Below are 57,671 nucleotides of genomic sequence, written 5' to 3' on the forward strand. Positions count from 1 at the left end.
ACGCCGGCGGACCCGGCGCGGGCCGCCGCGTTTCGGCGGCAGCGCAACCCTGTGCGCGCAAACGACCTATCCTAAGAGAGCCGTCGGCGTTTTTGCACACGGCCCAACCGTTCCACCGAAGGAGGTGCGTCATGTCCATGTCAGCCACTCTCCAGCAATGCCTGAGCGCCAAGGGCGCCCGTTACGACGTCGTGCACCATCCCTACAGCCATTCCAGCGCGGAGACGGCCGTGGCCGCCCATGTGCCGGGCGAACGGCTCGCCAAGACAGTGCTGCTCGAGGACGAGCATGGCTACGTTGCGGCCGTGCTGCCGTCCACCCATGCGGTCAGGCTCGCCGAGCTCTGGGCTCAAACCGGGCGTCATCTGACGCTTGCCAAGGAAGCCGACATCCGCGAACTCTTCAAGGACTGCGACGTCGGCGCATTGCCCCCCGTGTGCACGGCCTACGGGATGCAGACGTGGCTCGACGAAAGCCTCGCCAGGCAGCCCGACGTCTACTTCGAGGCGGGCGATCACGAGGCGCTCGTTCATATGGACACCGAGCAGTTCCTCGCGCTGATGGATCAGGCCGAGCGCGCCCGCTTCGCGCGCCGGATGCAGAGCCTTGCCGTCTAGGGCCGGTGCCGCGTCGCGGGGGATGCGAAGCGCTTCGACGCAAGTGCGGTTGCGGCACCGCAATATGCCCCTCCCCGGCGAGCGCGGCACAGGCCGGCTGCTCTCCCCCTATTTTTGAAAACCTTTACGCCGCACCGCGATCGGGCATAGAGTCGTGGCGCTAGACCGTCATCCACCCTGCAGCCCCCTTCAGGAGTGCGTCCATATGGTCCTTCGGTTGCTCGCCGCTCTGCCGTTCGTCGGAATCCTGCTCGGCGTTCCCTTCGTCAACCGCGTCGAGCCGCTCGTGCTCGGCATGCCCCTCGTACTGGCCTGGATCGTTGCCTGGGTCGTCCTCACGGCGATCATCATGGCCATCGTCTACGCCCTCGATCCCACCAATCGCGGCACGCAGGATCGCGCCGAGGAGGTCCGCCCATGAGCAGCGCGCTCATCGTCATCGCGGTGTTTACACTGCTGGCACTCGCGCTCGGCGTGCGCGCGCGCAGCGGGCACGACATGAATCTCGAGCAATGGTCCGTCGGCGGACGCAGCTTCGGCACCGCGTTCGTGTTCCTGCTCATGGCCGGCGAAATCTATACGACATTCACGTTCCTTGGCGGCAGCGGCTTCGCCTACGGCAAGGGCGCGGCCGTCTACTACATCCTGCCTTACGCAACGCTCGCCTACATCCTCTCGTATTGGCTGCTGCCGCCGATCTGGCGCTATGCCAAGACACATCGCCTCGTCTCGCAGCCGCACTTTCTCGCGAGCAAGTACGCAAGCCCGGGGCTCGGCGTGCTCGTGGCCATCGTCGATGTCGTCGCGCTCATTCCCTATCTCGTGCTGCAGTTCAAGGGGCTCGGCATCATCGTCGCGACCGCTTCTTACGGCGCCATCTCGTCCACCACCGCCATCTGGATCGGTGCCATCGTCGTGACGGCCTACGTCACCGTCTCGGGCGTGCGCGGCTCGGCCTGGAACTCGGTCATGAAGGACCTGATGATCCTCGGCGTCGTCGTCTTTCTCGGCATCTATCTGCCGATCCACTTTTACGGCGGGCTCGGCGCGATGTTCACGGCCATCGACGAGGCGAAGCCCGGCTTTCTCACGTTCCCCGCAAAAGGCTCGAGCGTCACCTGGTTCCAATCGACGGTGCTGCTGACGGCCCTCGGCTTTTTCATGTGGCCGCACACGTTCGGCTCGGTGTTTACCGCGCGCGACGAGCGCATATTCAGGCGCAACGCAGCCGTGCTGCCCATCTATCAGTTGATCCTGCTCTTCGTCTTCTTCGTCGGCTTTGCCGCCACGCTGAAGGTGCCAGGGCTCAAAGGCAGCGACATCGATCTCTCGCTCTTCCGGCTCTCGCTGCAGGCCTTCGATCCGTGGTTCGTCGGCGTGATCGGCGCGGCGGGCGTGCTGACCGCGCTCGTGCCGGGTTCGATGATCCTCAACGCCGCCGCCACGCTGATCGCCAACGACATCTATCGCGGCGCGCTCGCGCGGCAGGCGCCGGAGGCCCGCGTCACCGGGCTCGCGCGCGTGCTCGTGCCCGTCATCGCGCTCGTGGCCGTGGGCTTCACGCTGCACGGCGGCGAGACGATCGTCGCGCTGCTGCTCATGGGCTACAGCTTCGTCACGCAGCTCTTTCCCGCTGTGGTGGCAAGCCTCGCGGCGCGCCGCTGGGTCACGAAGCAAGGTGCCTTTTGCGGCATCGTCGCAGGCGTGGGCGTGGTTGCCGTCACCACGCTCACGCACGCCACCATCGGCCAGTGGTTTCCGTTCCTTCCCGATCACCTGAAGGATCTGAACATCGGCCTCGTCGCGCTGTCGCTCAACATCGTCGTGTTGGTCGTCGTCAGCGCCCTCACCCAACCCGGTACGCAGGGCCAGTCTCAAACCCAGTCGTTGTGAGGTCCCGCGCGCACAGCGGTTTCGATCGGGCCACCGCACGCCGCCAGAGCCGGTAAGCTTCCGGCTTTGGCGGCCGCACGAGCCGCGGGGGAACGCGCATGGGCAGGCCGTCGAACGAAGGGCGATCGGGGCAGCAAGGCCGAGCCAGCGCGAGCGCAGGCTCGCGCAGCCGGTGCGGCGCCGCGCGCATCCGCGCCACGGTCTTCGCTCGACTATGCGTGCGCATCTTCGCACTGGCCTTCGTTGGGACGCTCGCCGTGTCGCCGGCCGTGCCGCCATGCTTCGCCGCGCCACTTCCCGGCCACGCCTCGTCAGGCCAGCCAGGCTCGTCGGCCGAGCCAGCCGCGTCGGCCATGCCCGCTTCGCCCGAGCAATGCCGCGCCGGGACCCTCGTCACTCTCGTCGCCCACCTCGACGACGATCTGCTTTTCGTCAATCCGGGCATCAGCGAGCGGTTGCGGGACGGCTGGTGCATCGTCACCGTGCATCTGATCGGCGGCGCCGACAGTTCGCGCTTCGACTACGTGCTCGCGCGCGAGCGCGCAATCCGCCAGGCCTACGCGCGCATGGCCGGAGTGCCCAATGCGTGGCACGAGTCGACTGCCGTCGTCGCCGGCAGACCCGTGCATCGCATGGTGCTCGCCGCGGCGCCGCGCGTGACGCTCTACGAGCTGCGGCTGCCGGGCGGCGAAGTCCGCGGTGGGCGCGTGCCGCTCGGTCTCGTCTGGGACGAAGGCGCCACCATCTCGACCTACCCGATGGCAGGCGACGGCAGCGGCGCGACGCGCTACGACCGGGCGGCGCTGAAGGCGACCGTCGGCGCCCTGCTCGCTCCCGCCACGCTCATCTATACGCTGAACCCCGACACCGTTGCCTTTCTCGAGCACCCCGACCACATCTATGCCGCACGCGTCGCACGAGAAGCGGCGAGCGCGGCGGGCCTCGACAAGCGGGTCCGCTATCACCTCACGTATGTGACGGCCGGCATGCCCGCGAACGTGTCGCCCGCAGCCACGCAGGCCAAGCGCGATCAGGCTGCCAGCTACTTCGCGTTCGACGGTGGCGACATCGGGCAGATCTTCGGCGAATACGAATGGAACGGCGATTGGGTCGCTCGCCGCTATGCGTTCGATGCGCCGGGCGCGGAGCATCGTGGCGGCAACGGCCCCGGCACCGCGCTCGTGAACGCGCGCACGAGCCGCTGCCTCACGGCGGCGGCCGCGCCCGGCACCGCCGGCATCGGGCTCGCGCCCTGCGACGGCGGCCCGGCGCAGCGCTGGCGCTGGGCATCGCTGCCCGGCTATCCCGGCAACCCGCACGGCGCGGCGCTCGTGAACGCCGCGACGGCGCAGTGCGTTGCCGAACGCGCGGGGCGTCTCGTCGAGGCGCGCTGCGACGACGGCGATCTCGCGCAGCGCTTCACGCCCTGGGACTTCGGGATCGTGCGCACACCGCGCGGGCACTGCCTGGGCGAACGCCAAGGCGCCATCGCGCTCAGCGCCTGCGGGCCGCTCACGACGGCTTATCGCTGGACGTCGTCGGCGCTGGCCCCGTGGACGGACCCGCGCACCGCAGGCGCGCTCTACGGCGACGTGACCGGCGATGGCCGCACGAGCGCCGTCTACGTCATGCGCCGAGGCGACGGGCCCGGCTTCGACGTCTGGGTCGCAAGGCTCGCTGCCGGCACGCGTGCGTCGCGCTGGTATGCGAACGCCGTACCGTTCGAACCGGACGCGTCATTTCCGAGTTGCCGCCACGATACGCTTTGCTTCGACGCCACGCGCTTCGTGCTCGGCGATTTCGAGGGCAACGGGCGTGCCGACCTGATGGCGATCGCGCCGACGGACGACGGCGGCACGGCGTTCTGGCTGTTCGCGAACACGGGCGGCGCATTCGCGGCTCCCCGCCTGTGGCAGCGAAGCGCGCGCGCGGCGTCGACGGCGCGCACGCAACAGTACGTGGCCGCCGATTTCGATGGCGACGGGCGCACCGATCTGATGGCGGCCGAACGAACTGACGGCGGCGCGGCCTTCGACCTGTGGGTACTCACGAGCCGCGGCACGGCGGGCAACGCGCCGGCGCGTTGGCGCGCGAACGTCGCACTCGCGCCGGACACACAGTTTCTGGCGGCGCACGTCGATTCGTCGCCGCGAGCGGGACTGGTCGCCGCCGAGCGTACCGGCTCCGCGCTCTGGCTTTCGCGCCTCGCCAGCACAGGGCGTGCGTTCGATCCATCGTTGCGCGCGGCGCGACTCGACGCATTGCGGGCCGGTTTCACGCGGCTCGCGTCCGGCCGGCTCGGCAACACCGGCGCGGCCAGCCCGAGGGGGACGGCCGGCATGACCAGGACGGATGGCCTCGTCGCGCTGAGCCTGCGCGAACCGGACCCGGCGAATCCGGCGCTGATCGATGTCTGGACGATCGCGGTCGGCCCGGCCTTCGGCGCGCCCGTGCATGCAGGAACGATCGCAGACGTGGCCTGGGCCGACGCATTGCCCGCACTCGTCGACGATGCGTCCCAGACGGTGCTCGCGCTGTTCGAACGCGCCGACGCACCGCTCGACGAATACCACTTCACGGGCGGCGCTCCGATCCTGGCCGGCTGCCCGCTGCGCGCCGGTGGGCGGACGCTCGGCGCGTGCGTGCGCTGGGGCGTTCTGCCGGGCCGTTACAGCGAGGCACTGCGGCTCGACAGACTGCACTGACGCAGCCCGCCGGTGCGATGCGCGGCCGGCGCGCGTCAGGCATGACGGCGTTCGGGCTCAGCCCATCACCTGCCGTGCAATATCCAGATAGCGCTCCGCCGTATCTTCGAGCGTCAGGCCATCGAGCGAGCGCTGCGCACGCGGCTCGTTCAGTGCGGCCACGAGCGCTCCGCCGTAGCGCGCCGGATCGGCGGCCGTGTCGACGAGCCGCACGCCGGGCCAGCCTCGGGCAAAGCCAAACGCAGTAATCGCGTTCGCGACGATCGGGATACCCGAGGCCAGCGCTTCGAGAAAGCCGATGCTGTGCGCCTCGAAGCGAGACGGCATCGCAAACGCGCGCGAATTCGCGAGAATCTCGGCAACGCCGGCCTGCGGGCCCGTCATGTCGACGCGGGAGCCGAGTCCGAGCGCGCGGACGAGCGCGAGGACCTCGGCGTAATAGGCGCGATTCTCGATCACGCCGCAAAGCAGCAGCCGCGCCTCGGGCTCGGCGCTGACGACGTGCCGAAACGCGCGCACGGTGTCGAGCTGGCCTTTTTCCGGAATATAGCGGCCGATCTGTACGATGCGCTTCGCTTCGCCCGGGCCGCTGCGCGCCCGGGCGAGCGCATCGCCGCGCCGGAGATCGGCGAGCGCGCGCGCGCCGAAGCGCCTCGCATCGACACCGTTCGGCACGACGATCAGCGACGGATGCAGTCCGATGGCGCGCCGGTACTCGTCGACATTTTTCTGCGACACGCCGATGACGGCTTTCGCGCGCAGCGACAGGATCCGCTCGGCGCGTTGGAGCACGTTGTTCTCGAAGTCGTTGACGCCCGAATGCATGACCCAGACGATCGGCACGCGCAACGGCAAGGCCCGGACATAGAGCGCGGGAATTGTCGCGTGCGCGAAGATGACGTCGGGCTTGAAGCGCCGAATAGCCCGGTAGAGAAAGAGCAACCGGCCCAACTTGTCGTAGCGGCGCGGCGGAAAGACGCAGCACACGCGATGCGCCGCAAGCTCGCCGGCCGCCGGCGCGAAATCGCCGTGCGGCGGCAGCAGCGACGCGATGCAGACAGTGTGCCCGCTGTCCTGGTGGTCGATGGCGATGCCTTTGACGAGCATTTCCGCGCCCGAAAGTCTTGGCGCGAGGATCAGCTGAAAAATACGCATGGTCTTGTTCTCAGGCTCCGGACGTCTGGACTCTCGGGTAGCCGCGTGGCCCGCTCGGCGGCGGGTTGCGAGCCAAAGCGCCCGCGCACCAAAATACCGCCGGCCGTCACACCTGCGCCCGCCAAGTTCCAGCCGCCATCCGCCGCGCTCGCCCGGTTCGCGCCAGCATCGGGCCGACACAAACGAGCATTCGACCGCAGGTTTTGCGACAATGACCGCTTTCGGACGCCATCCATGCGCCATACGCACGGCCGGCGTCGTCGATTCCACTCACTCGTCGAGGCGCGACGGCGCCCGAGCAATCGGACAATGGCCCTGCCACACATCGATCTCCTGTACACCGCCTCCGGCCTGGCCGTCGGCTTTCTCGTCGGCCTGACGGGCGTCGGCGGCGGCTCGCTGATGACGCCGCTGCTCGTGTTGCTGTTCGGCGTGCATCCGGCAACGGCCGTTGGCACGGACCTGCTCTATGCCGCGGCCACCAAGGCGACGGGCACGCTCGTGCATGGTCTGAAGGGCTCCGTCGACTGGCGCGTGACGGGCCGGCTGGCGGCGGGCAGCGTGCCGGCCGCCACGCTCACGCTCTGGCTGCTGCACCGTTACGGCCTGCAATCGCCGGCGGCCACCCACGTATTGCAGCGTATCCTCGGCGCGGCCTTGCTGATCACCTCGCTCGCACTCATCTTCCGCCCGCAACTCGCCATGCTCGCATCGCGCGCGCCGCGCGACGATTCCACGGCAACCACGGCAAGAACGGTGCCTTTGACCGTGCTCACGGGCGCCGTGCTCGGCGTGCTCGTTTCGCTGACGTCGGTCGGCGCGGGCGCCATCGGCGTGACGGTCCTGCTGTTGCTCTACCCCACGCTGCCGACGGCGCGGATCGTCGGCTCCGACGTGGCGCACGCGGTACCGCTCACGCTCGTCGCCGGCATGGGGCATTGGCTGCTGGGCTCGGTCGACGGCGCCATGCTGCTCTCGCTGCTCATCGGCTCGCTGCCCGGCATCGCTTTCGGCAGTCATCTTTCCTCGCGCGCGCCCGAGGCGCTGCTGCGCAACCTCCTCGCCGCCGTGCTGGTGTTCGTCGGCATACGCCTCGCAATCGGCTAAGCGCGCCGGGCTGCGCGCGAAAGCCGCCCGCGAACCGCGACATCGGGTCGCGGGCGTCCGCTCGGTCGCGCTTTGTGCAGTGCTTTATCGAATGATCTGCCGGGCTACGGCGAGATAGCGCTCGGCGGAGTCCTGAAGCGTGAGCCCCTTCAGTTCGCGCAGCACGCGCGCCTGGCCCAACGCCTTGACGAGTGCATCGGCATAAGCCGACGTATCGTCGGTATCGACGAGTTGCACGCCGGGGAAATCTCTTGCGAAGGAAAACGGCGCAATACGGCTCGCCACGACCGGGATGCCCGAGGCCAGCGCTTCGAGGAACGCGATGCTATGAGCCTCCGAGTGCGACGGCATCGCGAACACACTCGCTTGCGAGAGCATGCGCGACACGTCGCTGCGCGGACCTTCGATGACGACGCTGCCGCCGATCCCGAGCGCTTCGACGAGCGCGATCACAGCGGCGTGGTAAGCCGGGTCTTCGATCACGCCGCACAGCACGAGGCGCGCATGATCGACGCGACGCATCACTTGCGAAAACGCGCGCACTGTCTGCAACTGGTTCTTCACCGCCGTGTAACGCCCGATCTGCACGATCTCCTGCGCGCGCGGCAAGCCATCCGCACGGCTGGCGTGCGCATCGGCATCACCATCCGGGTGCCGGAAACGCGCCAGATCCACGCCGTTGGGAATCACGATCATGAGCGGATGCGGGCCCACGGTCGCCACGTAATCGTCGACGTTCGTGGACGACACGCCGATCACGGCGCGGGCACGTGCCGACAGAATGCGCTCGACGCGCCGGAAAAGCCGCCGCTGGAAGTCGTTCGTGGCCGAGTGCATGACGTAGACGATCGGCGCGGCAATGGGCAACGCGCGCGCATAGAACGCGGGGATCGTCGCATGCGCGAAGATGACGTCGGGGCGCGTGCCGCGCACGACCTGATAGAGGTGCCAGAGCTTGCCGGCCATGGTATGGCGCTTGCGCGGAAACCGGCACGGCACCTGGCTCGCGGCCAGCTCGCCGCGCAGATGCGCGAAATCGTCGTGCTGCGGCAACAGCGATGCCACGCACACGTCGTGGCCTTCGCCACGCTGATGAACGGCAAGCTCCTTGGCGAGCACCTCGGCACCCGACAGGCGCGGTGCGAGCACGAGATGAAGAATGCGCATCAGCGATCTCCCGCAGTCCTATAGAGCATCCAGGCGAGCGCCGTACCGAGGCCGGCCGTCATCGCCCAGGCAATGCCGGTCACGCCCCAGTAATGCATCGCGGGCGGCACCGCCGCCACAAGCACGATCACCTGCATGATCGACGCATGGGTGGTGGCGCGCGCATCGCCGAGCGCGCGCAGATACGCAACGAGCACGGCGATGATGGCGCCGAGCGCCATGTTGATGACGAAAATGCGAAACAGCGGCACGGCCGGCATCCATTGCGCGCCGAGCACAAGCGCAAAGAGGGGTGCCGCAAGCCAGCGCAGCAGCAGCACGATCAGCACGAGCCCCCCTGCCGCCACCGCCAGGTACCGCTTGAAGAGCCGGGCCGCCCGCGCGGCGTCGCTGCGGTAGTGCGCCGAGAAAGTGGGAAAGAGGTACTGCGACATGGCGATGGCCGCATCGGCCAACAGCATCTGCGCGAGCCGGGACGACATCTGATAGGCACCGAGCTGTGCCGGCCCGAGCATCTTGCCGACGACGATCTTGTCGAACTGGTTCAGCACGAGATTGACGACACTGCTTGCCCAGATCCACCGCGAGAACGCAACGTAATGGCCGATGCCGGACCACCGCGGCGCCAGCGGCGGACGTGGCCGCATCGTCAACCAGCTGAGCACGCTCTTGAGGCTCTCGCCGAGCGCCATGCCGATCAGCACCGCATAGGCGCCGGCGCCCGCGACCGCGAGCGCGATGCCGCTCGTGCAATCGACGAGCGATGCGGCGATCTCGATGGCGGCAACGTGCCGAAAGCGCCGCTCGCGCTGGACGACGAAGTAGGCCGGCGAGCAGAGGCCGCGAATGAGCGGCAGCGATGCGGCCAACTGCAAGAGCCAGAGCGAGTCGCGCAGATGAAACTGACTGCGCAGCAGCGGCGCGGCGGCGAGCAGCAGCAACGCGACGAAAAGCCCACGCGCGACGAGCGTCGTCCAGACAGCGCCGAGCTCGTTGCGGCTCGGCGTCTCGCGCCCCTGGATGACAGCCTGGGCGAGCCCGGTATCGGAGAGGGACTCGGCGATCGCGACCGCGAGCAGCGCGACGCTGACGCTACCGATCGCCGTCGGGCCGAGAATGCGGCCGATCGCGAGAAACTTGAGCGCAACGAGGCCGCGCACCGCCACCTGCTGCAGCAACACCCAGGTCGCGGCGCTCGCGCCGAAGCCCGCGCGCCACGAGCGCGCCGTCAGCCTGCCGGATTTCACGTCCCTGCCCCACGATGCGCTCACGTTCGCACGACCTGCATCACTGATGAAGATTGAGGAACAAAGTACCTTGTCGCCGGCGTCGGGACGCGCCATCTAGTAGGCGCGCGCCGCCATGCGCGCGGAGGTCCTGGCTTTTTCCGCCAGCGGCGCACGGAAAATTGGCGGCGCGTGTTCGACGGGAGGTGCTAGGGTCTCGTTGTTGACAGCCCGACCCTATCGTCGACGCCATCGGTACGCCCTGGCTGCGACCCCGACCGACCATGGCAAACGCAACGCTTTCTCCCGCGGCGGGGCACGGCGCCGCAACGATCGACGCGGCAGCCCGCGCGACACCGGCCGCAAGCGCCGCCGCCCAAACGGTTCTTCTCATCGAGCCGAATTTCAGCGGGCACCGATGGCGCTATGCCCAGTGGGCGGCCGAAGCCTTCGTCGAAGCCGGCCACGCATGCGTGCTCGTGACGGAATCGCGTAACGAAGACCATCGTCTTGCACGCAGGATCGCGGCCGCGGGCCGCAGCGACCTCGAGATCGCATTCGTCGATCCGCCCGCCCCGTCGGGCGGCGTGTTCGCGGCGCTCGACCGCATCCCGTATTGGCGCTACCACCGCTACTTCCGGCACGCCTATCGGCTCGTCACCGAATTCGCACCGGTGTCGCTCGTGGCCGTGCCGTACGTCGATTACTTTCTCTATGCTGTGCCATTCCTGGGCTCCCCCTTCGGCTCGACACCCTGGATCGGCGTCACGATGCGCTCGTCGTTCCACCACCGCAGCGTCGGCGTGAAGGCCCCCGACCGACGTATCGTCAACGCCGTCAAAGCCTGTCTTTTCCGGCAGGCGGTGCGCGCGCCAGGCGTACGGGCCTTGCTGTCGATCGATCCGACACTGCCCGAATGGAGCGCCCGGGCGCTCGGCGCGCGTGCAGCCAGCGTGCGCTATCTGGCCGACCCGTTTCCCGACGCGCGCGCCGACGATCCCGCGCGCGCGCGGGCCCGCCTCGGGCTGCCACCGGGGCGGTATCTGCTCGTCTACGGCGCCATCACCGACCGCAAGGGCATACGGGAACTCGTTGCCGCGCTCGAGTGCATGGACGAAGCCCCGACCCTCGTGGTCGCCGGGGAGCAGGACGCGCAGATACGAGAGTTTCTTGGCGTCCATGCCGGGCGGCTCACGCCCGCGCCCGTAGTCATGGATTCCTTCGTCACGAACGAAACAGAGCTCGATCTTTTCTCCGCCTGCGATGCGGTGTGGCTCGGCTACAAGGGGCACTACGGCATGAGCGGCGTGCTGGTGCAGGCGTACCGGTTCCGCAGGCCCGTCATCGCCACAGCCGAAGGGCTCATCGGCTGGTTTTGCCGGGACGGCTCGCTGGGCCCCGTTATCGACGATCTATCGCCCGAATCGATCGCGCGCGCCATCGATCGGGCCCTGTCATTGCCGTTGCCGGTGCCGGTGCCGCACGGCACCGCCGCGGGCGCATACGATGAGTCGACGCAACACGAGTGCCTGCTCGAACGCAATACACTCGAGCAATTCAAGCGCACGCTTCGGGAAGCCATGGGTACCGCGGAACCGCGGCAGCCCTCGATCGCATAGAAGACGAACTCGCCGCGCATGCCGGCATCGGGATGGTCTGCCCTGCCCCGATAGCGCTCAAAGCGGCTGGCCGCCGGCAACGGGCGGCACGTTGTCGGCCGCCGCGGCCGGCTCGGGCATGGGAACGACGGGCACGGGTGCGCTCGGCCCTGCCCCGGCCGCGCCGCGAGCGGGAAAGAGCGCATTGCGCAGGCGCAGGAACGGAAACTCGACGAGCCGCGTCGTGACGTATCCGGCCGATATCGCGATCGCCGTCTGGAACACGAGCGCGACAGCCCACACGACGAGCGCCGGTATGCCGAGCGCGCCGGCCTTCGCTATCAGGATGTCGGCGGGTGCGAACGCGAGCGAATGCCAAAGATAGATACCGTAGGAGTAGACGCCCACCCAGGCCACCGCTCGAAAGAGCCAGGTCTGCGCCGCCGTGCCCGCATGCTCGAGCATCAGCACGATGAGCGCGACATAGCCGATGGCCTGAATCGTATAGCCGATGCTTTCGTCGAGCGCGACATGGCTCGTCGCGAACGCCAGCCATGCGACGAGCAGTACGACCATCGCCATGAGCCATCCCTTGCGCTGCGCGAGCCGGCGATAAAGCGCCGGCTTCATCCAATAGACAGCCGCCAGCATGACACCGGCGAGCAGGCTGTCGATTCGATACTGCGTCTGAAAGAACGCCGCGTCGATATCCCCCTTCGCCACGACGACCGAGCGCGCGGCGAGCACGAGCAGGCACAGCATGCCGAGCAGCGCCAGGATCGCGTTCGCGCGCAGCCGCCAGCGCGCGAAAAGGAGCAGCAGCGCAGGCAGAACGAGATAAAAGTGCTCCTCGACCGCAAGACTCCATGTCTGCGAGATGGAGGTACCCAGATAGTTTTGCAGATGGGTGAGGTTCTGCAGCAAGAAGGTGCTGGTCGGGTGCCGGCCGGCAAAGAAATGAAAGACGATGAGCACGTAATACGCCGGCCAGATCTTGAAGATGCGCCGCACGATGAAACGGCCCGCGTCGATCGCACCGGTATCCGCGTATTGGCGTAACAGCAGCCCGCCGACGAGAAATCCGCTCAGCGTGAAGAAGAGGTTGACGCCTTCGCGCCCGAAGTGCGTGAAGGGATATTGAATGATCGGAACGAGCCTGAAGCCGGTATCGACGGTGTGAAAGTGATAGCCCATCACCGCGATGATGGCGATTCCGCGCAGGAAATCGAGCTCGATTGTCCGACCCCGCACGACGGATTGGGCTCCCGCGAACAGATTGCTCATCATCTCGCCTCTTCTTCCCGCGGGCTCGCGCCCAGGATGCCGGCCACCCGCGCCGTGGCAAGGTGGTGATCCGATGGTGCGATGGCGTACCGCGTCGCATCCGCCAATACTCAGGCGATCGGCGACAGGCGCCAGCCGGCGCGCGGGCATGTCGCGCCGGCAACAGCACACGCCCGACGAACGCTAGTGCCAAGCCGCCAGCGACCGGCTCGCCCGCCCGGCGCGGCGCTATAGTCGGCGGGAAACCTGATTCGAAGAGAGCATCGCCGCGGCAGCAACCGCCAAGCCGCGCGACGACGAGGGGGTAATCGTTCGATGGCAACCGTGTCGTATCAATCGACGCTGGCCGGTCCGCACGCGACGCGACGGAACCGGTATGCGAACTTGTGGATCTGGCTGTTCGTCTGTCCGCTCGCGATGGACTATAAGGCCGCGACCGACAACGCGAGCCATCTCGCCCAGGTGCTGCTGGCCGTACCGGCGCTCGGCGCGGGCGCCATGCTCGTGCTGATCGGCCCGCGCTTTGCCGAGCGCTCGCGCCTGCGCGCATTCGTATGGTTCGCGCTGGCGCTCGCGGTACCCGCGAGCCTTTTCACCCAGGCGCTGCAGGGCAACCCGTTCGGGCAGTATCTGCGGGTGCTGTTGCCCTTTGCGCTTTTTCAGATCGGCTTCATCGTGGCCTGCCGGCCGTGGCAGGAAGCACGCATCGAGCAGATCGAAAAGGCCATCTTCTGGGCCAACGCGATCAGCCTCGCGTTCACCTTCGTCTATGGCCTCGCCACGGGCGGTCCGCTCGAAGAAGTGCGCTACCGCATCGTCTCGGCCACGTTTCTCGGGCTGCAGGGCGTGCTGCTGCACGAGTTCGTGATAGCGAAGCGCTTCAACGTCCTGACGCTCTCGCTCTTTCTGGCGACGATCGTGGTGGAGTTGCTCAGCGTGACACGCAGCCTGCTCGTCGGCACCGCGTTGCTCTTCGCGCTCGCCATCTGGATGAGCGCGCCGTCGCTGCGCTACCTCGTGCGCGCGCTGATGCGCGCGGCCGTCGCGGTCTGCCTGCTGGGCGCGATGGCGTTCGGCGCGGCCTCGTTCATGCCGGGGGTGACCCAGCACTGGGCGCAGCGCCTTTTCTTCGCAGAGCAATCCACGGCGACCGGCAAGGATCCGACCACGATCACACGCCTCGCCGAGATGAAGGATCAATACGATCAGGTCACGTCGTCGCCGCTTGCGCTGCTCGTCGGCGAAGGCTACGGGCACGATTACCGCTATTCCCCGGCCTATCTGCCCGACTTGCGCGGGCAGATGAGCAAGAAAGATTTTTACGCGATGCACGACTGGTCCGCCGGCCACAACTTCTGGGTCTATCAGTTCTTCGCCGGCGGCCTGCTCTTCGGCATCGCCATGCCCGCCGCGATTCTCTATGCGCTTTATCGCTGCGCACTCACCTATCGCCGCTGGCGCGTGACGATGCCGCACGCGCCCTATCTTCCCGTTCTCGGACGCGCGATCCTGCTCACCGCCGCACTGCCCGCCACGTCGATCGGGGGCAATCCGCTCGGGCCGCGATTCTCGGGGCTCGTCTTCGGACTCTCGCTCGGCCTCATGGTCGCGATGCACATCCAATTGCGCCGGCTCGGTGCTCGCATGGCACCGCCGCCCCCGCGCAGCGAACCGTTCGGCCCGCGCACCGCGCCCGGTTTCCACCCCGTCGCCGCCGCCGGCAGCGACGGGCCGCGCCGCGAACCCACGCTGGCCGCGCCGCCGGCCCGGCTGTTGCCGGACGCCACGCGCGACGGAAGCATCGAACCCGACTGAACCCGACCGAAGCACAACGACGCTGCGCAGCACGCAGCGGCCGCTCGAGCACCATGAAAATTCTCCATCTCACCGCCACACTGGATCCCGCCGCGGGTGGCCCGGCCGAAGGCGTACGTCAAAGCGCGGCGGCACTCGCCGCCCAGGGGCATGAAGTCGAAGCGGCCACGCTCGACGCACCGGATGCGCCGTTTCTGGTCGGCACTGGCATGCCCGTGACGGCGCTGGGACCGTCGCGCGGCAGGTACGGCTATACGCCGCACGCAGTGCCATGGCTGCGCGCGAACGGGCCTGCGTTCGATGCCGTCATCGTCAACGGCCTTTGGCAATTTCATGGCTTCGCGGCAAGACAGGCGCTGCATGGTCTCGATGTTCCCTATTATGTCTTCCCGCACGGAATGCTCGACCCCTGGTTCAAGCGCACGTATCCGCTCAAGCACCTGAAAAAGTGGCTTTACTGGCCGTGGGCCGACTATCGGACGCTGCGCGACGCGCGTGCCGTGCTGTTCACGACCGAGGAGGAACGCCGGCTCGCGCGGCGCTCGTTCTCGCTTTATCGCGCGAACGAGCGCGTCGTCTCTTACGGCACGGCCGCACCGCCCGCCGATGGGGACCGCCTGCGCACGGCGTTCTTCGCGGCACACCCGGCGCTGGCCGGCAAACGCCTGCTGACCTTCCTCGGCAGAATCCATCCGAAAAAAGGCTGCGACCTGTTGATACACGCGTTCGCGCACGCATGCCGTGAGCGAGACGATGCGCATCTGCTCTTCGCCGGCCCGGGCAGCAACGCCATGCTCGGCGCGCTGCGCGATGCGGCAAACGAAGCCGGCATCGCGCGGCACATCACGTGGGCCGGCATGCTGAGCGGCGACGTCAAGTGGGGAGCTTTCCATGCAAGCGATGCGTTCGTGTTGCCCTCGCATCAGGAGAACTTCGGCATTGCCGTCGTCGAAGCGCTCGGCTGCGGCGTGCCCGTTCTGATCTCGGACAAGGTCAACATCTGGCGCGAAGTCGCCGCCGATGGCGCGGGATTCGTCGCGCCCGACACGCTGGAAGGCACGCAGTCGAATCTGCGGCGCTGGTTCGACGCACGCGATACCGAGCGCGCAGCCATGCGCGCGCGAGCGGTCGACTCGTTTCGCACCCGCTTTACGATGGAGGCCCATACGCGGCGCCTCGTCGAAGTCCTCGAGACCGAAGCACGTCGACTGCCCACGTTGCGCGTGCAACGAACCGGCGAGCCGGCGCGGCCACGCGTGCACGGGTAAGCAGGCTCGATCGTTCGTCGGCAAGCGGCCGTGAGCCGCCTCAAGGCTGCTGTCGTATAAGCGCTACGTTCTGCGAGACCTCCCCCCGGCGCCCGAAAGCGCACGCGTGGCCGACAGCACGCCTGGCGGGCGCGCGATCGGCCATGCGCCATCTCGAATCACTCCTTCGCCGCTCGCGAAAGCGTGGCCGCGGCAAAGGGCAGCGTATCGACGGCGGCCCCGGCACGCGCGTCGTTCGCCGCGCCGGCGGGCACGGTCTTGCCGAGCACGCGCGCAAGTCGCTCGGCGAGCCGCAGGGCCAGCGCCGTGATCGTAATGGTGGGGAAATTCGCACCGACGCTGGGAAATACCGAACTGCCGGCGATGTGCAGATTTTCGATGCCATGCACTTTGCAGTGGCGATCGACCACGCCTTCTTTCGGCGAATCGTGCATGCGCGTGGTGCCCATGTGATGCCATGTGCCCTCGAGCGTCGAGGGCCACGCCCGCCCCTCGAGCGGGGCATCGAGCGTCACGCGCGCAACGCCGCTTGCCGCCAGTTCCTGCGCCACCAACGAGAAGGTGCGATCGAATGTGCGCTTGACGAGCTCGTCGAGCCGCCACGCCACGCTCACGCGCGGCATACCCAACGCATCGCGCTGAGTGCAGAGCGTCACCCGGCTGTCGCGGTTCGGCACTGCCTCGACGATCGCCTGCAGCTTCACATCGGTGATGAGCGCGCGGGGCTGCAAAAGCCGCGTGAGGCCGAAGCCGATGGTATCGACCGGATGCGCGGCCATTGTCGCCAGATCGTCGCCCAGGCGCCAGCCCGGCTGGTCTTTTTTCAGCAATGCCTGCTTGCAACGGATCAGCGCCTCGGCCGCGGCGCTGCCTTCGCCGTAGAACATCGAAAAAAACCAGACACGTGCGTTCAGTAGCCGTTCGCGGGCAAGCACCTCGGGCGTCAGCGCGAACTGCGAGGAGATCATCGTGCCGTGCGCGGAAACAGCGGCGTTCTGATAGTGGAACTTGATGTCGTGAAGCTTGTTGCGCGCCCATGCGTCGGAAAAGCGCACGCTCGCCGACATGATGCGCGGATGATCCATGAAAAAGCGGCCGACGACATCGTGTCCGTTGCCGAGCCCCGCAGGCTGCGTGCGGTTCGAAGCCAGCAAAAGACGCGCGTTCTCGATGCCCCCCGCCGCGAGCACGTAGTGCCTGGCCCGCATGCGGATGCGCCGGCCCGACAGCGTGGCCACATCGACATGGCTCACGCGCGCGGCGTCGGGGTCGCTCGCGATGTCGACCACATTCGCATGGAGAAAGACGCGCACATTCGTCGAGCGTGCGAGATCCTTGCGATAGAGCTTGCCGAAACGCGCGGGAGGGCTGAATTGCGCGATGGTATCGCGCACGAGACCGGTCACGAGCGGTACGCGCCGCACGTCGGCACGGCCGATCGCCTGCTCCCAGAACGCGGGATCGAAATTGTTGGGGCCGAGCTTGAGCCACGCATGCGTGCGCGCATAGTAAGGCGCGAGCTCGTCGAGTCCGAACGGCCAGCCGCTGTGCGCAACCCAATCGCGCTTGTCGAAGTCCCATGGATCGAGCGGCCGGCACCAGCCGCCCCAGCAATTGCTGCTGCCGCCCAGATAGCGGCTGCGGCTGCCATCGGCGAACGTGTAGGGCAGTCCCACGTTTTCGCCCCGATACAGATCGCGCGTCTCGTCGTCAGCCTTGTAGCCGCCGCTTTCGAGCAGACAGGTGTCGATTCCCATCCGGCTCATCTCGAGCGCCAACGTGATCCCGGCAACCCCTGCGCCGACGATGCAAACCGTCGTATCGACCGTATGGCCTTCTTCGACGGTACGTGTATCGATGAACATCGTTTTCCCCTTTTCTTGTGATCTTCGAGCCGGCGATGGCAACCTGTCGGCCAACATGACGCCGCTTGCAGCCAACGCAACATGCCGTCGGGGCGATGCGGCTCTCGCCCGACGGTTCCACTTGTCAGGTCATCCGGTCGACGCATCGAACGCTCGGGCGGCCGGCGCCGTCATGGCGCAAAGCGCTTGCGCAGAAACCGGCACGGATTGCCGCCGTAGACGCCCTCGGGCGCGAGCGAACGGTGCACGACGGACAGCGGCGTCACGACGGCCGAACGGCCGATCGTCACGCCCATCTGCACGACGCATTTCGACGTGATCCAGACGCCGTCCTCGATGACGATCGGCGCGACGCGCAGATCCATCGTCGTGCTCATGTCGTGGGAGCCGGCGGTAAGAAATGTCCCTTGGGAAATGCAGACGTGCGAGCCGATGCGAATCGGCGCCTGGTTGTAGATCCAGACGTCGACACCGAACCAGCAGTGGTCGCCCACCTCCAGATTCCACGGCGCCTTGACGCGCAGCGGGTGCACGAAACGGCAGCCGATGCCGATCTTCGCGCCGAAGATGCGCAGCAGCGCGACGCGCAGCGCCGAACTGGGCACGAGTTTGTTGTTGACGATGCACGCCTCGAGCACGAACCACGTCGCCTCGGTCAGCAAGCTCGGCCGGCGAACGCAATTGCCCTTGCCGGCCCGCGACAGATCGATGACGCGTCCGCTCGGGGCCTCCACCTCGTGCGAGCGTCCGTCTGCGCCGAGCCGATCGCGCGCGTCGCGCCGATCGACGAGATCGTGCTCAATGGGATGGTCCATCGTCGCTTGCCCTCGATTCGCTTTATGTCTTCTCGTAAGCGATTATCGAGCGCGATCCGGAAGTGCGATGCCGGATGAGCGACGGATGGCGGCTCTCGGCCGGGTTTTGGCGTCTGGCGACGGCCTGCGGGCGCGACGATAAAGCCGTGTCCGACATACTCGACAGGAGGGACCCGTGCCACCGTCATGCTGCACTGAAGTGCGCTCAGCCGGCGCGCGCCCCGCGGGCCGGCGTTCGACTTGCGTCGCACGCGCGAGCGCCATAGCGGCCTGCGCCGCCTTCGCCACGCTCGCTGCGCTCGTTGCCGCTGCGCCCGTCGCGGCCCAAAAAGCGTCGACACCGGTACCGGCACCGGCTGCCGCGCAGGCCCCGGGTGGCGACGAAACATCTGCGGATGAAAGACTCGCGCGTACACCACCCGAGCAGGCCGCGGCGCCCGCGGCCGCGCCCGCCGCGAAAGCCGCCGATCGCCGTCTGCAAGGCGTCGCGGACGAACGGGCGTTGCTCGGCGCCCCTTCGCCCGGACGCGATCCTTATCGTGCGGCACTCGACGCACACGAAACGCAGCAGACCGATCTGATGAGAGCCGAGCGCATGCCGAACCGGGCGCTCGAAGGCAACGGCTACGATGCGCCGCCCGCCGCGGGGCGCAAACCGCGCGTGCGGATGCCGGCCGACGCAGGCAATGCGCCTGCCAACACGCCGCAAGACGCCGCCCAGGCGGTCTATCGCGAATCGTTCAAGGACCCGAGGGCCAATGCCGGGGGGCAGCAGGTGTACCGCATGCCCTGGTGAGGGCGGCTCAGCGCTGAACGACGCTCACCGCCACGTCGACACTGTGCTCGCCGCCGCCGAGGATGATGCCGCGCAACAGCGAAACGTCGGTGTAGTCGCGCCCGACGGCGAGCGTGACGTGATCGAGATCGGCAAGCACATCGTTGGTCGGATCGAGATCGATCCAGCCGAGCCCCGGGCAGAACACGGAGGCCCAGGCATGCGAGGCATCGGCGCCGATGAGCCGCGGCGCCCCCTTGGGCGGCTCGGTGCGCAAATAGCCGCTTACGTACCGCGCTGCGAGGCCGAGCGAGCGCAGGCAGCCGATCATCACCTGCGCGAAATCCTGGCAGACGCCATGCCGCGCCTCGAACGCACGCAGCGCCGGCGTATCGAACGCCGTCGCCTGCGGATCGTAGGCGAACTCCGCGTGGATGCGGTGCATCAGATCGATCGCGGCGGCGGCCAGCGGCGCGCCGGGCACGAAGCTCTCGAGCGCATAGGTGCGCAGCGCCGGGCCCAGTGCGACGTTCGGCGACGCGAAGACGAATTCGGTCTCCGGCAGGTACTGCCCACCCGCGCGATAGCCGAGCGCATGCGCGACCTCCTCCCACGCCGGCGTGGCGCCGGGATCGAACCCTTGCCAGCGCGGCGAGAGCACGACCGTGGTCTCGCTCGTGAGCGAGAGGCTTTCATGCGGCGTATCGAACGAGAAGTACAGCACCTCGTTGCCGAAAGCATCGATATGAGAAGTCTCGTACGCGGGCGCAGGCTCGATGCGCTCGCTGTGCGAGACGATCCGCTGCCATGCGTTTGCAAGCGGCCTGATGGTTGCGAGATGCTGCGCCGTTTCGACGGGCATCGAATAGCGATAGGTCGTCGCATGCGAGACCGAGAGCGTGATTTCGCGGCTCATGACGACACCCTCGAGGAAAGCCCGTTGTCCGCGTGAATGAAGTAGCGGGCGCTGACTTCGTTCGAGGCGGCCGCGACCTGTGCGGCGAGATCCTCGCATACGGCGAGCAGCGCCGGATAGCGGCCCGATGCGTCCGCTTCGCAAAGCTGTTCGAGCGCGGGCAGCGCCGCCAGCGGCTCGAGCAGTTCATGGAACGGCCGCCGGTTGGGGCCACCCGCTGCCGCGGCGATCTCGTCGAGCTTCTTCGAAAGCCGCTCGTAGACACCGTAGATGCCCCGCGGATTGGTCGGATCGACCACGACGAGATCGATCAGCGCCGGCACTTCCAGACGCCCCGGGTAGAGCGAGCGATACGTCAGCGTACTGTCGAAGAGTTGAAGCAGCAGATCGAAGCCCGCGGGTGTCGCGAGCATCCCGCCCTCGGCCACCACGTGCAAGAACGTGGTCATGGCGACCACGCGCTCGATATGGCGGCCGACGAAGAGCAGCCGCCAGGCCTCGTCGCGCACCATGCGATCGCCTTGCGCGCCGCTGATGGCCGAAAGCTGCATCGCCAATGCTTCGAGCGCATTCATCAATGCGAGCCGGTCATAGGACTCGCGCCGCTCGGCGCGCGCCTCGCCGGCCGCGGCCGGCGCGAGCGACAACGCCTGCAGCGCGTCGCGGAAATCGTTGCGCGCCGCGAGTATCGAGCGCCAGTGATCGTTCGAAAGCCTGGCCCGGATTTCACCGCAAGCGCGCGCCTGGCTTGCGATGACCTGCCCCACGCTGGCGGTGCCCGAATGCTCGTGCAGGCTCGCGACGAGCGTGTGTTCGAAGGCGTGGCGCGTGCTGCGCGCGGGCGTGTCGCCGCTCGGAATCAGCTCGAAGCGTGCGGCAAGCTCGGTGAGCGTCGGCAACATCTCGTCGGCATCGTGACCGTCGAGCGAACCGAGAATGAGCCGCGTGAGACGCACACTGTTTTCGGCACGCTCGCTGTAGCGGCCCGCCCAAAAGAGGTTTTCCGCGGCACGGCTCGACACGGTGCGATGACGCCGCGCGAGATCGCCGGGCTTCATCGGCGAAGGCAGCAGGGAGAAGGCCGAGCCCGGATGGCGCGAGAGCACCCAGGTATCGGCGCTACTTCCGCCCGATTGCATCGACACGCTCGCCTGCCGCTCGCCGGCGAAGCGCGTGAACGCGCCCGGCAGCACGTGCCAGTTGCCGTTGGTGCCCGCGATCGCATAGACACGCAGGGTGCACGGCCGCCGGTAGAGCGTGCCGTCCTCGTAGCGCGGCGCGCACGAATACGGCAGCGGCGAGCGGATCGTGAACGCGTCGGGCGCTGCCTCGATGCGCGCGCGCCAGTCGGCCAGCCTCTGGGGGCCTGCGGCGAAGCCGGGCGGCATGTCGGGCGGCGGCTGTGCCGGGCCGGCCCAGGTCGGCAGGAGCCATGCCGCCTCGAGCCGCGCGAGGGCGTCGTCGCGCACCGCCGCCTCGCCGCACCACCAGGTCGCCACGCTCGGCAGCGCCAGCGATTCGCCGAAGAGCGCCTCGGCGATGCCGGGCAGGAACCCGTGCAGCGCAGGCGACTCGACGAACCCGGCACCCGGCGCATTGGAGACGACCACGTTGCCGGCACGCATGACTTGCAACAGGCCCGGCACACCGATCGTCGAATCGGCGCGCAGCTCGACGGGATCGCAAAAGCTGTCGTCGAGCCGGCGCAGCACGCCGTGCACGCGTTCGAGCCCCGCCAGCGTCTTCAGATAAAGCTTGTCGGCGCGTACCGTGAGATCGGTGCCTTCCACGAGCGTGAGGCCCAGATAGCGCGCGAGAAAGGCGTGCTCGAAATAGGTCTCGCTGAAGGGCCCCGGGCTCAGCAGCGCGATATGGGGCGAATCCGCGCGCGCGCGCCGCTCGTCGTCGGTCATGGTCGTGCGCGCTGCCTGCGCGAGCGTGGCGATCAGTTGCGAATACGAGGGTGCCAGGCGCCTCACGCGCATCGAGCGGAACGGTTCGGCGAACAGGCTCGAGACGATGAGCCGGTTCTCGAGCGCGTAGCCGAGCCCGGACGGCGCCTGCGTGCGGTGCCCGGTCACGGTCCATTCGCCGCCGGGCGCGCGCGCGAGGTCGACCGCGACGATCTGCAGATAGCGTCCGCCGGGCGGCGTGTGGCCGCGCATGGAGCGCAGGTAGCCGGGATGCCCGAAGACGAGAGCGGGCGGCAACAGGCCGCGCCCGAGCAGCGTCTGCGGGCCATACACGTCGGCTACGAGCGCTTCGGCCAGCCGCGCGCGCTGGGCGACTCCGCGCTCGATCACCGCCCATTCGGCCTCGTCGACGATGAACGGCAGCGAATCGAGCGCCCAGGGCCGCGGCTCGCCGTTATCGGCGTAGACGTTGTAGGTGATGTCGTTGTCGCGGACCTGACGGGCGACGGATGCGGCGGCATGATCGAGATCGGTGCCGCCCTCGTCGCCGGCCAGCGCGAAAAAACGCCGCCACGGCTCGCGCAGGGCGCCCGAGGCATCACGCAGCTCGTCCCAATGGCCGGCGGGAGCCGGCGCCTCGCGCACATGCGCAAGCAGTTCCGGCACATCAGCCGCGGCACCGAACGGCAAAGTCGATTGAAAAGGCAAGTTGATCCGTGTTCAAGGTCGATCATCGGACCCGGCACGCCGCAAATCGAGCGTAAACGGCAGCTCGAGGCTGCGCACGCGCGTTCCCACGGCCGCCGGCCCGGGCGTATGGCCGATGGTGAAAAAGCGCGCACGCCGCCGGCTCTCGGCCTCGTAGGCGTTGACGGGAAACGTCTGATAATTGCGTCCGCCCGGATGGGCGACATGATACTGGCATCCGCCGATCGCCCGCTCGGCCCAGGTATCGACGATGTCGAACGTGAGCGGGGCATGCACGCCGATCGTCGGATGAAGCGATGCCGATTGCTGCCAGGCGCGAAAGCGCACGCCCGCGACGTACTCGCTCGCGCGCCCCGTCGATTGCAGCGGCAACGGCAGGCCATTGACCGTCACGACGTGACGGCTCTCGTTCATGCCGAGCACGCGCACCTCGATACGCTCGAGCGACGAATCGACGAAGCGAACCGTACCGCCGCCGGTGCCCTCCTCGCCCATGACGTGCCACGGCTCGAGTGCGTGACGCAGCGTGAGCGAGATGCCGCTCGTCTCGAGCTCGCCGACGAGCGGGAAGCGAAACTCGAAGTGCGGCGCAAACCATTCCCGCTCGAACGCGTAGCCTGCCGCGCGCATCTCGGCGAGCACGTCGTCGAAATCCATCTGCACGAACGTGCCGAGCATGAAGCGATCGTGCAGCTCGGTGCCCCAGCGCGTGAGCCGCGCCGTATAAGGCGTACGCCAGAAACGCGCGACGAGCGCGCGCAGCAGCAACTGCTGCACGAGGCTCATGCGCGCGTGCGGCGGCATCTCGAAGCCGCGCAGCTCGAGCAGGCCGAGCCGCCCGGTGGGCCCGTCGGGCGAATAGAGCTTGTCGATGCAGAACTCGGCGCGATGCGTGTTGCCGGTGACGTCGATGAGAATGTTGCGCAGCGTGCGATCGACGAGCCACGGTGGAATCGGCCGGCCGCCGTTCGCATCCGGTGCGAGGCGCGCGAGCTGGCGCTCGATCTCGGCCAGCGCGATTTCGAGTTCGTAGACCTGATCGTTGCGTGCCTCGTCCACGCGCGGCGCCTGGCTCGTCGGACCGATGAACAGGCCCGAGAACAAATACGAGAGCGACGGATGGTTGTGCCAGTAGGCGATGAGGCTCGCGAGCAGATCCGGACGGCGCAGGAACGGGCTGTCGGCCGGCGCGGCCGCGCCGAGCACCATGTGGTTGCCGCCGCCGGTACCCGTATGGCGCCCGTCGAGCATGAACTTCTCGGGGCCGAGATACGATTCGCGCGCGGCCTCGTAGAGGTATTCGGTCTGGTCGACGAGTTGCTCCCAGTTCGACGCGGGATGAATGTTGACCTCGATGACGCCCGGGTCCGGCGTCACCTGCAGCACCCGCAGCCGGGCATCGCGCGGCGGCGGGTAGCCTTCGAGCACGATCCTCGCGTCCAGTTCGGCGGCGGTGGCCTCGACGGCCGCCAGCAAGTCGAGGTAATCGTCGAGCGCCGCAAGCGGCGGCATGAACACGTAGAGCGCCTGGCTCGCCTCGCCGTCGTCGAGCGACGCGGCCTCGACCTTCGGGCCCGCGGCGCGCGCGATGTCGCGCGCCTCGACACACAAGGCGGTGCGCCGCAGCCACGGAGCGGACTCGCCGCGCGCCGGAATACGCGCGTCGGGGGTGCCACCCGCGGCACCGTCCGCGGCGGCACCCGCCGCGCGCGCCGTACCGGACGCCCCCCTCTCGCTGGCGTCGCCGCCTGTTCCCGGCGCATACTGCCAGCGCAGTCGAGCGGCGCTTGCGAGCGGCACGGGCGGCGCGAACGGATCGTGCTCGTGCAGCCAGGGGTAATCCGCGTCCGATACCCAGGGCAGCGAATCGAGCGGCAGCCGGTAGCCCATCGGCGAATCGCCGGGAATCAGATACATGCGCTCGTCGCGAAAGAACCAGGGCCCCGTGACCCAGCGAGGGCCGGCCAGCGGGCTCCCATCCGCCGCCGCGTCGCGCTCGCGCGCGAGCGGCAGCGCGTAGCCCGTCACGGTGGCGAGACCCGCGTCGAACACGCGCCGCAGCCGCACGCGCTCGAGTTCGTCGTCGAGCCGCGAATCGAACGGGTCGACATTCACGGGTAGCCGCCGCTCGCGCCAGAGGTAATACCAGACGTCCTCGTAGCCGGGCTGGATGTGCGCGGTATCGAGCCCGAGTTTGCCCGCAAGATGCTCGATGAAGCGTCCGGCGTCCTCGGCCGTGTAGCGCATCGGTTCGCGCTCGTCGGCGAAGCGCGACGGATCCTGCCAGCACGGCTCGCCGTCGGCGCGCCAATAAAGCGAGAGTGCCCAGCGCGGCAACTGCTCGCCCGGATACCACTTGCCCTGGCCAACGTGCAGGAAGCCGCCGTGGCCATAGCGTGCGCGCAGCTTGTCCATCAGCGAGACGGCGTAGCCGCGCTTGGTCGGGCCCAGCGCATCGGTGTTCCACTCCGGCGCGTCGCGATCGCGCACGCAAACGAACGTGGGCTCGCCGCCCATCGTGAGCCGCACGTCCATCGCCGCAAGATCGGCATCGACCTGGGCTCCCATGCGCGCCACGCCGGCCCACGCGCCCTCGCTGTACGGTTTGGTGACGCGCGGCGTTTCGTGCACGCGCGCGATCGACATCGAATGCGAGAACTCGACCTCGCACTCGTCGAGCGCGCCCGAGATCGGCGCGGCGCTGCCCGGCTGCGGTGTGCAGGCGACGGGAATGTGCCCCTCGCCCGCCAGGAGGCCCGAGGTCGGATCGAGCCCGATCCATCCCGCACCCGGCAGGTAGACCTCGCACCACGCATGCAGATCGGTGAAGTCGACCTCGGTGCCGCTCGGGCCGTCGACGGCTTTCTCGTCGGGGGTGAGCTGCAGCAGATAGCCCGACACGAAGCGCGCGGCAAACCCCAACTGCCTCAACGTCTCGACGAGCAGCCAGCCCGTGTCGCGGCACGAGCCCGAGGCGTTCGTCAATGTTTCCTCGGGCGTCTGCACGCCGGGCTCCATGCGAATCAGGTAGCGGATATCGCCCGCGAGCCGCTGATTGAGCGCGACGAGAAAATCGATCGTCGCGCGCGGCGTGCGGTCGATGCGCTCGACGAAGGCCGCGAACGCCGGTGTCGGCTCGGCCGTCCTGACGAGATAGGGCGCGAGTTCGCTCGCCAGCTCGGGCGCGTATTCGAACGGAAAGCGCTCGGCGTACGGCTCGAGGAAAAAGTCGAACGGGTTGTAGACCGACATCTCGGCGACGAGATCGACGGTCACGCGCAGTTCGCGCGTCGGTTCGGGGAACACGAGCCGCGCCTGGTAGTTCGCGAACGCATCCTGCTGCCAATTGACGAAATGGCGGGCGGGCTCGACACGCATCGAATAGGACACAATGGACGTGCGGCAGTGCGGCGCCGGGCGCAGGCGCACGATTTGCGGCCCGAGCGTCACGAGCCGGTCATAGCGATACTGCGTGACATGGTTTAACGCGACGCGAATCGACACGAAGGAACCCCGATGCGGTGAAGAGGAAAAATGGGCCGCGCAAGCGTCATGCCGCGTGCGCGGACTGCATCATCATGGGCGCGGGCTCCGGCGCGAGCGGCACGAGGAACTCGCGGCTGATGCAGCTGCCGAGATCGTTCACGCGCGCGAGAAAATCGGTGAGCCAGGCGTGCAGGCCCGCGCGCAGGATCTCCCCGATCGGCGACGCGCACACGTGCGCGTGCAGCCCCGCTGCCATCGCCTCGGCCTCTGTGGAACGCGGGTTGCGCACCCGCGCGAGGATCTGCCGTACCTCGTCGAGGCTCGCCGCGAGCGAGCGCGGCCAGTCGGCGAACGAGATCAGCAGGCTCGCGACGCGTTCGGGCGTGATGACGTCGCGATACACCTTGCGATAGACCTCGAAGCCGGACACCGAGCGCAACACCGCCGCCCAATGGTAGTAATCGAGCGATTGGGCAAGCGGCTGCGCGAGCGCGCCGCCGCGCTGCTCGAGCATCTCGTACTTGACGTCGAGAATACGGGCCGTGTTGTCGGCCCGCTCGAGAAAGATCCCGAGCCGCATGAAATAAAACGCTTCGTCCTTGACCATGGTGCCGAGCTGCACACCGCGCGACAGATGCGAGCGGAACTTGACCCATTCGAAGAACTCGCAGGGATCGCGCTCGAGCACGCCATCCGCGAGCATGCGCTGCGATTCGAGCCAGGTCGTATTGAGCGTTTCCCACAGCTCGGTCGTGATCGAGCCGCGCACGGCGCGCGCATTCTCGCGCGAGGCGCGCAGGCAGCTCACGATCGAAGAGAGGTTGTCGCGGTCGCTCGACATGAAGGCGATGACATCGCGGCTAGTCATGCTCGGATGCCCTGCCGCGTAGATGCCGGCCAGCTCGGAGATCGACAGCATGGCGCGCCAGCCGAGGGCGGCATAGTCGTCCGATTGCGGCAGCAGCGACATCTGATAGTTGGCATCGAGCATGCGGGCCGTGTTTTCGGCGCGCTCGGTGTAGCGGGCCATCCAGAAGAGATGGTCGGCGGTTCGGCTCAGCATGATGGCTCCCGAATGTCGTTGATGAAGCGGTTTGCCCCGCAGCCGCGGCTCGAAGGTCGGACACGCGATGGCGGCGCGCGGCGGCGCAGCGGGCGCGACGGCACGCAAAGCGGGCTGCCGCACTATTGTTCGAGGACCCAGGTGTCTTTTGTACCGCCTCCCTGCGACGAATTGACGACGAGCGAGCCTTCGCGCAGCGCAACGCGCGTAAGCCCGCCCGGAACCATGCGCACTTCGCTGCCGGACAGCACGAAGGGCCGCAGATCGATATGGCGGGGCGCGATGCCGGCCTCCACGTAGGTGGGGCAAGTCGAAAGCGCGAGCGTGGGCTGCGCGATGTACTTGTCGGGATTCGCGACGAGTGCGGCGCGAAACGCCTCGATCTCGGCCGCGCTCGAGGCTGGACCGACGAGCATGCCGTAGCCGCCCGCACCGTGCGTTTCCTTCACGACGAGTTCGGGCAGATGGTCGAGCACGTAGCGCAAGTCCTCGTGCCTGCGGCACATCCAGGTAGGCACGTTGTTGAGAATGGGCTCTTCGCCGAGATAAAAGCGCACCATGTCGGGCACGTACGGATAGATCGACTTGTCGTCGGCCACGCCTGTGCCGATCGCATTGGCGAGCGTCACGTTGCCGGCGCGATAGGCCGCAACGAGCCCGGCCGCGCCGAGCGTCGAATCCGGTCGGAACACTTCGGGGTCGAGAAAATCGTCGTCGACGCGGCGGTAAATGACATCCACGCGCTGCGGCCCCTGCGTCGTGCGCATGTAGACGAGCCCCTTCTCGACGAAGAGATCCTGCCCCTCGACAAGCTCGACGCCCATCTGCTGCGCGAGAAACGCATGCTCGAAATAGGCCGAGTTGTACATGCCCGGCGTGAGCACGACGATGGTCGGATCCTCGGTGCCCTGGGGCGCGGCCGCGCGCAGCGTGTCGAGCAGCAAATCGGGATAGTGGGCCACCGGCGCCACGCGGTTTCGCGCGAAGAGATCGGGAAAGAGCCGCATCATCATCTTGCGGTTCTCGAGCATGTAGGAGACGCCCGAGGGCACGCGCAGATTGTCCTCGAGCACGTAGAACTCGCCCTCGCCCGCTCGCACGATGTCGATGCCCGCGATGTGCGCGTAAATGTCCCGCGCGACGTCCACGCCTTTCATCTGCGGGCGGTACTGACCGTTCGCGAGGATCTGCTCGGCCGGAATGACGCCGGCGCGTACGATGGCCTGCTCGTGGTAGATGTCGTGGATGAACCGGTTGAGTGCGCCGACGCGCTGGCGCAGGCCACGCTCGAGCGCGGCCCATTCGTGCGCCGGGAAAATGCGCGGAATGACGTCGAACGGAATCGTGCGCTCGGTGCCGACACCCGTTTCGTCCTTGGCGCCGTAGACGGCGAACGTGATGCCCACGCGCCTGAAATTGAGGTCGGCTTCCGCCCGCTTGTTGCGGATCTGCTGCTCGCTTTGCGCCGACATCCAGGCAAAGAACTCGCGGTAATGCAGACGGGGATCGCCGCACGACTGAAACGCGGCCGGCGGGACACCCGCGGTGTCGAGGCCACTGCGTTCGAACATTTCGCTGAAGAAGGCTTGCTTCATGGCCCGTGTTCCGTTCGTTGTTCAGGGCCGCGTGCGCACACCGTGCGCGCACGCGGTCTGGCCTGGTCGCCGCCGTCTCCTGCCGGCGCCGCCGCTCGGACGAGCTTTCTTCTATCGGAGCGCACGCTACGCGGCTACGGCCGCTCCGACGCTCGGCCCGATCGACAACCGTGCGCCCGGTGTTCGTCGAACATCGGCGATATGACGGCAGCATGCACCTTCGGCACGCAACGCGCCACTGGCACGCGCAACCAGGCATTGGGGGTCCGCATCACGCAAAGAGCATGCCCATGATCGAAACGCCGGTCCCGCATGCAGATACGGCGATAACGCCGCTGCAGGGGCGAGACCGTGGGGCACCAGCGAGGCGCATTGCCGTGCGGACACGCACCAAATCGAGGCACACGGCGAGACGCGCGCGCTTCGGCCGGTCGCCCGCGCTCGATCAGGCTGCCGACGCCTTTTCCGATCGCCTCGATCGATCAGGGTAATCACCTAGCGTTTCGGACTTGTCCGGCCCTTGAGGCCATCGCCCAGACTGCTTCCGAACGCGATCGATACGAGAAACGGTTCCCCTTTGCGCTAGTGGAGCATCTCTATCCGGTTACGTTCACTTTCATTTTTATTACAAGCATACTGCGCCGGCCGCTTCGATTTAGTCGGCTATTTAATCTGAATTACCGTTAAGGAGATGAATATGATTAAGTCATTTATTCCCCCCACCACTGTAAAAGCTTACGGCGCCTTTCTTTCCGTAGTGCTTTCCAAGAAGTCGCGCCCCGGCGACGGCATCCACGGGCGCGGGGTCAAGGGCCTCTGACGCTTTGACCCGGTAGCGGCACGGGAGGGCGATATTCGCCCTTTTCGTATCGCCCTCTCGATCGCCTCTCACCGTGGAGATGAATTATGAATGGCGCATCTATCGAATACACCGAATATAGCGACGGCGCACTGTCGATCAATACGGAGGATTACTTCGTGCTCGACGAAGAGTTGATCGTATTCAGTCCGTCCAAGCAGGCCTACTTTGGCATCGGCGGCGCGGCACGCCTCGTCTTCGATGCAATGGCCGAGGCTCAAAGCCCGCTGACCGAGCGCGACATTCGTCTCAACCTCGGCGCGAGCCGCGCGCTGACCCCAACCGACATCGAACTGATCCGCGATGCCATCCGTGTGCTGCTCGAATTGGGAGTACTGCATGAGCACGCGCGATGAAGAGCGGCTGATCTTCCTGCTGCACGCACTCATTCGCACGCTGCTCGTCGAGCGTCCCGTCGACGAAGCGTATCTCGGCATCTGCAAGTCGGTATTGCCCGGGCTCGTGCTGGGCGAGTTCGGCGCGCCCCGCAGTCACCCCGCGGTGTGCGACAGGGCCAGCCTGCGCTATCTGACCGACATCTGCGACTACATCTACGCGCTCGACGACAAGGAATGGAGCTACGCGTCGTGCTACTCGGCCAGCATCGCCGTGCAACTCGTCGCGCTTGCGCGCGGCGTGCCAGCGCGTATCGCCATCGGCGTCAAGCGGCAGGATGCCAAGATGGTCGGCCACGCGTGGGTCGAGCTCGGCGATGCCCCGCAGGCTTCTGTCATCAATCCGGGCCGCGTATGCATCGACGATTTCAAAGTCGTCAAACGACTCGATGCTGAAACGGCTCTTCAATCGTGGATGAGGAAAACGTGCGATTCTGGACGCTGCTTGTGAACTACGAGGCGGCCGAAGCACAAGGCTACATCGACAAAGTCGTGTCGCTGCTGCGCGAGGTCGACGTGCGGCGCGTCCGCCGCAAGGATCTGGACTGGGCACGCCTGCTCGAAATCGATCTCGAGCTGGCACCCCGCCGCTGCCCTCCGGCCGCGCCCGAACCGCTGAGCGGCAACGCGGTCTACAGCGGATGGCTGCGGGACCCCTGCCTCGATCGCATCCACTCGGCGCTGCGCGACGATGCACTCGTCGTCGATCCGCTGGCCGCCGCCGCCGTGGGCGAATTCAGCTACGCCGCCATCGGCGCGCAAGGCGCCACGGCGGCGACGGACCACTATGCCACGCACCCTGTCTACTATCGGCAAGGCGAGCAGGGCCGCTGGATCGTCGCCAACGATCTGCGCCTTGTGCTGGCCGCCCCGGATATGGCCGTTGCGATCGACCGCCGCGCCTGCCGCGAGTTTCTCACACACACGGTGATGGTCAACGAAAACGAGCTCGGCAACGGCGCGACTTTCTTCTCCTCGGTACGCAAGCTCGAGCCCGGGGCGGCACTCGAAATCGCCCGGGACGGACGCTCGCATGAAATCGTCCGGCGCCCGCCCGGGGCCGCGCTGCCGCACGCCGTACGCGTGGCTTCCACGCGCCAGGATTACGTCGAGGCATTCAAGGAAGTCTTCGGACAATGCGTACGCGACCGCATGGCGGCGAGCCCGACCGGCCTCCTGCTGAGCGGCGGCATCGATTCGAGTGCGGTGCTTGGTGCCGCGCTATCGGCCGGCGCCAGTCCGCCGTTTTGCGTCAGCGTGGCATTCGACGATCCGCATCTCGTCATGAGCCAGGACGACAAACTTGTCACCTCGCTCTTCGAGGCATGCGACCTTCCGCACCGGATCGTCTACGCGGACGGCATTTTGCGCCTGCCGACGATCGACGACGCGAGCGCCTATGTCGATGGCCCCGATTCGGCGGCGAACCCGCTCGTCAAGGAAGCCTGTGCGGCCGCCCTTCGACAACGCGGCATCTCGCTCGTCATGACGGGCGAAGGCGGAGACGTCGTGCTCGGCGAAGCGATGCACGAGTTCATCGTCGACGGCATACGCGAAAGCGACGGCATGGCCGGCGTGCATCGCTATTTGTCCCGGCACCTAGGCCTGCGTCCCGGCTCGCGCGCGTATTGCCGCAAGCTGCTCGAGGCCGCCCTCCCGTACTTCGGCCATCGCGCGCTGCGCGCCGAGGCGCGCAGCGATGCGCGCGCGTCGCTGCCCGGCTATCTGATGCCCGCACTGCGTGAAGCCGAGTCTCAGTTCAGGTCCGAGCGCGGGCACGGGCGAACGGACCGGCCGCCGTCGTTCGCGCCCCGGCGCTTCCGCTATGTCGCCCACCGCTACATGCACGGGATGCTGTTCCCACGCGCATCGTATTTCGATACCCTTAACGTGCAGTGCCTGAACTCGCATCCGTTCCTCGATCCGCGCATGATGGCGTTTGCACTCAGTTGCCCGCCGCATATGCATCACGACTACTTCGAACTCGACCGCGCGAATCCTTATGCCAGCGCAAAGATGCTCGCCCGGCTTGCCTACCGGCACGAGCTGCCGCCCGCTGTCTGCGCGAAGACGCACAAGACGAGCTATGCCGGCATGGCGCGCCGCATGTTTCACAACAGCGGCCGTGCGCTTTACGCACTGGCCGCGCAGCCGATGCTGCTCGAGCAGTGGGGCCTCGTCGATCAGAAGACATTCCGCCGGCATCTGTGCGCCTACATCGCGGCCACTGAGGATCCGAACGCGAACCTCGGGATCAACTATCACTACATCCGCGGCGTCTGCGATCTCGAGGTGTGGCTGCGCAGGTTTTGCGGCACCCGCGCCGAGATCGATGCCCAACTCGCTTTTCGTCCGTTACGCGCTCTCGCCTGATCCAATGCCTGCCACCGTCTTTCTCGCTCGCCTCGGCGACGCGCTGCGCCTGCTGCGGCGCGCCTCCCCAAGCGCCTTCCATGGCGCCGTTGCCGCCAATCTATTGGGCGGCCTCGTGCCGGCCGCCCTCGTGTATGCGGGCGCCAGGCTCGTCGAGCAACTCGCGGCCGGCCGACCTCTCGCGGCCGTTGCCGCGCTGCTCGCCCTCTACGTGCTGCTCAACGGCTTTCAGGAATGCCTTACTTCGGTCACGGGCTTCGTGCTCGATACGCTGCGCGATCGCGTTCGCATGACCATGAAAGCCGACGTGAGCCGTGCGGTCGCCACGTTCCCCACGCTCGTCGTTCACGAAGACGCCGCGCTGCGCGAAACGGCCGTCCTGGCCGCGAAAGCCGGCGACGACCTCGGCGACCTGGTAGACCATCTGCATGCCGTGTTTCTCGGTGTCGTCACGATCGTGCCCGTCGTCGCGCTCACGGGCGCTATTGCCTGGTGGATGCCGGCCGTCATGCTCGCCGGCACCATACCCGCGATGATCCTGCGCGCGCGTGCCGAGCGAGCCAGTTGGGACGTTCAGGCACATCATGCTTCGACGTTCAACGCACTGCGCATTTTCGAGCGCGTGCTGATGCAACCCGAGTTCGCCAAGGATCTGCGCATCTATCGGATGCACGATCGCTTGCTCGAGCGATGGCGCGCGCGCTATGAAACCTACCTGTCGCAAGCCACGCACGTGCGCGCGCGCAATGCATGGCGTCTCGCCGCGGCGGCTGTCGTCACGAGCGCATGCCTTGCTTTGCCGCTCTTCGCAATCGCGCGCGGATTCGCCTCCGGGCGGCACGGCGTGGCCGATCTCGTCGTCTTCTTCGGCGCGCTCACGCAACTGCGCGACGGGCTCGCGGCCGTTGTCTACAACCTCGGCGATCTGCTCGGCGTCTCGTATGCGATCGAGCCGTATCGCACCTTGCTCGCGCGCCGCGCCGAAGCGGGTTCCCGCATATCGGGCACGTCGGACATCCCGCACGCCCCGGCCGCCGCCGATCGGGCCACCCTACCGGACAACGCGGAACTCGTACTACGAGACGTGACGTTCCGCTACGGCAACGCATCGGAGCCCGCGCTCGAACACATCGACCTCGATCTGCGCCGCGGCGAAACGGTCGCCATCGTCGGCGAAAACGGCGCCGGAAAAACGAGCCTCATGAAGCTCGTCTGCGGGCTCTACGCACCATCGTCGGGTGCGATGACATGGCGTGCCCGGCACGAAGCGGGAGACAATGCACGACGCAAAGCGCCACGCGTCGTCGCCGTGTTCCAGGATTTCGCCCGTTTTCCGCTTACGCCGGTGGACAACCTCGCGCTGCCCGCCGGCGCAGGCGCGCACGACGAACGCGTGGCTGCGCCGCTGCGCGCCGTGGGCCTCGACTCGCTCGTCTCGAAGACCGACATGCCGCTCACCTCGGAAATAGAGGGCGGCGCCGATCTCTCGGGTGGCCAATGGCAGCGGCTCGCCATCGCACGCGCGCTCGCGCATGCGGCCGAAGCGAATCTCTTCGTGTTCGACGAGCCCACCTCCGCGCTCGATCCCGAATCGGAAGCGCAAATCATGCATCGGATTCTCGAAACCGTTCGCGGCAAGACGGCGCTCATCGTCAGCCATCGGCTCGCACTCACCCGATTCGTCGACCGGATCGTCGTGCTCGAGCATGGCCGCATCGTCGAGCAAGGCTCGCACGACGCACTCATGGCCAAGCAAGGAAGGTACGCGCGGATGTTTGCCGCGCAGGCCCAGTTTTATCGGTAGGCAAATCGGTAGGCACGTCTGTACGCAGCGCGGACGCTCGCACCTATTCCACGCGCCGCCCGGCCCCCGTGCGCGAGCGCCTCGCCCGCAACCTCCCATCGGGGGCGCCCGCCTCCGCAGGCGCGGTAGTGCGGCACGCCGCGAGCCTGGACTCCAAACGATCGAGCACGGCCTGCGGTGCGAGCGTCGCCTGCGCGAAGCGCCGCGCGGCTGCGCCGAGCTCCGCTCGTTTCGGCGCGTCGTCCGCCAACGCGGCAATCGCCGACGCCAGCGCCTGTGCATCGTCCGGCTCGACGACGAGCCCGCGCGAGGTCACCACATCGTAAAGCTCGGTGCCCGGGCGCGCCATCGCGACGATCGCCTTGCCGCTCGCCATCATGCCCGTCAGTTTCGACGGCATCACGAGATCGGCGGCGTCCGCGCGCTGCGGCAACGCATGGACATCGGCCAAATTGAGCAATTCGTTCAGTTGCTCCGCCGGCTGCAAGCCGATGAAACGGCAATTCGGCAAACCGGCACAACGCTCGACGAGCGCCGCCTTCGTCGGCCCCTCGCCGCAAAAGACGAAGCACAGGTCGCCCCGCGCCGCGAGCAGCGCCGCCGCCTGCGCCAGATGCTCGAGCCCCTGCTTCTTGCCCATGTTCCCCGCGTAGAGCACGACCCGCGCATCGTCGGCAATCGACAGCATGCGTCGGAAAGCGCTGGGCCGGCCGAGCGGATGAATGGCCTTTCCATCGACCCAATTCGGCAAGTTGAACGCTTTCCCTGCGTCGACGCCCAGCCGCACCAACCGCTCGACCATCTTCGACGAAATCGACGAAACGACGTCGAAGCGCGTGATCAACGCCCGCTCGACACCGCGCGCGAGGCGTGCCGCGCCGGCGCCGTCGATGAGCCCGAGCCCGAACGCCGCATCCACTTCGAAATCCTGGACATGCAGCCACGACGCCGCGCCGCACGCATGCGCGAGCGCGAGCGCCGCCGGCGCGCAAAGCAGCGTCGGCGCAATCCCCATCACGACGTCGGGCCGCCACCGCCATTGCGCCGCCATCGGCGCAATCGACGTACATGCGAACGAAGCCAGATGAACGAGCCGTGCGAGGCCGCCCGGGCGCGCCGGCACCCAAAGCGGCGCGCGCCAGACCGTCACGCCGTCGCGCACCTCGCGCCGGTAGCGCCACGCGGACCAACCGGAAGCCACACGCCATTCCGGGTAATACGGCGGCGCCGTGACAACGCGTACCTCATGGCCGCGGGCGGCGAGGCCCTCGGCCATCTCGGCCGTGTACTTGCCCGTGCCCGTCAGTTCCGGCGCGTAGTTGAGACCATAGACGAGCAGCTTCATTGCGGCTGCCGCTTGGCGCGCGACGCGGCCTCGTCATCCCGCGGACCGGCGAGCATCGTGGCGCAACCGCGCGCGATATTGGCCGCGGCAGAGCGTGGGTCGAAGCGCGAGATCGTCGCCATGCAATGCCCGGCCGTCGCCTTCGCATCGCCGAATTCGCGCATGGCCGCAAGCAGCGCCGCGCAGAGCGCATCGGCGTTGCCCGCCTCGAACGAAAAGCCGGTTTGCCCTGCCACGATCAGCTCCGGCACGCATCCGCAGCGCTCGCTGACCACCGCCGGGCATCCGTGGCTCAGCGCCTCGTTCACGACGAGTCCCCACGGTTCGCTGTAGCTCGGCAGCACGAGGCAACTCGCCCTGAAGTACTCGCGGGAGAGCGGCTCGTCCTGCAGGCTGCCGAGGAAATGAACGGTACCGCGCAAGCCGAGCTCGTCCACCCGGCCCTTCAGCGCGTCGTGCATCGGCCCCGTGCCGACGATGCGCAGCGTCGCGCCGGGTACGGACGTGCGCAACTGCGCGAACGCCTGCAAGAGCGTATCGATGCCCTTTTCCTCGGAGAGGCGCCCGACATAGAGAAAGACGGCCTCGCGCCCCTGGCGCTCGGCAACCCGTTCGTCGAGCGCGCGCTCGCGCGGAAACGAGCGCGGCAAGGCCGCCGCCTGGCAGGGCACGAAAATCCGCTCCTCATCCGCCCCGAGCGACGCGAGATACTCGCGGCTGCGCTCGCCAAAGCCGAAGTACCCGTCGCAAAGCGCGAAGAAGATCCGTTTGGGTACCGACGTTAGCAGCCGCCGGGGCCGATCGAGCGCCGTCGAGTCGCAAAAGACGGCGCGCCGCTTTCGCGTGACGATGCAAGCCGCCAGCATCGCCCAGTATTCCAGGCGGTGATAGCCGGGCAGCACGACCAGGTCGGCCTGTGTGCGCAGTACCTCCCACGTCAGACGGCCGATCATTTTGCGCGTCGGCACGTCCTCGTAACAGCCGTCGAACAGCTTTCGCATCGGGTAGCGGTGAAACGAGTAGTCGACTTTCGAAAACCCGATGCGGTCGGTCTCGGTATCGGCAATCTGCACGATCGAATAGCGGATCGCGCCCGCTGCCGAAAGTTGGTGCAGCGCCGAGAATACAGCGCCCTTGTGCCGCGACCAGACGACGTTGTGGAATATGGTTACGGTCGATGTCATCTTCTTCGTCACCCGTTCGAAGTGGCTTCGAGCACGCAATGGCGTGCAACGAAATCCTCGTAAGTCCTGGCGATTCCCTCTTCCAGACCGATGCCCGCGCGCCATCCCATCCGCGCAAGCCGCGATACGTCGAGCAACTTTTGCGGTGTGCCGTCCGGCTTGGAAGCATCGAACACGAGTTCGCCCTCGTAGCCGACGATGCGTACGATCGTCTCCGCCAGTTGCCGAATCGAGAGGTCGGTGCCGACGCCGACGTTGTAAATGCCCTCGTCCACCCCGTGCTCGAGCAAAAAGCGCGTGGCCGCGGCAAGATCGTCCACGTGCAGAAATTCGCGCCGCGGTGTGCCCGTGCCCCACACCGTCAGGCTCGGCGCATGCGCGAGCTTCGCCTCGTGCGCCTTGCGGATCAGCGCGGGCAGCACGTGAGAGCCGCGCGGGTCGTAGTTGTCGTTCGGGCCGTAGAGATTCGTCGGCATCAGCGACACATAACGCGTGCCGTATTGGCTGTTGTACGCATTGCACATCTTGAGCCCCGCGATTTTCGCGATCGCATAGGCATCGTTGGTCGGCTCGAGCGCCGACGTCAACAGATACTCCTCGCGGATCGGCTGCGGGCACAGCTTGGGGTAGATGCATGAGGAGCCGAAGAAGACGAGCCGCGGCACGCGCGTACGGTAGGCTGCGTGGATCACGTTCGTTTCGATGGCCAGGTTGTCGTAAAGAAAGCGCGCCGGCTCCGACGCGTTGGCGAGAATTCCGCCCACGCGCGCCGCCGCGAGCAGAACCACATCGATGCCTTCTCCGCCGAAAAAGCGGTTCACGGCATGCTGGTCGGTGAGGTCGAGCTCCACGTGCGTGCGCGTGACGAGGTTGACATAGCCGTTCGCCTCGAATTCGCGCACGAGCGCCGAGCCCACCATGCCGCGATGCCCTGCGATATAGATCCGTGCCTGCTTGTCCATCGTCGCCCCCTCATTCGTGATGCTCGAGCGCCGTGAAGCCGGCCAGCTTGACGAGCGCATCGCGGCGGGCGAGCTGGTAATCGGCTCGCACCATTTCCTTCACGAGCGCATCGAAACTCGTGCGCGGCTGCCAGCCGAGCTTCGCATGCGCCTTCGACGGATCGCCCAGCAACGTCTCCACTTCCGTCGGCCGGAAGTAGCGCGGATCGACCCGCACGATCACGTCGCCCGGATTCATCCGGGTTTCGCGGTTGATCACCCGGTCGACCACGCCCACCTCGCTCACGCCCTCGCCCTCGAAGCGCACCGTTACGCCGAGCGCCTCGGCCGCGCGCTGCACGAACTCGCGCACGCTGTACTGCTCGCCCGTGGCGATGACGAAATCTTCCGGTTCGTCCTGTTGCAGCATCATCCACTGCATTTCGACGTAGTCGCGCGCATGCCCCCAGTCGCGCAGCGCCGAAAGGTTACCCAGATAAAGCTCCTTTTGCAGCCCCACCGCGATACGCGCGAGCGCCCGCGTGATCTTGCGCGTGACGAAGGTCTCCCCTCGCACCGGTGACTCGTGATTGAACAGGATGCCATTGCACGCGTAGATGCCATAAGCCTCCCGATAGTTGACAGTCGTCCAGTACGCGAACAGCTTCGCCACCGCGTAGGGACTGCGGGGATAGAACGGTGTCGTCTCGCGCTGCGGTACCTCGCGCACGAGCCCGTAGAGCTCGGAGGTGGACGCCTGATAAAAACGCGTCTTCTTTTCCATGCCGAGAATGCGGACCGCCTCGAGAATGCGCAGTGCGCCGAGCCCGTCGGCATTCGCCGTGTACTCGGGCTCGTCGAACGACACCGCGACGTGGCTTTGCGCCGCCAGGTTGTAGATTTCGTCGGGCTCGGTGTGCTGGATCACCCGCAGCATGCTGGCCGAGTCGGTCAGATCGCCGTGATGAAGGAAAAATCGCTCGTCGGCTTCATGGGGATCCTTGTACAGATGGTCGATGCGGTCCGTATTGAAGAGCGACGTGCGACGCTTGAGCCCATGCACGACATACCCTCTGTCCAGCAGCATTTCGGCGAGGTACGAGCCATCCTGTCCCGTGACACCGGTAATCAACGCGACTTTCTGCTTCATCGTCATCCCCCTTTTCGATAGTGAGGCCGCGCCGCCCGCGGCCATCGGCGGCGGCGCGACAAGTCATGGTTCCCATGGTTCAACGAGGCACCCACCTCATTCGGCAATGCTTTTGTAGCCGTAGTACCCGCCGTTGTAGGAGCCGCCCAGCATCGGCACCGCGGGCGGAACGTCGGTCAGCAGCACCCCTTTCAGGTTGACGCCGCCCGTCTCGAGCCGCTTCGCGGTTTCGCTGATCTCGGAGATCGGGTGCCGCCCGTAGCGCACGACGAGCAGCGTCGTACCCGCGTACTTGCCGATCACGGTCGAATCGGTGACGGCCAGCACCGGCGGCGTATCGATGATCACGAGGTCGTAATGGCGCGACAGCGCATCGAGCAAGTCGCGAAAGCGCTCGCTCATCAGCAGCTCGGACGGATGGCTCGGCAGCGTCCCTTTCGTCAGCACATCGAGGCCGGGCAACACTTCGCGCTGAATGACCGAGCCCGGATCGACGCCGCGCAGCACGTCGGAGAGCCCTGGCTGATGCCGCACGCCAAAATGCGAGTGCACCTCGCCTCGCCGCATATCGCCGTCGATGACGAGCACGCGTTTGCCGGCCGAAGCGACGAGCGCCGCCAGGTTCACCGACAGGAACGACTTGCCCGCATCGGGGCGCGAGCCGGTCACCATCACGATGTTGTTCGGCGCGTGATCGAGCGAAAGCTGCAGCGTCGTGCGCAGGCTGCGCACTCCTTCCACGGCGATATCCTGCGGCGACTGTGCCGCGAGCACGTGCAGCCCCTGGCGGCGCATCATCACGTTTTGCTGAAGCCGCAACTGCAAGCCGCTGCGCGGCACCACCGCGAAGACCGGTACGCCGATGGCGTTCTCGATCTCGTCGGCGCGCTCCACGCCGCCGTAAAGTGCCTTCTTGACGAAGGCCGCTACGATGCCGACGAAGAGTCCGCCGCCAAATGCGATCAGGATCACGAGGTAGCGCTTCGGCCAGACCGGCTCGTCGGGCGTCTCGGCGAAATCGACCACGCGCACGTTGCCGATCTGCCCGGCTTTCACGACGCGCAACTGCTGCGCGCTGTTGAGCAGGTTGGTATAGAGCTCCGTATCCACGCGCACGTCGCGCAGCAGCCGCAATGCGGTCTGCTCCGTATCGGGCAGTTGCGCGACGCTCTTCGACATTTGCCCCTGCGCGCCTTGCAGCTGCCCGATCTGAGCGTCGAGCGCCGCGACGGCCGGATGGCTCGCGGTAAAGCGCTGCGAAAGATCGGCGCGCTGACGCTGCAAATCCGCAAGCTTCGTCTTGTTGTCGACGATCTGCTGCAAGAGCAGCCGGCTCTCCTCGCTGAGATCGACGGTGCCGTGGTTGTTACGGAACGTGTTGTAACGCTGCTCCGCCTGATCGAGTTCACGCCGCAGTTGCGGCAACTGCTCCTCGAGGAATGCGAGCGTTCGCTCGGCCTCGGCGGAGCGGCGGTCCGCGTCCTGCTTGATGAACTGACGCGCGATGCCGTTCACGATGTCGGCTGTGAGCGCCGCATGCTCGCCTTGCAGCATGACATTGATGACGCCCGATTGCAGCGCCGTCTCCGTCACGCGCAGCGCCTTTTGCAGCCGCTCCACGGTATCGAGCGTGGACGAACGCGTGAGACGAAACTGCGTGCCGGGGCGCGCGGTGAGTCGATCGACGTGGACGAGCACGGGGCCGGCGGTGGTCACGCCGCGCACGTCCTCGCCAACCCGCCCGCTTGCGATCGCGACGCCGTCCGGGTCGTTCAGCGTCAACGTGCCCGAGGGGCCGGCGGCGAGCGTGAAGGGCTTGCCATAGAGCGCGCGCGGCGTATCGAAGCGGGCAACGTCGATCTTCTCGTCGCCCCAGGCGAACCCGCCGAGATCCATGAACGGCTCGATCCTGAAGCCCCACTTCCCGGTGGTCAGCGCGGCCAGCAGCGGCCCCGCGACGGGCAGCGCGCGCGGTTCGGCGGCGATGTCGAGGTGCAATTCGCGCACCGTCGCCTCGGTCACGAGACGCGACTTGAGCAGCTCGATTTGCGCGGCCGTCGTCGCCTTTCGCGTGAACATCCGAGAGAGCGGCTCGACGGGCTGCTGCTGATTGCCGCCACCGCCGTTCTCGCCGTTCTGCACGTCTTCCACCTGAATGACGGCATCTGCCTTGTAGACCGGACGGGCGAAAAATGCATAGCCGGTGCCGGCGAGCGTGACGACGAGTGCGATCGTCGCGATGAGGCGCCAGTTGCCGACGATCGCCTGGAGATAATCGGTCAGTCGCAACTCGTCGGCTGCTGCAACGTCGGTATAGCGGTTGTCGAAATTCATAGCCATTTCGGTTGCTCGCTTGCGATACGTTCCGCCATGCCTCGTCGTGCATGGTCGGAACCGATGAGGTAGGTCACTTCGTGACGATGGCCGCGGTCAGCCCCGCATTGATCGCGGGCAGGAACAGATTCAGCACGCGGTTGAACTTCACGAGCCCGCCGTTATCGACGTAGACGACGTCCTTGGGCTGCAGTGCGAACTGATTCGCCAGCACCATCGATACGGGCGAAGTCGCGTCGAGGTGATAGATCTGCGGGTTGGCGCCGGTCGAATCGCGGATGACGAAGAGCTGCTTGGCCGCGGCGGTGTTCGGATTGAGGCTGCCGGCCTCGGAGAGCGCCTGCGCCAGCGTGAGGCTGCCATTACGCATCGGCATGATGGTGGCCGGTTTGTTGACTTCGCCCATCACGTACACGCCGTGCTCGTCGCGCGAGCCCACACGCACCATGTCGCCCGGTTTCAGCACGATGTCCGACGGGTTGTGCCCCGACTTCACGAGTTCGCCGAAGTTGAGCGGGTAGCTCGTGCCGCCACGTACGAGCGTGACCTGACTCTGATCGGCGTTGCCCGTGAAGCCGCCGGCACGCCCGATCGCCTGCGTGAGCGTCATTGCGATGTCGTTGATCTGCTGCGCCCCGGGCTTGCCGACTTCGCCATCCACGTACACTTGCGAGGCGCGATACGACGCCACGCGCACGGTCACCTCGGGGCTCTTGTAGACCTTGCTGATGCGTCCGACGATCTTGCGCTTGACCGTATCGACGTTGTCGCCCGCCACGTGCAGCGTGCCCGCGTAGGGAAACTGAATGTTGCCGGCCTCGTCGACGACGAAACCAGGGGCCGCATCGGCATCGCGCGTCGTCTGCGCGGGTTGGCCGAGGGCCGCCGCGAGTTCCGGATGGTCCCAGACGGTGATCTGCAGCACGTCGCCGGGCCCGACCGTATAGGCCGACGGCTTGCCGAAGAGCGCCGCGACGTCGGGCGCGAGCGTATGCTGGGCCGTCTTGGCGTTCATCTGCCGAAGCAGGGCGAGATTGATGTCGGTGATCGGCACCTGCACTTTCTGCTGTGGCTCGGTGCTGTATTCGCCGCCGGTCTCGTCGACCGTGGGCGGCGTCACCATGCGCTGGCCAGGCACGATCGAGCAAGCCGACAACAGGCCCGCCAGCGCGATGAAAACGAATGTCAGAAAGGCGCGAACGCGCTCGTCGGAATAGCACATGATATGGGTTCCTCCGTGCCGGTTATTGGTGTGTCGCATCGGCGTGGGAAACACGCGCGGCGCGGCTCGATCGAGGTGTTTTCTCTGCTTTTTCAGTAGGCGTTCGTGTGCATGAGCCCCTTCACGACGGTCGCGGCGATGATTCGCATGTCGAGCGCGAACGACCAGTTGCCGAGGTAGTAGAGGTCGTGCGCCACCCGCCTTTCCATCTTCTCGATGCGGTCGGTTTCGCCGCGATAGCCGTTGATCTGCGCCCACCCCGTGATGCCCGGCTTGATGCGATAGCGATGGATGTAGCCCGCCACGACCTTCCGATACAGATCGTCGTGCTCGAGCGCGTGCGGACGCGGGCCGACCACCGACATCTCGCCGCGCAGCACATTGAAGAATTGCGGCAGCTCGTCGAGGCTCGTGCGGCGCAGGAACGCGCCGACTTTCGTCACGCGCGGATCGCGCCGCACCGCCTGCTCGACGACGCCGGGCGTTGTCTGGTGCACGCGCATCGAGCGGAACTTGTAGATCGTGAAGACCCGCCCATCGGCCCCTTTGCGCTTTTGCCGGAAAAACACGGGGCCAGGCGACGATAGCTTCACGGTGATGGCGATCGCGATCATGACGGGCGCAAGACCGATCAGCGCCGCAAGCGCGAAGACGCGATCGAAAGCTTCCTTTTTCAACAGCGCGCTCGGAGAAAGCGGGGACGCCATGAGGTTGATGGCAGGCACGCCGAGCAGATCGATGATCCCGCTCGTGTCGAAGAGCGCGAGCGTGTGCACGTCCGGCATGAAACGGACGTTGACGAGTTCGTCGCGAAACTCGCGCACGACACGCAAGATCGTGCGCTCCTCCGACAGCGGCAGCACGAGCCACACTTCGTGCACGTCGCTGGCGCGCACGTAGGCCGCGAAGGCTTCGAGATCGTCGAAGCGGCGGACAGGCGCATCGTGGCCGTCGAGAGACGGGACCTCATGGTGCGGGTCGCCCCCGGGCAGATAGACGGCCGTTGCGCGAAAACCCGTGGCGGGCGCCGCCTCGATCCGGCGCAGCATCTTTTCGCAATGTGCGCCACACCCCACGAGCGCGACCTGATGCAGGTTCCATCCGGCATGCCGTACCCGGGCCAGCACGGCATGGGCGCCGAGCCGGTACGCGATCAGCAGGCCGCCTGCCAGCGCCGTCCAGTAAGCGAACCAGAGCCGGGACACGAAATCGATCTGACGCAGCGAGAACATGACGGTCAGCGCGCACGCCTGCACGACGAACCACGCGAGCGCGACCTGCCCCGCCAGCAGCCGCTTCGAGCGGCCTCGCCAGGATTCGTACACCCCGAACACCGGAAACAGCACCATCGCGAACGCCGCGGTAAAGAGCGCGAACGCATCGGTGAAGCCGCGCTGCGCCCAATCGGCAAACCGCATGTGCGAAGCGAGCACCGCGGCGCCGATGATGAGCACGACGTCGACGAGCCGCGCGATCAAGCCTTGGAAGTCACGCATGTCGGCCTCCGCGCCACTCAACCCGGCACCCGGCCGTCGGTGCCGGTGCTCACGGGGGCCGGCGGCTCGCAGCGGCCATATTGGTCGTCGAATCGCACGATGTCGTCCTCGCCCAGATACGCGCCCGACTGCACCTCGATGATTTCGAGCGGCACTTTCCCCGGATTCTCGAGCCGGTGCGTCACGCCGAGCGGGATATAAGTCGACTCGTTCTCGCTCAGCAGGAACGCATCGTCGCCGCGCGTGACGCGCGCCGTACCGCGCACGACGATCCAATGCTCCGCGCGATGGTGGTGCATCTGAAGCGAGAGCCGCGCACCCGGCGAGACGACGATGCGCTTGACCTGAAAGCGATCGCCGCGATCGACGGAGTCGTAAGAGCCCCACGGGCGCCGCACTTTCCGATGGGCATCCGCCTCGGGTGCGTGATCGGCCTTGATGCGCGCGACGAGACCTTTGATGCGCTGCACGTGCGAGCGATCGGCAACGAGCACCGCGTCGGCCGTTTCCACGACGACGAGATCCGTCGTACCCACGCAGGCAACGAGGCGTCCCTCCGAATGCGCGTAGGTCGACGTCGCGCCTTCGAACACGACGCGGCCGCGCGCGACGTTGCCGTCGCCGTCCTTGGCGAGCGCGTCCCATACGGCATCCCAGGAGCCGAGATCGGACCAGCCTGCCTCGAGCGGCACGACCACGCCGCGAAACGGCGCATCGGCCGAGCCGAGATGCTCCATGACGGCATAGTCGATCGAATCGGCGGGTGTGTCCGCAAAGGCAGCGGGCGCGGGATGGAAATGCTCGCCGGCTCGCGTGCCGTGTTCGAATGCGGCCATGCACGCGTCGTGCATGTCGGGCCTGAGCGCGGCCACCGCGTCGAGCCACACCGAAGCGCGCATGACGAAAATTCCGCTGTTCCACCAATACGTGCCCGCTGCGAGATATTGCGCAGCCAGCTCGGCCGCGGGCTTTTCGACGAATCCTTCGACGCCGTACGCGCCGTCGCCGAGCGCATCTCCCACGCGGATATAGCCGAAACCCGTATCGGCCCGCGTCGGCGGTACGCCGAGCGTTGCGATCGCACCCTGCTCCGCGTATCGTGCGGCGCGCTCGAGCGCGGCTTGAAGCGCGCGGACGTCGGCGATCGAATGATCGGCCGGCATGACGACGAGAACCGCGTCCTCGCCCTCGGCGCATGCGTGCGCCGCCGCGAGCGTGAGTGCCGGAGCGGTGTCGCGCCGCGCGGGCTCGACGATGAGCTGCGGCGTGACCCCGCTCGCCCGCAATTGTTCGTCGATGAGAAAGCAGTGCTCGCCGCCGCAGACGATGACAGGCGACTCCGCGAGCGTCCAACCGTCGGGAAAACCGTCGAGACGGCGCACCGTCGCCTGCAGCAGCGTATCGGCGCCGATCACGCCGATGAGCTGCTTCGGATAGTGCTCGCGCGACATCGGCCAAAGCCGTGTGCCGGAGCCGCCCGCGAGCACGACCGGAACGATGCGCCGGCACGACTTGCCGACGACAGCGGCCCGCGCCCCGACGGTGTCGCGCGGCAGCATCGTGGGCATCGCGCGCTTCCCGTCGCCATATTGTTGTGTGAGAGGCCTCATGCTTCGCTCCTGTGGTCAACCGCGCGCTTCGCGGCGGCTTTGCACGCGGAACTCGGTGGGCGACACCATCATGCGTTTGCGAAAGATCTTCGCCAGCCGGTCGCCATTACCCATGCCGCTGCGCCGCGCGATCTTGTCGACGGGGAGCTCGGAATCGATGAGCAGGCTGCACGTGATCGCGAGGCGCACCTGCAACAGGTAATCCGACGGGGTCATGCCGAGTTCCAGCTTGAAGCGCCGCAGGAAATTGCGCTCGCTCATGGCGGCGACCTGCGCCGCGTCGGCAATCGAAATCGGGCGCTCGCAGTTGTCCTGGATCCAGCGCGCGGCCGCGCGGATCTTGTCGCCCGCGCTCGCGGCACCGGCATCGCCGAGAATCGGCACGAAGCGCGCGCTCGAGCCCGGCATCAGCCGCTCTGCCACGCTCTTCGCGATATCGAGACCGAGGTCGCGCTTGACGATCGCGAGCGCGCCTTTCATCGGCGCGAGCCTGTCGCCTGCTTCGACGACGGGCGTCTCGTTGCCGGCCTGACGAAGATACGAACTGAATTGATGACCGCTGTCGCGATTACCGATGCCGGCGGCCTCGAGCAGCAAGTGCCCTTCCTCGATCGAGCGGACATTGCTCGTCTTCACCTGCACGCGGCGCAGCCAGCCGATCAGACGTTCGTCGTTGGCCGCGACGCTGGCGCCCTTTCCGCCCGCGACGAAGAGCGCATCGAAGCCGCTGTAATGGCGCGCATCGAGCCCGTCGGTCCACACGCGCACCGACGACGAGCAACTTACGTTGCCGCCGCCGGCCGAAAGGAACGAAACGTCGTAGATCCAATCCTCATGCGATCGTGTAGCAACGAGCTCGTTGGCGACGTGGAACACCTCGGCAACGAGCCCTGCCCCAAGCAGCGAAAATCCGTCGAACAGCACGATCGCGACGCTGCGCGTGGCGCTGTGCGCGCGCTTCTCGCCAACGGACAACCAACCTGTCAGCGCGGGTTCGATACTGGCGTAAGGCATGGCATTTCCCTCGATAGTCATTGCCTGCATATTGGCTGCCCTCTTTCGTCAATTTGCAGTGCATCATAGCCAGCACGGATAAGCATTGCGGATTCCGTGACGCAATTCGCCGACATGTTGGCGGAATGATTCCGTTCGCTGTCTTATGAATCCGACGTCTAAATCCGCCGTTCGCCGCACCAGGCCGGAACAGTCGGGCACATACACAATTCAATTACCGAATTCACCGCCACGTCATTTGACTGCTGAACGCCGTCCGCTCGGCAAAAACAGTGCCGACGGTCGTGCCGCCGTTGGCGGCCGGCGTTCGTCTCCTTCGTTACGTGGCTTGCGATGATCAGTAGACTCGGCTTCGTGCGAGCCGATGAGAAAACGCGCGGCAGCTCGTGATACGAGGCTTCGCGGCAAGAGAACGACTGCCGGGCTCAATGCGCCCGCAGCCAGAGGCTGCCCGAAGACACTCCCGAACAAACGCACGAGACGTACGATAAGCGCAGTCGAGCCGACGTTGTGTTGCGCACCCCACACTGGCGAATAAAGGCTAGCGAACCGCCGGTGCGGCGATCGGAAATAAAGCTCTTAATTTCCTATTTCGTATCAGCGAACAGATTGTCGCATTCAATTTTCATGTTTCAAGTTCGATTCATGCGCACCGCTTCGAGCTACCCACAATATGGCATGCATGGTCTGAACAAAGACACATTGCTGGCTGGCGTAATAAAGCGGGACTTCTTATCCCCGGCCCGCGCAATCCATCAATTCATGATCTGTTTGCACGCTGCGGCGCATCAAGCCCCGCACCGAAAACGCGGGACAGGCGCGGCTCGGGGGCGCGGCCTCGCGCGCGGTTCACCGCGACTCCCTTGAGATCGGCGTCGGTCGGACGCCTGCGACGAAGTGCGGCGCGTCGGGCCGTCGAGTCGGCAAACGATGCACGGACGAAACATCGCATGAGCGCGACGCGAGCGGCTTGCCGCCGTGCGAGCACCATGGCCCCGTATCGATCCGCCAGCGCACCTGCATAAATCGACTAGGTGTTTCACTCCCGAAAATTACCGAAAGTCTGTAGTCTTTCGCTGCGAGTCGTCGTCTCGGGATTTCGTCGAACGCAAACGTTTGCACATCATCCCGGATCCTCGCTCAACCGAAGCGCGGTGCATCGAGTCGCCGCACAGGCGGCCCGTTTCGGTCCGCCTTGCCTCACGTGCCGGGGGGCGTTGCCGTCCCTGCCCGATACGCGAACGCGCTATTTCCTCTTATCGGCCGCCACTGGCGGCGCCGCACATCGCCCTCCCGCGATGCGCGATGCCTGCGCTTGTCTTTTTCATGGTGCGGGCGCTTTTTCCAGACGATAAAGAATGGAACGAACGAACGCCTATTCCCCCATCGATCATTCGAAAACCCCTCATCGCCATCTCACGTCGTCCGTTCGCCTGCGCCCTACGGTTGCGCGCGTCGGGCTCGGCGCCGCCATTGCGGGCGCCGTCGCAATGCTCGCCGCGTGCGGTGGATCGGGCGGCGCTTCGTCCGGCACGAGTTCGGCGGCCGGGCAGACGAACTCCACTTCGATCACGCCGATCGTTGCCGCCGGCGGCGAAGCGCTGACCTGCGGTGCCCCGTCCGCGCCGACGAACGCGGCTTCCACGAGCGGCGACGCAGTCGAAGCCGACACGCCCGGCAGCGATGGCTCGCGCACGTTCGCGCTGGGCTCGAACTTTCAGATCGCGCTCACGACGCGCACGTCGCAAAGCGACACCCTCGCATGGCAAGTCCGCGACAACTGGAACGTCGTGCGCGCGAGCGGTACGGTGCCCGTGCAAAGCGGTGCGCATTCGGTCACGCTCGATTGTTCGTCGACCCTCGCGGGCTACTTCGCCATATCGGCCACGCTTGCGAAAGAGAGCAGCCAGTTGCCCGCGCGCGGCACGCGCCCGGCAGGGGTCGCGACGTTCGGCGTACGGCCCGACGTATCGGCCACGCTGCCCGCCGCGAGCTTCGCCCGTCAGGACCAGCATCGCTTCGGCGGGCAGGGCGCCAACTATCTGATCGCCGGCCAGACCTGCTGCAGCGGCGACGGCTATCGTCCGCTCTATGCGGACCTCGGCCTCGCGTGGGCGAACGACAACCGCAACTGGTACATGGAGGAGCCGAACGGTCCGAACACGTTCGTGCCAGGCACAGGCACGCTCGCACCGTACTTCAGAAACGGCGACATCAGCCGGCTCATCCAACTCGACGGCATTCCGGGCTGGGCCAGCCCCACGGGCGCGCAGACTCTCGGTTACGCGCCGGCATCCGAAAGCGCCTTCCAGGATTACGCGAGCCGCGTCGGCACGGATTCGGCGCTCATTCGCGCCGCCTACTTCCCGAATCAGGCGAAGAACTACTATCAGATCACCTGGGAGCCCGACGGCGGCGGCTCGACCAAATGGCTCGACAGCGACGCCAATCTCGTCGCCATGTATGCGGCGGCCTACACGGGGCTGCATTCGACCGATCCGAATGCCGTCGTGATGGGAGTGACCGCCGCGATCCTGCGCACGAATACCCAGTGGCTCGCGCGCCTCGCACCGCTCGGGCTCGCGCAGTATCTCGACGGCCTGACGGTGCACGGCTACTACGATGCCGGTACGTCGCCGTCGCATCCGCCCGAACGTCTCGCCACGGATCCGGATCCGGCCACCGCCGCCAATGCGCTGCCGGCCTCGATGCGCGAGCTGCGCAGCGCGATGGCCAAGTACCTGAAGCCGGGCGCGAAGCTCTTCGCCACCGAGACCGGCATCAGCTATGACACCGGAGCCACGTACGGCTCCAGCTATCCGACCCAGGACATCCTCTTCGCGCAAGGCGCCGTGGTCGCACGTACGCATCTGATCCTGCTCGGCGAGGGCGCCGACATGACCTACGTCTTCTATTCGTCCGATAGTCCCGACGATACGCCCGGCTACGGCCTGTTCTTCGACCTCTCGAGCGCGAACGGCAGCTACGGTTCGAGCAACATCAGTCCGAAGCCCGCTGCGATGGCCGTTGCGGCCATGACTCGCATCGTCGACGGCACGAGCACGATCGGCTATTTGAACGGCGTGCCGGCCGGTGTCTACGGCTATGCGTTCCAGCGGCTCGGCGGCGGCAAGATCGTCACGGCACTCTGGACGCACAACAACGCCGTATGGAGCGCGTCGGCCGGATTCAGCGCCAGCTACAGCGTGCCCTATACGCTGCAGGTCGACGACGACGGCACCTCGGGCCAGGTCACAGTGCTCGACGCCATGGGCAACGCCGCATCGATGCCCTACAGCAACGGCCGCATTACGCTGTCACTCACCGAAGCGCCGCTTTACGTAGTGTCGGCAAACGCGGCCGTGGCCAAGGCGAACGCCACGGTGCCGACCGGCTACGTCGCGCAGTAGCGCGACGGCGAATCAGGGAGGCAAGGGAGCAAGCGGGCGGCGGACCTCCGTCCATCGATACACAATGTGCGGCAGGCCACCGTGCCCGCGCGCGCATTGTGATGGAGTCGACCGTCCGGTCCCGTACGGTTCGTCGCCTGGCCATGCCCTCCTGCTCGCCCATTCTCGCCTCCCGTGTTGCCCGCATCCGCCTGCGCGCGCGAGCGGCTTGCCGTGCCGCCGCCGAGCCGCGCCGCATCGCCACGCTCCTCGTGCTGCTGTGCACGGCCTGCGGCCAGGATGGCGACGAGGACGGCACCGCAATCGGCGCCATACCGCCCGAAGCGGCGAACGCCGCCGCCGTCGTCGCTTCGGCGCCCGCTGCGACACACGGCGCCGCGCCCGTCTCGATCGTTTGCGAACCGCCGTCCGGCAGCCCTGCGCCGGCCGCCGCGCAAGGCGACATGCTGGAGGCCGATACGCCAGGCAGCGACGGCACGCGCATGTTCGCGCTGACGAAGCCGTTCACGGTCGCCATCACCACGCGCACCGCCCGCGACGGCCAGCTCGTGTGGCAGGTGCGCGACGAGCGCGGCGCCGTGCGTGGCGGCGGCCGCTTCGCGATCACGTCCGGCACAAAAACCTGGACGCTCCGATGCCGGGCTTCGCGGGCCGGCTACTTTGCCCTGTCGGCGGGCCTCGCGCCGTCGCGCGCCAATTCCCCGGAGCGCGGGGGCGACGTTCCAGAGGCAAGCGGTGCGCTGCCCGCGCGCGGCACGCGGCCAGCCGGGATAGCCACATTCGGCGTACTCCCCGAACTCGGCGCATCGCTGCCGCCGCCAACCTATGCACGCCAGGACCAGCACCGCTTCGGCGGCCAGGGCACGAATTATCTGCGCCCGGGCCAGCACTGCTGCGACGGCGACGGATACCGCCCGCTCTATCCAGCCCTCGGTCTGTCCTGGGCCAACGACAATCGCAACTGGTACATGCTGGAGCCCAAGCAGGCCGACAGATTCGAGCCGGGCGTCGATACGCTGGCCCCGTACTTCCGCAAGGGGGACATCATGCGGCTGATCCAGCTCGACGGCCTGCCCGGATGGGCGAGCCCGACCGGCGAGCGCACGCACAGCTATGCCCCCGTATCGGAAGCGCAATACCGCGATTACATGCGCCGCGTCGGCACTGACTCCGCACTGATCCGCACGGCCTACTTCCCCAGCCAATCGAGCAACTACTATCAGGTAACCTGGGAGCCCGATTACACGGGCGGCCTGCCGTGGCGCGACACCGACGCGCATTTCGTCGCGCTCTATCGCGCGACCTACGAATCGATTCACGCCACCGACCCGCATGCGGTCGTGATGGGGACCGCCAACGCCTCGGTACGCGAAAACACGCGCTGGCTCGCGCGGCTTGCGCCGCTCGGGCTCGGCCGCTATCTCGACGGCATGGCGATACACGGCTACTACGATACGGGCTGCTCGCCCTCGCATCCGCCGGAGCGCCTCGCGACAAGCCCCAACCCCGCGATTGCCGCCAATGCGCTACCGGCCTCGATGCGCGAGCTGCGCGGCGCGATGGTCAAGTACCTGAAGCCGGGCGCGAAGCTTTTCGCCACCGAAACGGGTGTCAGCTACGACGTCGGTACGAGCTACGGCCCGGCCTATCCTAGCCGCGAGGTCCTCTTCGCCCACGGCGCCGTCGTCGCGCGCACGCATCTGATCCTGCTCGGCGAGGGCGCCGACATGACCTACATCTTCTACTCGTCGGACACGCCCGACGCCCCACCCGGCTACGGGCTCTTTTTCGATCTCTCGAATCCGAAGGGCAGCTACGGCTCGGGCGCGATCAGCCCCAAGCCTGCCGCGATGGCCGTGGCGGCGATGACCCGCATCGTCGACGGCACGACCACGATCGGCCGTCTGAACGGCCTGCCCGCCGGCGTCTATGGCTACGCCTTCCAGCGGCTCGGCGGCGGCAAGATCGTCACCGCGCTCTGGGCACACGACAACGACGTCTGGAGCGCATCGGCTGGCTTCAGCGCCACCTATGGCGTGCGTTACACGCTGCAGGTCGACGACGATGGCACCTCGGGCACCGTCACGCTGCTCGACGCCATGGGCAACCCCGCATCGATGCGGTACGCCAACGGGCGAATCGCGCTCGCGCTGAGCGAGGAGCCGCTTTACGTGGTGTCGGCGAACGCGGCCGTGGCCAGGGCCCATGCCACCGCGCCCGCGGGATACATGGGCGAGCGCCGCTGATCGCAATGCTGGCGCCGCCCGGCGCGAAAGTATCGATGGCAACTGACAACATCTCGCGCTTTTCCGACGCTGCCCACAGGCGTTGCCGGAGCGCTGCATATGATGCGACGCAGCCGCCTCGCGCCTTGCATCGCGCCGCTTCCTTGCAGCGTCCGAACGCGGTGCGTCGTCAGTCGCCACGGGACGAAGCCCACCCGCGGCCCGGTTTGTCGAACGCTCCCCGCCGCATTTTTGCTCTCATGGCCAAACGCATCGCTATTCTGATCTTCGACGCGTTTTCGCTCGTCGAAGTAAGCTCGGTCGCCGAAGTGTTTCGCATCGCCGACGAACTGGAACTCGAGCGCGCCACCGGCGCGCTCGAAAACGGCCATGCGGCCGCAACGGCGGAAGCGCCGCCCGAGCCGCATGCGCGCACGCATGCACCGCCGGAGCGGATCGAGCAAATGGCGCAACTCGAATCGCCGCCGCCGCACGCATCTTACGAACTCGTCGTCGTGTCCGACACGGGCGGAAGCGTGGCGAGCAGCGGCGCAATGCGCGTGTGGTCCGAGCGGCTCGAAGACTACGCATCGAGCGGGTTCGACGTGCTCTTCATCGCGGGCGGGCCCGGCGCCTCGCGCGCCAAATCCGATGAAACGCTGCTTCGCCATCTGCGCGCGGTGCTCGAACATACGCGCACGATCAAGGCGATCGGCGAAGGCTTCGCCATCCTGGCCGCGGCCAATGCGCCCAGCGAAGCGCCGGGCGGCGGCTCGAGCCCGAGCGTACCGCTCGCGGTCGCGGCGGCGGCACGAACCGCGCCAATGCTCGAGCAACCGGTCTCGCTCGACGATCCGCTCGGCCCCATAGCGGCGGCGCTGTCGATCGTCAAGCGCGAGCGAGGTGCCGACGCGGCGCGCGAAATCGCCGAGCGCTCGATACCGGGCGCCTGGCGCAGGCTAGGTGCCGTGCTGGGCGAACTCGACGAAGGCGGAGCCAGGGAAAAGATCAATGCCGCGGCACGCTGGATGCGGGAGAACTATGGCCAGCCGATCTCCGTCGCGAAGGCGGCACAAGTGGCGGCCATGAGCGAGCGCAGCTTCCTGCGCCGCTTCAAGTCGCAGATCGGGCTTACGCCGTCCGAGTACCTGCTGCGCGCCCGGCTCGATGCGAGCTGCCTGCTGCTCGTCGCTACCGACCTGCCCGTCGACAAGATCGCTCGCCGTTGCGGCGTGAGCAGCGGTGACGGGCTCGCAAAGATCTTCCGCAAGCGACTCGCGATCTCGCCCACCGAATACCGGATCGCCGAGCGCCGCCGCACGGGCGACCACTAGCGCCGTCTCGACGCCCCCGCGGCGGGCGGCGGGCGGCGGGCGTCCCCCGCCGCGGCGCTGCTCAGCCCGCGTGACCGAGCGGAAGCTCGCTTACGCGGCGCACCTCGGGCGACTCGAGCCAGCCCGGCGAGCGCGCGCAGTACAACAGCATCGGCAACGCGTCCTCGCCCCAGAAAATCTGCCGGTTGAGGCGGAAGGTGGGCACGCCGAAGACGTCGAGCGCCACCGCATCGTCGAGGTTGCGCTGCAGCCGGGCCTTCGAATCCTCGTGCTCGATCAGGCGCTCGCCATGAGGTATGCCGACCGCACTGCACAAATCGGCGAAGCCATCTGCCGTGGACGGATCGCGCCCTTCGCGCCAGATGAACCGGAACATCGAGCATACGGTCGCGAGATCGGCCTCGATCGCGGCGGCGAGAAGCAGCGGCTTGGTCGAATCGAACGGATGCGCGGGCGGCATGCGAAACGGGATGCCGAGCTGTTCGGCGCGGAACAGGGCATGCCGGTACGTAAACACGCGCTTGGGCGGCACCTCGCTCGCGGCCCGTTGGCCCCAATGTCGATAAAGCGCCTGCACGGAGACGGGCACGAGCGTGAACGGCATGCTCGGCCATTTGTCCTGCTGCTCGAGCAGCAGATACGAAAACGGCGACACGAAGTCGTAGAACCACAGCGGCGTGGCCGCATCGATGGCTTGGGTCATTGGAGTCTCCGGTTGCCCGTCGGGACGCCGCCGGGCCGATGCGGCCGAGCCGGCGAAAGCATCGCTCGTTCCATGAATCTTACGCGCGGCGCCGTGCGGATGGTCATGCGTTTTTCACCAGCCGGGCCCGCACGAAGCCGATGTGCTCGCGCAGTACGTAGAACTGGTCCGCGTAAGCCAACGGCATCTTGAGCCGGTTGACGGCGGCCTCGATGGCGTCGAGCCGCTCCAGCAGCGCGGCGCGCTCGCTCTCCGACGCATCTCCGAGCGCGGCACGCTCGATCGCGATGAGCGCGCCGTACCAGCGGTAGATGCGCGACTTCACGCGCCAGCTGTAGAGCGACGGCACGAGACGCAGGCCCGGAATCAACACGACGACGATCGGCACGATCAGCACGACGAGCCGGTCGGCCAGGCTCGCCAGCCAGAACGGCAACAGCCGATAGAGAAAACCCTTGCCCGACTTGTAGTAGCGCGCCGCATCGTCGCTGATCGGAAAGTCGTGCGTGAGCGCCGCCGGAAATTCGCCGGCGCGCTGCAGCAGCGTCGCACGGCCGTGCACTTCGCGCGCGGCTTCGATCAGCAGATCGGAAAGCGCGGGGTGCAGGGAATCGCGCGCGATCAGCTCCGCCGTCGACGCGAGCGTATGGACGGTTTGCGGCGGCAGATTCCTGCCAAGATCGAACGCGCCCATCGGCAGCGCGAGATCCGTCAGATACGGAAAGCGCCGCGTATAGGCTTCGGCCTGGGCAAACGAAAAAAGCCGGATGCCGGGTGCGCGCGTGAGCCTCGCCATCACCGGCACCTGAGCGGAGTCGCCGGCAAAGAACGCGGCATCGATGCGGCCATCGCTCAACGCGCGCGCCGCCTCCTCGCCGGTCAGCGGCACGAGCTCCGTCGCCCCACCCGGTCCGATCCCGTTGGCCTTCAGGAGCGCCAGCGCGAGTGCCCGGGCGCCACTGCCCTCGGGCCCGATTGCCAGACGCTTGCCGGCAAATTCCGAAAGCAGCGTGTAGCGCGGGCCGCGATAGAACATCACGAACGGCACATACGAGACGCTGCCGAGCGAGACGAGTCCGGCGGGCGGCGCAGCGACGCTCGCCGGCGTGCCGAGCGCGCTCGAGGCCGGCGGCGAGGCGGCGCGGCTCGTCGAAGAAACGGCCGGCGCCGCCGCCGAGCCCGCCAGTGCGGCCGAGCCTGGCTCGCCGCCCGCGGCCACGCCCGATGCCGCGGATGCGGCCGCCGCGGTCAGAAGCCCGCTCTGGACGAAGCCCACGTCAACGTGCGAGGCGGGATCCGACAAGCGCCGCAGGTTCTCGAGCGATCCTTCCGAACTCACGACGTTCAGCGTAATGCCGTTGCGCGCGAGGATCTGCCGATAGCGCTGGGCTGCATTCCAGAACGAGCTGCCCGGAGGGCCTGCCGTCATCGTCAGCGTGCTCGGCGGAGCGGGCTGAATGAGGCGGATGGCTCCCCAGATGGCCAGTGCCGAGAGCGCCAGGATCGGGCCGAACGAGACGGCGAGATCACGCCAGGAAATTGCGACGAAACGGGCGACGAGGCGCGGCGCGCGTCGCGGGCGGTCGGGGTTGGGCTTCATCGGCAGCGGCGTGGCGAGTCTGGGCTTCGGCTCTCGGGTCGTCTGTCAGGGTCCGCGCGGCAACGCGCGAGGCTCGCCGATGGTACAGGATTCGCGCGCCGCTTTTCGCAATCCGCTCAGCGCTGGCCGTAATGCGCGTCGATGAAGAGGTCCTTCAGCTCGCGCGGCTGGGAACGCCAGTACTGCCTCGGCGCATGCACGCGCGCGCCAAGCTTCGCGGCCGCATGCCAGGGCCAGCGCGGATCGTAGAGCATCGCCCGGGCAAGCGAGACAGCGTCCGCTTCATCGTTCGCGACGATCGCCTCGGCCTGCTCGGCCTCGGTGATGAGGCCAACGGCGATCGTCGGCAAGCGCACGTCGGCTTTCACGCGTTGCGCGTAGGGCACCTGATAGCCCGGGCCGAGTTTGATCGCCTGTTGCGGCGAAACGCCACCGGTCGTCACGTGTATGGCCGCGCAGCCGCGCGCCTTCAGCGCTTGCGAAAGTGCGACGGTCCCTTCGATGTCCCAGCCGCCGGGCACCCAATCGGTTGCCGAGATGCGCGCCCAGACCGGGCGCTCGGGCGGAAACGCCGCACGCACCGCCTCGAACACTTCGATCGGAAAACGCATGCGATTCTCGAGGCTGCCGCCATATTCGTCGTCACGACGATTCGCGAGCGGCGACAGGAACTGATGCAGCAGATAGCCGTGGGCCGCATGCAGCTCGATTGCGTCGAACCCGAGCCGCGCCGCGCGCGCGGCTGCCGCGGCGAAATCGTCGCGGACCTTGTCGAGGCCGGCCCGGTCCAGTGCGTGTGGCGGCTCTTCGTCTGCGCCGTGCGGCACGGCCGAAGGCGCGAGCGTGCGCCAGCCGTCGGGCGCATCCGAAGGGATCTGCGCGCCACCCTCCCAGGGCGCGCGGCTCGACGCCTTGCGGCCGGCATGCGCGAGCTGGATCGCGAGCCGGATCGGCGAGTAAGCGCGCAGCGCGTGAACGACGCGCGCCAGTGCCGCCTCGTTCTCGTCCGAATAGAGCCCAAGGTCGGCCGGCGTGATGCGCCCCTCCGGGGACACGGCCGTCGCCTCGAGGATCAGCAGCCCCGCGCCCGAAAGCGCGAGCTGGCCCAGATGGATCATGTGCCAGTCGGTGGCCGAGCCTTGGCGGGCCGAATACTGGCACATCGGCGCAATGACGATGCGGTTGGACAGCTCGAGCTCGCCAATGGCGAGCGGGTCGAAAAGATGATTCATCGTACGGATCCTCGCGGACAGGCGAAGCCGTCACCTTAGCGCATCCGTCGGGCGCCCGTCGGCAGGGCGTGCTGCACTGCAAAGAAACCGGTTCCATCGATTCCATGTGACAATGGCGGCTTTGCGGCGCAACAAACGGCCGCAGTGCGATTTCCTCGTCGATCCCCATGTCTGCCGCTCCCTCCTCTTCGTCCGCCGCGACCGGATACGCCTCGACCGCGCGCATCGTCACTGTCGTTTTCTTCACGTTCGTCTGTTACCTGATCATCGGCATCCCCCTGCCGGTGCTGCCGGGGTTCGTCGACGGCGACCTCGGAATGGGCTCGGTACTGGCCGGCGCGGCGATCAGCGTGCAGTACGCGGCGACCCTTGCTTCGCGCCCGCACGCAGGGCGCAGCGCCGATACGCGCGGAGCGAAGCGGACGGTACTGACGGGCCTCGCCGCCTGCGGCGCAAGCGGCATCTTGCT

41 protein-coding genes (1 of these 41 cut by a window edge) are annotated in these 57,671 nt (G+C 67.1%); 18 read left to right on the plus strand and 23 right to left on the minus strand.

The genetic code is table 11. The annotated features are described in order from the left end of the window. Positions 1-131 precede the first annotated feature (131 nt). From U0034_RS05245 to U0034_RS05260, 4 genes are all read left to right on the plus strand, one after another. Complete coding sequence (locus tag U0034_RS05245) at positions 132-617, plus strand: aminoacyl-tRNA deacylase (RefSeq protein ID WP_085223693.1); 486 nt, start codon at positions 132-134, stop codon at positions 615-617. A 205-nt stretch (positions 618-822) separates the two neighbouring features. Beyond that, positions 823-1,038: a DUF3311 domain-containing protein gene (locus tag U0034_RS05250; protein WP_085223691.1), complete on the plus strand. Its 216-nt coding sequence runs from the start codon at positions 823-825 to the stop codon at positions 1,036-1,038. Then, positions 1,035-2,510: a sodium:solute symporter family protein gene (locus U0034_RS05255; RefSeq protein ID WP_085223689.1), complete on the plus strand. Its 1,476-nt coding sequence runs from the start codon at positions 1,035-1,037 to the stop codon at positions 2,508-2,510. Before U0034_RS05250 ends, U0034_RS05255 begins: the two co-directional genes overlap by 4 nt. A gap of 98 nt (positions 2,511-2,608) precedes the next feature. Then, positions 2,609-5,215: an FG-GAP-like repeat-containing protein gene (locus U0034_RS05260; protein WP_244142492.1), complete on the plus strand. Its 2,607-nt coding sequence runs from the start codon at positions 2,609-2,611 to the stop codon at positions 5,213-5,215. Positions 5,216-5,272: 57 nt separating this feature from the next. On the opposite strand, the gene U0034_RS05265 is transcribed toward U0034_RS05260, so the two are convergent. Continuing rightward, positions 5,273-6,370, minus strand: coding sequence for a glycosyltransferase family 4 protein (locus tag U0034_RS05265; RefSeq protein WP_085223687.1), 1,098 nt, complete (start codon positions 6,368-6,370; stop codon positions 5,273-5,275). A 309-nt stretch (positions 6,371-6,679) separates the two neighbouring features. On the opposite strand from U0034_RS05265, the gene U0034_RS05270 reads away from it, so the two are divergent. After that, entirely contained in the window at positions 6,680-7,477 is a 798-nt protein-coding gene (locus U0034_RS05270; RefSeq protein WP_085223685.1) for a sulfite exporter TauE/SafE family protein, read from the plus strand. An 84-nt stretch (positions 7,478-7,561) separates the two neighbouring features. On the opposite strand, the gene U0034_RS05275 is transcribed toward U0034_RS05270, so the two are convergent. Next, complete coding sequence (locus tag U0034_RS05275; protein WP_085223683.1) at positions 7,562-8,644, minus strand: glycosyltransferase family 4 protein; 1,083 nt, start codon at positions 8,642-8,644, stop codon at positions 7,562-7,564. Beyond that, positions 8,644-9,891 carry an oligosaccharide flippase family protein gene (locus U0034_RS05280; RefSeq protein WP_085223681.1) on the minus strand — a complete coding sequence of 416 codons (1,248 nt, stop codon included), beginning with the start codon at positions 9,889-9,891 and terminating at the stop codon, positions 8,644-8,646. Before U0034_RS05280 ends, U0034_RS05275 begins: the two co-directional genes overlap by 1 nt. Before the next feature lie 263 nt (positions 9,892-10,154). Between U0034_RS05280 and U0034_RS05285 the strand changes: the two genes are divergently transcribed. Beyond that, entirely contained in the window at positions 10,155-11,489 is a 1,335-nt protein-coding gene (locus tag U0034_RS05285; RefSeq protein ID WP_114717881.1) for a glycosyltransferase, read from the plus strand. 57 nt (positions 11,490-11,546) lie between these two features. On the opposite strand, the gene U0034_RS05290 is transcribed toward U0034_RS05285, so the two are convergent. Continuing rightward, complete coding sequence (locus U0034_RS05290; RefSeq protein ID WP_085224419.1) at positions 11,547-12,752, minus strand: acyltransferase family protein; 1,206 nt, start codon at positions 12,750-12,752, stop codon at positions 11,547-11,549. A gap of 315 nt (positions 12,753-13,067) precedes the next feature. Here U0034_RS05290 and U0034_RS05295 point away from each other — a divergent pair, with 315 nt between their 5' ends. Then, entirely contained in the window at positions 13,068-14,567 is a 1,500-nt protein-coding gene (locus U0034_RS05295; protein WP_085223679.1) for a hypothetical protein, read from the plus strand. A 53-nt stretch (positions 14,568-14,620) separates the two neighbouring features. Continuing rightward, entirely contained in the window at positions 14,621-15,835 is a 1,215-nt protein-coding gene (locus U0034_RS05300) for a glycosyltransferase (protein WP_085223677.1), read from the plus strand. Positions 15,836-15,993: 158 nt separating this feature from the next. Here the strand turns inward: U0034_RS05300 and U0034_RS05305 are convergent, their stop codons facing one another. Next, on the minus strand, positions 15,994-17,700 hold the full coding sequence (locus U0034_RS05305; RefSeq protein WP_085223675.1) for an FAD-dependent oxidoreductase: 1,707 nt from the start codon (positions 17,698-17,700) through the stop codon (positions 15,994-15,996). Between the two features lie 170 nt (positions 17,701-17,870). Beyond that, the gene (locus tag U0034_RS05310) at positions 17,871-18,515 is read right to left on the minus strand and encodes a DapH/DapD/GlmU-related protein (protein WP_233211966.1); all 645 of its coding nucleotides are present in this window, start codon (positions 18,513-18,515) and stop codon (positions 17,871-17,873) included. 175 nt (positions 18,516-18,690) lie between these two features. Here U0034_RS05310 and U0034_RS05315 point away from each other — a divergent pair, with 175 nt between their 5' ends. Next, positions 18,691-19,311 carry a hypothetical protein gene (locus tag U0034_RS05315; RefSeq protein WP_139831098.1) on the plus strand — a complete coding sequence of 207 codons (621 nt, stop codon included), beginning with the start codon at positions 18,691-18,693 and terminating at the stop codon, positions 19,309-19,311. 7 nt (positions 19,312-19,318) lie between these two features. Here U0034_RS05315 and U0034_RS05320 read toward each other — a convergent pair whose 3' ends face one another. From U0034_RS05320 to U0034_RS05340, 5 genes are all read right to left on the minus strand, one after another. Next, on the minus strand, positions 19,319-20,206 hold the full coding sequence (locus U0034_RS05320) for a transglutaminase family protein (protein WP_085223670.1): 888 nt from the start codon (positions 20,204-20,206) through the stop codon (positions 19,319-19,321). Next, positions 20,203-22,827 carry a circularly permuted type 2 ATP-grasp protein gene (locus U0034_RS05325; protein WP_085223668.1) on the minus strand — a complete coding sequence of 875 codons (2,625 nt, stop codon included), beginning with the start codon at positions 22,825-22,827 and terminating at the stop codon, positions 20,203-20,205. Before U0034_RS05325 ends, U0034_RS05320 begins: the two co-directional genes overlap by 4 nt. Before the next feature lie 12 nt (positions 22,828-22,839). Continuing rightward, positions 22,840-26,331 carry a transglutaminase family protein gene (locus tag U0034_RS05330; RefSeq protein ID WP_085223666.1) on the minus strand — a complete coding sequence of 1,164 codons (3,492 nt, stop codon included), beginning with the start codon at positions 26,329-26,331 and terminating at the stop codon, positions 22,840-22,842. A 46-nt stretch (positions 26,332-26,377) separates the two neighbouring features. Then, positions 26,378-27,376: an alpha-E domain-containing protein gene (locus U0034_RS05335; RefSeq protein WP_085224415.1), complete on the minus strand. Its 999-nt coding sequence runs from the start codon at positions 27,374-27,376 to the stop codon at positions 26,378-26,380. Between the two features lie 122 nt (positions 27,377-27,498). Further along, the gene (locus tag U0034_RS05340; RefSeq protein ID WP_085223664.1) at positions 27,499-28,971 is read right to left on the minus strand and encodes a circularly permuted type 2 ATP-grasp protein; all 1,473 of its coding nucleotides are present in this window, start codon (positions 28,969-28,971) and stop codon (positions 27,499-27,501) included. Between the two features lie 697 nt (positions 28,972-29,668). Between U0034_RS05340 and U0034_RS05345 the strand changes: the two genes are divergently transcribed. The 5 genes from U0034_RS05345 (at position 29,669) to U0034_RS05365 (ending at position 34,402) form a co-directional block, all read left to right on the plus strand. Further along, complete coding sequence (locus U0034_RS05345) at positions 29,669-29,791, plus strand: lariocidin family lasso peptide (protein WP_254902538.1); 123 nt, start codon at positions 29,669-29,671, stop codon at positions 29,789-29,791. 86 nt (positions 29,792-29,877) lie between these two features. After that, entirely contained in the window at positions 29,878-30,186 is a 309-nt protein-coding gene (locus U0034_RS05350) for a hypothetical protein (protein ID WP_085223660.1), read from the plus strand. Next, a complete protein-coding gene (locus tag U0034_RS05355) occupies positions 30,170-30,676 on the plus strand; it encodes a lasso peptide biosynthesis protein (RefSeq protein ID WP_158243535.1) in 507 nt (168 codons plus the stop codon). The genes U0034_RS05350 and U0034_RS05355 overlap by 17 nt, the downstream gene beginning before the upstream one ends. After that, positions 30,637-32,598, plus strand: a complete 1,962-nt coding sequence (locus U0034_RS05360) for an asparagine synthase-related protein (RefSeq protein WP_139831097.1) — start codon at positions 30,637-30,639, stop codon at positions 32,596-32,598. Before U0034_RS05355 ends, U0034_RS05360 begins: the two co-directional genes overlap by 40 nt. After that, complete coding sequence (locus U0034_RS05365; RefSeq protein WP_085223654.1) at positions 32,558-34,402, plus strand: ATP-binding cassette domain-containing protein; 1,845 nt, start codon at positions 32,558-32,560, stop codon at positions 34,400-34,402. The genes U0034_RS05360 and U0034_RS05365 overlap by 41 nt, the downstream gene beginning before the upstream one ends. A gap of 43 nt (positions 34,403-34,445) precedes the next feature. Here the strand turns inward: U0034_RS05365 and U0034_RS05370 are convergent, their stop codons facing one another. The 9 genes from U0034_RS05370 to U0034_RS05410 all read right to left on the minus strand — a co-directional run bounded on the left by U0034_RS05370 (position 34,446) and on the right by U0034_RS05410 (position 46,698). Further along, positions 34,446-35,747, minus strand: coding sequence for a glycosyltransferase WbuB (locus U0034_RS05370; RefSeq protein ID WP_085223652.1), 1,302 nt, complete (start codon positions 35,745-35,747; stop codon positions 34,446-34,448). After that, positions 35,744-36,931, minus strand: a complete 1,188-nt coding sequence (locus U0034_RS05375; protein ID WP_085224413.1) for a glycosyltransferase family 4 protein — start codon at positions 36,929-36,931, stop codon at positions 35,744-35,746. Before U0034_RS05375 ends, U0034_RS05370 begins: the two co-directional genes overlap by 4 nt. A gap of 8 nt (positions 36,932-36,939) precedes the next feature. Continuing rightward, positions 36,940-37,893 carry a GDP-L-fucose synthase family protein gene (locus tag U0034_RS05380; protein WP_085223650.1) on the minus strand — a complete coding sequence of 318 codons (954 nt, stop codon included), beginning with the start codon at positions 37,891-37,893 and terminating at the stop codon, positions 36,940-36,942. Positions 37,894-37,903: 10 nt separating this feature from the next. After that, a complete protein-coding gene (gene gmd, locus U0034_RS05385) occupies positions 37,904-39,022 on the minus strand; it encodes a GDP-mannose 4,6-dehydratase (protein WP_085224411.1) in 1,119 nt (372 codons plus the stop codon). Positions 39,023-39,118: 96 nt separating this feature from the next. Next, complete coding sequence (locus tag U0034_RS05390; RefSeq protein ID WP_085223648.1) at positions 39,119-41,362, minus strand: polysaccharide biosynthesis tyrosine autokinase; 2,244 nt, start codon at positions 41,360-41,362, stop codon at positions 39,119-39,121. A gap of 67 nt (positions 41,363-41,429) precedes the next feature. Further along, positions 41,430-42,578, minus strand: coding sequence for a polysaccharide biosynthesis/export family protein (locus tag U0034_RS05395; RefSeq protein WP_176072571.1), 1,149 nt, complete (start codon positions 42,576-42,578; stop codon positions 41,430-41,432). Positions 42,579-42,670: 92 nt separating this feature from the next. Further along, positions 42,671-44,074 carry an undecaprenyl-phosphate glucose phosphotransferase gene (locus U0034_RS05400; RefSeq protein ID WP_085224407.1) on the minus strand — a complete coding sequence of 468 codons (1,404 nt, stop codon included), beginning with the start codon at positions 44,072-44,074 and terminating at the stop codon, positions 42,671-42,673. A 17-nt stretch (positions 44,075-44,091) separates the two neighbouring features. Then, complete coding sequence (locus U0034_RS05405; protein WP_102623009.1) at positions 44,092-45,642, minus strand: mannose-1-phosphate guanylyltransferase/mannose-6-phosphate isomerase; 1,551 nt, start codon at positions 45,640-45,642, stop codon at positions 44,092-44,094. Between the two features lie 57 nt (positions 45,643-45,699). After that, the gene (locus U0034_RS05410) at positions 45,700-46,698 is read right to left on the minus strand and encodes a GlxA family transcriptional regulator (RefSeq protein ID WP_085223644.1); all 999 of its coding nucleotides are present in this window, start codon (positions 46,696-46,698) and stop codon (positions 45,700-45,702) included. Positions 46,699-48,056: 1,358 nt separating this feature from the next. Here U0034_RS05410 and U0034_RS05415 point away from each other — a divergent pair. From U0034_RS05415 to U0034_RS05425, 3 genes are all read left to right on the plus strand, one after another. Continuing rightward, positions 48,057-50,108 (plus strand): hypothetical protein, encoded by a 2,052-nt coding sequence (locus U0034_RS05415; protein ID WP_085223640.1) that lies wholly within the window; start codon positions 48,057-48,059, stop codon positions 50,106-50,108. A gap of 143 nt (positions 50,109-50,251) precedes the next feature. Then, positions 50,252-52,354 (plus strand): hypothetical protein, encoded by a 2,103-nt coding sequence (locus tag U0034_RS05420; RefSeq protein ID WP_233211967.1) that lies wholly within the window; start codon positions 50,252-50,254, stop codon positions 52,352-52,354. 239 nt (positions 52,355-52,593) lie between these two features. After that, positions 52,594-53,667 carry a helix-turn-helix domain-containing protein gene (locus U0034_RS05425; protein WP_085223638.1) on the plus strand — a complete coding sequence of 358 codons (1,074 nt, stop codon included), beginning with the start codon at positions 52,594-52,596 and terminating at the stop codon, positions 53,665-53,667. Positions 53,668-53,728: 61 nt separating this feature from the next. On the opposite strand, the gene U0034_RS05430 is transcribed toward U0034_RS05425, so the two are convergent. From U0034_RS05430 to U0034_RS05440, 3 genes are all read right to left on the minus strand, one after another. After that, the gene (locus U0034_RS05430) at positions 53,729-54,370 is read right to left on the minus strand and encodes a DsbA family protein (RefSeq protein WP_085223636.1); all 642 of its coding nucleotides are present in this window, start codon (positions 54,368-54,370) and stop codon (positions 53,729-53,731) included. A 103-nt stretch (positions 54,371-54,473) separates the two neighbouring features. Then, positions 54,474-55,970: a TAXI family TRAP transporter solute-binding subunit gene (locus U0034_RS05435; RefSeq protein WP_085223634.1), complete on the minus strand. Its 1,497-nt coding sequence runs from the start codon at positions 55,968-55,970 to the stop codon at positions 54,474-54,476. Positions 55,971-56,086: 116 nt separating this feature from the next. Next, a complete protein-coding gene (locus U0034_RS05440; protein ID WP_085223632.1) occupies positions 56,087-57,202 on the minus strand; it encodes an NADH:flavin oxidoreductase/NADH oxidase in 1,116 nt (371 codons plus the stop codon). A gap of 167 nt (positions 57,203-57,369) precedes the next feature. Here U0034_RS05440 and U0034_RS05445 point away from each other — a divergent pair, with 167 nt between their 5' ends. Further along, positions 57,370-57,671: the beginning of an MFS transporter gene (locus U0034_RS05445; RefSeq protein WP_085223630.1), read on the plus strand. 916 nt of this gene lie beyond the right edge of the window; the window shows 302 of its 1,218 coding nt (coding positions 1-302); the start codon lies at positions 57,370-57,372; the stop codon falls past the right edge of the window.

The organism is Trinickia caryophylli (genome assembly GCF_034424545.1).
Lineage (GTDB): Bacteria > Pseudomonadota > Gammaproteobacteria > Burkholderiales > Burkholderiaceae > Trinickia > Trinickia caryophylli.

Coding starts and splice junctions, on each gene's coding strand:
- U0034_RS05345 (WP_254902538.1), top strand. CDS start 29,669: ATGATTAAGTCATTTATTCCCCCCACCACTGTAAAAGCTTACGGCGCC.
- U0034_RS05440 (WP_085223632.1), bottom strand. CDS start 57,202: ATGAATCATCTTTTCGACCCGCTCGCCATTGGCGAGCTCGAGCTGTCC.
- U0034_RS05370 (WP_085223652.1), bottom strand. CDS start 35,747: ATGAAGCTGCTCGTCTATGGTCTCAACTACGCGCCGGAACTGACGGGC.
- U0034_RS05380 (WP_085223650.1), bottom strand. CDS start 37,893: ATGGACAAGCAGGCACGGATCTATATCGCAGGGCATCGCGGCATGGTG.
- U0034_RS05425 (WP_085223638.1), top strand. CDS start 52,594: ATGGCCAAACGCATCGCTATTCTGATCTTCGACGCGTTTTCGCTCGTC.
- U0034_RS05245 (WP_085223693.1), top strand. CDS start 132: ATGTCCATGTCAGCCACTCTCCAGCAATGCCTGAGCGCCAAGGGCGCC.
- U0034_RS05305 (WP_085223675.1), bottom strand. CDS start 17,700: ATGTTCATCGATACACGTACCGTCGAAGAAGGCCATACGGTCGATACG.
- U0034_RS05260 (WP_244142492.1), top strand. CDS start 2,609: ATGGGCAGGCCGTCGAACGAAGGGCGATCGGGGCAGCAAGGCCGAGCC.
- U0034_RS05270 (WP_085223685.1), top strand. CDS start 6,680: ATGGCCCTGCCACACATCGATCTCCTGTACACCGCCTCCGGCCTGGCC.
- U0034_RS05400 (WP_085224407.1), bottom strand. CDS start 44,074: ATGCGTGACTTCCAAGGCTTGATCGCGCGGCTCGTCGACGTCGTGCTC.
- U0034_RS05375 (WP_085224413.1), bottom strand. CDS start 36,931: ATGACATCGACCGTAACCATATTCCACAACGTCGTCTGGTCGCGGCAC.
- U0034_RS05250 (WP_085223691.1), top strand. CDS start 823: ATGGTCCTTCGGTTGCTCGCCGCTCTGCCGTTCGTCGGAATCCTGCTC.
- U0034_RS05420 (WP_233211967.1), top strand. CDS start 50,252: ATGCCCTCCTGCTCGCCCATTCTCGCCTCCCGTGTTGCCCGCATCCGC.
- U0034_RS05275 (WP_085223683.1), bottom strand. CDS start 8,644: ATGCGCATTCTTCATCTCGTGCTCGCACCGCGCCTGTCGGGTGCCGAG.
- U0034_RS05310 (WP_233211966.1), bottom strand. CDS start 18,515: ATGGACCATCCCATTGAGCACGATCTCGTCGATCGGCGCGACGCGCGC.
- U0034_RS05320 (WP_085223670.1), bottom strand. CDS start 20,206: ATGAGCCGCGAAATCACGCTCTCGGTCTCGCATGCGACGACCTATCGC.
- U0034_RS05255 (WP_085223689.1), top strand. CDS start 1,035: ATGAGCAGCGCGCTCATCGTCATCGCGGTGTTTACACTGCTGGCACTC.
- U0034_RS05405 (WP_102623009.1), bottom strand. CDS start 45,642: ATGCCCACGATGCTGCCGCGCGACACCGTCGGGGCGCGGGCCGCTGTC.
- U0034_RS05355 (WP_158243535.1), top strand. CDS start 30,170: ATGAGCACGCGCGATGAAGAGCGGCTGATCTTCCTGCTGCACGCACTC.
- U0034_RS05415 (WP_085223640.1), top strand. CDS start 48,057: ATGGAACGAACGAACGCCTATTCCCCCATCGATCATTCGAAAACCCCT.
- U0034_RS05290 (WP_085224419.1), bottom strand. CDS start 12,752: ATGAGCAATCTGTTCGCGGGAGCCCAATCCGTCGTGCGGGGTCGGACA.
- U0034_RS05365 (WP_085223654.1), top strand. CDS start 32,558: ATGCCCAACTCGCTTTTCGTCCGTTACGCGCTCTCGCCTGATCCAATG.
- U0034_RS05435 (WP_085223634.1), bottom strand. CDS start 55,970: ATGAAGCCCAACCCCGACCGCCCGCGACGCGCGCCGCGCCTCGTCGCC.
- U0034_RS05300 (WP_085223677.1), top strand. CDS start 14,621: ATGAAAATTCTCCATCTCACCGCCACACTGGATCCCGCCGCGGGTGGC.
- U0034_RS05410 (WP_085223644.1), bottom strand. CDS start 46,698: ATGCCTTACGCCAGTATCGAACCCGCGCTGACAGGTTGGTTGTCCGTT.
- U0034_RS05350 (WP_085223660.1), top strand. CDS start 29,878: ATGAATGGCGCATCTATCGAATACACCGAATATAGCGACGGCGCACTG.
- U0034_RS05340 (WP_085223664.1), bottom strand. CDS start 28,971: ATGAAGCAAGCCTTCTTCAGCGAAATGTTCGAACGCAGTGGCCTCGAC.
- U0034_RS05285 (WP_114717881.1), top strand. CDS start 10,155: ATGGCAAACGCAACGCTTTCTCCCGCGGCGGGGCACGGCGCCGCAACG.
- U0034_RS05335 (WP_085224415.1), bottom strand. CDS start 27,376: ATGCTGAGCCGAACCGCCGACCATCTCTTCTGGATGGCCCGCTACACC.
- U0034_RS05295 (WP_085223679.1), top strand. CDS start 13,068: ATGGCAACCGTGTCGTATCAATCGACGCTGGCCGGTCCGCACGCGACG.
- U0034_RS05395 (WP_176072571.1), bottom strand. CDS start 42,578: ATGTGCTATTCCGACGAGCGCGTTCGCGCCTTTCTGACATTCGTTTTC.
- U0034_RS05265 (WP_085223687.1), bottom strand. CDS start 6,370: ATGCGTATTTTTCAGCTGATCCTCGCGCCAAGACTTTCGGGCGCGGAA.
- U0034_RS05430 (WP_085223636.1), bottom strand. CDS start 54,370: ATGACCCAAGCCATCGATGCGGCCACGCCGCTGTGGTTCTACGACTTC.
- gmd (WP_085224411.1), bottom strand. CDS start 39,022: ATGAAGCAGAAAGTCGCGTTGATTACCGGTGTCACGGGACAGGATGGC.
- U0034_RS05390 (WP_085223648.1), bottom strand. CDS start 41,362: ATGGCTATGAATTTCGACAACCGCTATACCGACGTTGCAGCAGCCGAC.